The organism is Enterobacter cloacae complex sp. IR5401, assembly GCF_049238425.1.
Lineage (GTDB): Bacteria > Pseudomonadota > Gammaproteobacteria > Enterobacterales > Enterobacteriaceae > Enterobacter > Enterobacter hormaechei_C.
In genome coordinates this window covers 173,015-230,029 of the sequence record NZ_JBMKHN010000001.1, presented here as the reverse complement: position 1 = coordinate 230,029, position 57,015 = coordinate 173,015, and the positions used below count along the sequence as shown (strand labels likewise).

56 protein-coding genes and 1 tRNA gene are annotated in these 57,015 nt (G+C 55.4%); 15 read left to right on the top strand and 42 right to left on the bottom strand.

Translation table 11 applies throughout. The features are described 5' to 3' along the window. Nucleotides 1–480: 480 nt before the first annotated feature. Nucleotides 481–1,419: a transcriptional regulator LrhA gene (lrhA, locus tag ACOTX1_RS01080; RefSeq protein ID WP_003861473.1), complete on the bottom strand. Its 939-nt coding sequence runs from the start codon at nt 1,417–1,419 to the stop codon at nt 481–483. 937 nt (nt 1,420–2,356) lie between these two features. Here lrhA and alaA point away from each other — a divergent pair. Together alaA and yfbR are read left to right on the top strand one after the other, a co-directional pair. Then, nucleotides 2,357–3,571 carry an alanine transaminase AlaA gene (gene alaA / locus ACOTX1_RS01075; protein ID WP_003861471.1) on the top strand — a complete coding sequence of 405 codons (1,215 nt, stop codon included), beginning with the start codon at nt 2,357–2,359 and terminating at the stop codon, nt 3,569–3,571. Between the two features lie 117 nt (nt 3,572–3,688). After that, nucleotides 3,689–4,288 carry a 5'-deoxynucleotidase gene (yfbR, locus tag ACOTX1_RS01070; RefSeq protein WP_003861468.1) on the top strand — a complete coding sequence of 200 codons (600 nt, stop codon included), beginning with the start codon at nt 3,689–3,691 and terminating at the stop codon, nt 4,286–4,288. A gap of 53 nt (nt 4,289–4,341) precedes the next feature. On the opposite strand, the gene ACOTX1_RS01065 is transcribed toward yfbR, so the two are convergent. The 4 genes from ACOTX1_RS01065 to yfbV form a co-directional block, all read right to left on the bottom strand. Continuing rightward, nucleotides 4,342–6,174, bottom strand: a complete 1,833-nt coding sequence (locus ACOTX1_RS01065; RefSeq protein WP_023314585.1) for an SLC13 family permease — start codon at nt 6,172–6,174, stop codon at nt 4,342–4,344. Nucleotides 6,175–6,249: 75 nt separating this feature from the next. Further along, on the bottom strand, nt 6,250–6,909 hold the full coding sequence (locus tag ACOTX1_RS01060; RefSeq protein ID WP_003861463.1) for a sugar phosphatase: 660 nt from the start codon (nt 6,907–6,909) through the stop codon (nt 6,250–6,252). An 11-nt stretch (nt 6,910–6,920) separates the two neighbouring features. Beyond that, on the bottom strand, nt 6,921–7,415 hold the full coding sequence (locus tag ACOTX1_RS01055) for a YfbU family protein (protein ID WP_003861461.1): 495 nt from the start codon (nt 7,413–7,415) through the stop codon (nt 6,921–6,923). 92 nt (nt 7,416–7,507) lie between these two features. Continuing rightward, nucleotides 7,508–7,963, bottom strand: coding sequence for a terminus macrodomain insulation protein YfbV (yfbV, locus tag ACOTX1_RS01050; protein WP_003861459.1), 456 nt, complete (start codon nt 7,961–7,963; stop codon nt 7,508–7,510). 337 nt (nt 7,964–8,300) lie between these two features. Here yfbV and ackA point away from each other — a divergent pair, with 337 nt between their 5' ends. Next, complete coding sequence (ackA, locus tag ACOTX1_RS01045) at nt 8,301–9,503, top strand: acetate kinase (protein ID WP_015572267.1); 1,203 nt, start codon at nt 8,301–8,303, stop codon at nt 9,501–9,503. Between the two features lie 75 nt (nt 9,504–9,578). Continuing rightward, complete coding sequence (gene pta, locus ACOTX1_RS01040; protein ID WP_022651538.1) at nt 9,579–11,720, top strand: phosphate acetyltransferase; 2,142 nt, start codon at nt 9,579–9,581, stop codon at nt 11,718–11,720. 107 nt (nt 11,721–11,827) lie between these two features. Here pta and ACOTX1_RS01035 read toward each other — a convergent pair whose 3' ends face one another. The 5 genes from ACOTX1_RS01035 to ACOTX1_RS01015 form a co-directional block, all read right to left on the bottom strand. Further along, nucleotides 11,828–12,781, bottom strand: a complete 954-nt coding sequence (locus tag ACOTX1_RS01035) for a transketolase family protein (protein ID WP_003861452.1) — start codon at nt 12,779–12,781, stop codon at nt 11,828–11,830. After that, nucleotides 12,774–13,604: a transketolase gene (locus tag ACOTX1_RS01030; RefSeq protein WP_022651539.1), complete on the bottom strand. Its 831-nt coding sequence runs from the start codon at nt 13,602–13,604 to the stop codon at nt 12,774–12,776. Before ACOTX1_RS01030 ends, ACOTX1_RS01035 begins: the two co-directional genes overlap by 8 nt. Beyond that, nucleotides 13,601–14,992 carry a PTS ascorbate transporter subunit IIC gene (locus ACOTX1_RS01025; RefSeq protein ID WP_022651540.1) on the bottom strand — a complete coding sequence of 464 codons (1,392 nt, stop codon included), beginning with the start codon at nt 14,990–14,992 and terminating at the stop codon, nt 13,601–13,603. Before ACOTX1_RS01025 ends, ACOTX1_RS01030 begins: the two co-directional genes overlap by 4 nt. A 21-nt stretch (nt 14,993–15,013) precedes the next feature. Then, nucleotides 15,014–15,286 (bottom strand): PTS sugar transporter subunit IIB, encoded by a 273-nt coding sequence (locus ACOTX1_RS01020; protein ID WP_003861447.1) that lies wholly within the window; start codon nt 15,284–15,286, stop codon nt 15,014–15,016. Between the two features lie 79 nt (nt 15,287–15,365). After that, nucleotides 15,366–15,809 (bottom strand): PTS sugar transporter subunit IIA, encoded by a 444-nt coding sequence (locus ACOTX1_RS01015; protein ID WP_022651541.1) that lies wholly within the window; start codon nt 15,807–15,809, stop codon nt 15,366–15,368. Nucleotides 15,810–16,045: 236 nt separating this feature from the next. Here ACOTX1_RS01015 and ACOTX1_RS01010 point away from each other — a divergent pair, with 236 nt between their 5' ends. After that, nucleotides 16,046–17,065, top strand: coding sequence for a LacI family DNA-binding transcriptional regulator (locus tag ACOTX1_RS01010; protein ID WP_003861441.1), 1,020 nt, complete (start codon nt 16,046–16,048; stop codon nt 17,063–17,065). Between the two features lie 3 nt (nt 17,066–17,068). Here ACOTX1_RS01010 and yfcD read toward each other — a convergent pair whose 3' ends face one another. The 3 genes from yfcD to yfcF are packed head-to-tail and all read right to left on the bottom strand — an operon-like array spanning nt 17,069 to nt 18,943. After that, nucleotides 17,069–17,635 carry an NUDIX hydrolase YfcD gene (yfcD, locus tag ACOTX1_RS01005; protein ID WP_003861439.1) on the bottom strand — a complete coding sequence of 189 codons (567 nt, stop codon included), beginning with the start codon at nt 17,633–17,635 and terminating at the stop codon, nt 17,069–17,071. 55 nt (nt 17,636–17,690) lie between these two features. Next, entirely contained in the window at nt 17,691–18,242 is a 552-nt protein-coding gene (gene yfcE / locus ACOTX1_RS01000; RefSeq protein WP_017692997.1) for a phosphodiesterase, read from the bottom strand. A gap of 56 nt (nt 18,243–18,298) precedes the next feature. After that, nucleotides 18,299–18,943, bottom strand: coding sequence for a glutathione transferase (gene yfcF, locus ACOTX1_RS00995; protein ID WP_003861435.1), 645 nt, complete (start codon nt 18,941–18,943; stop codon nt 18,299–18,301). A gap of 140 nt (nt 18,944–19,083) precedes the next feature. Here yfcF and yfcG point away from each other — a divergent pair, with 140 nt between their 5' ends. The 4 genes from yfcG to ACOTX1_RS00975 all read left to right on the top strand — a co-directional run bounded on the left by yfcG (nt 19,084) and on the right by ACOTX1_RS00975 (nt 21,609). Then, nucleotides 19,084–19,713: a GSH-dependent disulfide bond oxidoreductase gene (gene yfcG / locus ACOTX1_RS00990; protein WP_003861434.1), complete on the top strand. Its 630-nt coding sequence runs from the start codon at nt 19,084–19,086 to the stop codon at nt 19,711–19,713. Between the two features lie 75 nt (nt 19,714–19,788). Continuing rightward, complete coding sequence (gene folX, locus ACOTX1_RS00985; protein WP_003861432.1) at nt 19,789–20,157, top strand: dihydroneopterin triphosphate 2'-epimerase; 369 nt, start codon at nt 19,789–19,791, stop codon at nt 20,155–20,157. 13 nt (nt 20,158–20,170) lie between these two features. Next, nucleotides 20,171–21,064, top strand: coding sequence for a TIGR01777 family oxidoreductase (locus tag ACOTX1_RS00980; protein WP_003861430.1), 894 nt, complete (start codon nt 20,171–20,173; stop codon nt 21,062–21,064). Nucleotides 21,065–21,108: 44 nt separating this feature from the next. Further along, a complete protein-coding gene (locus ACOTX1_RS00975; protein WP_022651543.1) occupies nt 21,109–21,609 on the top strand; it encodes a GNAT family N-acetyltransferase in 501 nt (166 codons plus the stop codon). 140 nt (nt 21,610–21,749) lie between these two features. Here ACOTX1_RS00975 and hisP read toward each other — a convergent pair whose 3' ends face one another. The 15 genes from hisP to pdxB all read right to left on the bottom strand — a co-directional run bounded on the left by hisP (nt 21,750) and on the right by pdxB (nt 35,843). Further along, the gene (hisP, locus tag ACOTX1_RS00970; protein WP_032634214.1) at nt 21,750–22,523 is read right to left on the bottom strand and encodes a histidine ABC transporter ATP-binding protein HisP; all 774 of its coding nucleotides are present in this window, start codon (nt 22,521–22,523) and stop codon (nt 21,750–21,752) included. Between the two features lie 9 nt (nt 22,524–22,532). Beyond that, nucleotides 22,533–23,246, bottom strand: a complete 714-nt coding sequence (locus tag ACOTX1_RS00965; RefSeq protein WP_003861424.1) for an ABC transporter permease — start codon at nt 23,244–23,246, stop codon at nt 22,533–22,535. Next, the gene (locus ACOTX1_RS00960) at nt 23,243–23,929 is read right to left on the bottom strand and encodes a histidine ABC transporter permease HisQ (RefSeq protein ID WP_003861422.1); all 687 of its coding nucleotides are present in this window, start codon (nt 23,927–23,929) and stop codon (nt 23,243–23,245) included. The genes ACOTX1_RS00965 and ACOTX1_RS00960 overlap by 4 nt, the downstream gene beginning before the upstream one ends. Nucleotides 23,930–24,017: 88 nt before the next feature. Beyond that, complete coding sequence (hisJ, locus tag ACOTX1_RS00955) at nt 24,018–24,800, bottom strand: histidine ABC transporter substrate-binding protein HisJ (protein WP_003861421.1); 783 nt, start codon at nt 24,798–24,800, stop codon at nt 24,018–24,020. Between the two features lie 226 nt (nt 24,801–25,026). Then, entirely contained in the window at nt 25,027–25,809 is a 783-nt protein-coding gene (argT, locus tag ACOTX1_RS00950; RefSeq protein ID WP_003861418.1) for a lysine/arginine/ornithine ABC transporter substrate-binding protein ArgT, read from the bottom strand. A gap of 290 nt (nt 25,810–26,099) precedes the next feature. Beyond that, nucleotides 26,100–26,669, bottom strand: a complete 570-nt coding sequence (locus ACOTX1_RS00945) for a UbiX family flavin prenyltransferase (RefSeq protein ID WP_023314587.1) — start codon at nt 26,667–26,669, stop codon at nt 26,100–26,102. An 89-nt stretch (nt 26,670–26,758) separates the two neighbouring features. After that, nucleotides 26,759–28,276, bottom strand: a complete 1,518-nt coding sequence (gene purF / locus ACOTX1_RS00940; protein ID WP_023314588.1) for an amidophosphoribosyltransferase — start codon at nt 28,274–28,276, stop codon at nt 26,759–26,761. Between the two features lie 33 nt (nt 28,277–28,309). Next, entirely contained in the window at nt 28,310–28,798 is a 489-nt protein-coding gene (cvpA, locus tag ACOTX1_RS00935) for a colicin V production protein (RefSeq protein WP_000262116.1), read from the bottom strand. 253 nt (nt 28,799–29,051) lie between these two features. After that, nucleotides 29,052–29,738 carry a cell division protein DedD gene (dedD, locus tag ACOTX1_RS00930; protein ID WP_003861412.1) on the bottom strand — a complete coding sequence of 229 codons (687 nt, stop codon included), beginning with the start codon at nt 29,736–29,738 and terminating at the stop codon, nt 29,052–29,054. After that, a complete protein-coding gene (folC, locus tag ACOTX1_RS00925) occupies nt 29,728–30,996 on the bottom strand; it encodes a bifunctional tetrahydrofolate synthase/dihydrofolate synthase (protein WP_023314589.1) in 1,269 nt (422 codons plus the stop codon). Before folC ends, dedD begins: the two co-directional genes overlap by 11 nt. A 70-nt stretch (nt 30,997–31,066) precedes the next feature. Further along, nucleotides 31,067–31,972, bottom strand: coding sequence for an acetyl-CoA carboxylase, carboxyltransferase subunit beta (accD, locus tag ACOTX1_RS00920; RefSeq protein WP_003861408.1), 906 nt, complete (start codon nt 31,970–31,972; stop codon nt 31,067–31,069). 154 nt (nt 31,973–32,126) lie between these two features. Then, nucleotides 32,127–32,786 carry a DedA family protein gene (locus tag ACOTX1_RS00915; protein WP_003861406.1) on the bottom strand — a complete coding sequence of 220 codons (660 nt, stop codon included), beginning with the start codon at nt 32,784–32,786 and terminating at the stop codon, nt 32,127–32,129. A gap of 28 nt (nt 32,787–32,814) precedes the next feature. Continuing rightward, nucleotides 32,815–33,627 (bottom strand): tRNA pseudouridine(38-40) synthase TruA, encoded by an 813-nt coding sequence (gene truA, locus ACOTX1_RS00910; RefSeq protein WP_001286071.1) that lies wholly within the window; start codon nt 33,625–33,627, stop codon nt 32,815–32,817. Beyond that, complete coding sequence (locus ACOTX1_RS00905; RefSeq protein WP_023314590.1) at nt 33,627–34,640, bottom strand: aspartate-semialdehyde dehydrogenase; 1,014 nt, start codon at nt 34,638–34,640, stop codon at nt 33,627–33,629. The genes truA and ACOTX1_RS00905 overlap by 1 nt, the downstream gene beginning before the upstream one ends. 66 nt (nt 34,641–34,706) lie before the next feature. Next, nucleotides 34,707–35,843 (bottom strand): 4-phosphoerythronate dehydrogenase PdxB, encoded by a 1,137-nt coding sequence (gene pdxB / locus ACOTX1_RS00900; protein ID WP_023314591.1) that lies wholly within the window; start codon nt 35,841–35,843, stop codon nt 34,707–34,709. A gap of 111 nt (nt 35,844–35,954) precedes the next feature. Here pdxB and flk point away from each other — a divergent pair, with 111 nt between their 5' ends. Beyond that, entirely contained in the window at nt 35,955–36,959 is a 1,005-nt protein-coding gene (gene flk / locus ACOTX1_RS00895) for a flagella biosynthesis regulator Flk (protein ID WP_003861399.1), read from the top strand. Between the two features lie 87 nt (nt 36,960–37,046). Here flk and ACOTX1_RS00890 read toward each other — a convergent pair whose 3' ends face one another. Next, entirely contained in the window at nt 37,047–38,225 is a 1,179-nt protein-coding gene (locus ACOTX1_RS00890) for an MFS transporter (RefSeq protein ID WP_003861397.1), read from the bottom strand. Between the two features lie 68 nt (nt 38,226–38,293). After that, nucleotides 38,294–39,511: a beta-ketoacyl-ACP synthase I gene (fabB, locus tag ACOTX1_RS00885; protein ID WP_003861395.1), complete on the bottom strand. Its 1,218-nt coding sequence runs from the start codon at nt 39,509–39,511 to the stop codon at nt 38,294–38,296. Between the two features lie 158 nt (nt 39,512–39,669). Between fabB and mnmC the strand changes: the two genes are divergently transcribed. Then, nucleotides 39,670–41,667 carry a bifunctional tRNA (5-methylaminomethyl-2-thiouridine)(34)-methyltransferase MnmD/FAD-dependent 5-carboxymethylaminomethyl-2-thiouridine(34) oxidoreductase MnmC gene (mnmC, locus tag ACOTX1_RS00880; RefSeq protein ID WP_023314592.1) on the top strand — a complete coding sequence of 666 codons (1,998 nt, stop codon included), beginning with the start codon at nt 39,670–39,672 and terminating at the stop codon, nt 41,665–41,667. Between the two features lie 58 nt (nt 41,668–41,725). Here mnmC and ACOTX1_RS00875 read toward each other — a convergent pair whose 3' ends face one another. From ACOTX1_RS00875 to prmB, 6 genes are read right to left on the bottom strand one after another with little or no spacing between them, the layout of a single operon-like run. Then, on the bottom strand, nt 41,726–42,004 hold the full coding sequence (locus tag ACOTX1_RS00875; RefSeq protein WP_003861391.1) for a YfcL family protein: 279 nt from the start codon (nt 42,002–42,004) through the stop codon (nt 41,726–41,728). A 13-nt stretch (nt 42,005–42,017) separates the two neighbouring features. After that, a complete protein-coding gene (locus ACOTX1_RS00870) occupies nt 42,018–42,563 on the bottom strand; it encodes an elongation factor P hydroxylase (protein WP_023314593.1) in 546 nt (181 codons plus the stop codon). Beyond that, nucleotides 42,563–43,372 (bottom strand): sulfite exporter TauE/SafE family protein, encoded by an 810-nt coding sequence (locus tag ACOTX1_RS00865; protein WP_003861386.1) that lies wholly within the window; start codon nt 43,370–43,372, stop codon nt 42,563–42,565. Before ACOTX1_RS00865 ends, ACOTX1_RS00870 begins: the two co-directional genes overlap by 1 nt. After that, nucleotides 43,372–44,196, bottom strand: coding sequence for a penicillin-insensitive murein endopeptidase (mepA, locus tag ACOTX1_RS00860; RefSeq protein WP_023325006.1), 825 nt, complete (start codon nt 44,194–44,196; stop codon nt 43,372–43,374). The genes ACOTX1_RS00865 and mepA overlap by 1 nt, the downstream gene beginning before the upstream one ends. Nucleotides 44,197–44,198: 2 nt before the next feature. Next, a complete protein-coding gene (aroC, locus tag ACOTX1_RS00855) occupies nt 44,199–45,284 on the bottom strand; it encodes a chorismate synthase (RefSeq protein WP_023314595.1) in 1,086 nt (361 codons plus the stop codon). Nucleotides 45,285–45,344: 60 nt separating this feature from the next. After that, nucleotides 45,345–46,277 carry a 50S ribosomal protein L3 N(5)-glutamine methyltransferase gene (gene prmB, locus ACOTX1_RS00850; protein ID WP_003861381.1) on the bottom strand — a complete coding sequence of 311 codons (933 nt, stop codon included), beginning with the start codon at nt 46,275–46,277 and terminating at the stop codon, nt 45,345–45,347. 145 nt (nt 46,278–46,422) lie between these two features. Here prmB and smrB point away from each other — a divergent pair, with 145 nt between their 5' ends. Beyond that, nucleotides 46,423–46,974: an endonuclease SmrB gene (smrB, locus tag ACOTX1_RS00845; RefSeq protein ID WP_023314596.1), complete on the top strand. Its 552-nt coding sequence runs from the start codon at nt 46,423–46,425 to the stop codon at nt 46,972–46,974. Nucleotides 46,975–47,020: 46 nt separating this feature from the next. Here the strand turns inward: smrB and sixA are convergent, their stop codons facing one another. The 4 genes from sixA to ACOTX1_RS00825 form a co-directional block, all read right to left on the bottom strand. Then, a complete protein-coding gene (gene sixA, locus ACOTX1_RS00840; protein WP_003861375.1) occupies nt 47,021–47,506 on the bottom strand; it encodes a phosphohistidine phosphatase SixA in 486 nt (161 codons plus the stop codon). Between the two features lie 209 nt (nt 47,507–47,715). Beyond that, the gene (gene fadJ, locus ACOTX1_RS00835; protein WP_023314597.1) at nt 47,716–49,863 is read right to left on the bottom strand and encodes a fatty acid oxidation complex subunit alpha FadJ; all 2,148 of its coding nucleotides are present in this window, start codon (nt 49,861–49,863) and stop codon (nt 47,716–47,718) included. Beyond that, the gene (fadI, locus tag ACOTX1_RS00830) at nt 49,863–51,173 is read right to left on the bottom strand and encodes an acetyl-CoA C-acyltransferase FadI (protein ID WP_023314598.1); all 1,311 of its coding nucleotides are present in this window, start codon (nt 51,171–51,173) and stop codon (nt 49,863–49,865) included. Before fadI ends, fadJ begins: the two co-directional genes overlap by 1 nt. 228 nt (nt 51,174–51,401) lie before the next feature. After that, a complete protein-coding gene (locus ACOTX1_RS00825; protein WP_003861368.1) occupies nt 51,402–51,686 on the bottom strand; it encodes a YfcZ/YiiS family protein in 285 nt (94 codons plus the stop codon). A gap of 372 nt (nt 51,687–52,058) precedes the next feature. Here ACOTX1_RS00825 and fadL point away from each other — a divergent pair, with 372 nt between their 5' ends. After that, nucleotides 52,059–53,342: a long-chain fatty acid transporter FadL gene (fadL, locus tag ACOTX1_RS00820; RefSeq protein WP_003861367.1), complete on the top strand. Its 1,284-nt coding sequence runs from the start codon at nt 52,059–52,061 to the stop codon at nt 53,340–53,342. Between the two features lie 44 nt (nt 53,343–53,386). On the opposite strand, the gene mlaA is transcribed toward fadL, so the two are convergent. Then, on the bottom strand, nt 53,387–54,139 hold the full coding sequence (gene mlaA / locus ACOTX1_RS00815) for a phospholipid-binding lipoprotein MlaA (protein ID WP_003861365.1): 753 nt from the start codon (nt 54,137–54,139) through the stop codon (nt 53,387–53,389). A 314-nt stretch (nt 54,140–54,453) separates the two neighbouring features. Between mlaA and ACOTX1_RS00810 the strand changes: the two genes are divergently transcribed. Together ACOTX1_RS00810 and ACOTX1_RS00805 are read left to right on the top strand one after the other, a co-directional pair. Next, entirely contained in the window at nt 54,454–55,383 is a 930-nt protein-coding gene (locus ACOTX1_RS00810) for a formate/nitrite transporter family protein (RefSeq protein ID WP_003861364.1), read from the top strand. Between the two features lie 75 nt (nt 55,384–55,458). Further along, nucleotides 55,459–55,530, top strand: a tRNA-Arg gene (locus ACOTX1_RS00805). Between the two features lie 13 nt (nt 55,531–55,543). Here ACOTX1_RS00805 and ACOTX1_RS00800 read toward each other — a convergent pair. After that, the gene (locus ACOTX1_RS00800) at nt 55,544–56,923 is read right to left on the bottom strand and encodes a diguanylate cyclase (RefSeq protein ID WP_003861362.1); all 1,380 of its coding nucleotides are present in this window, start codon (nt 56,921–56,923) and stop codon (nt 55,544–55,546) included. Between the last annotated feature and the right edge of the window lie 92 nt (nt 56,924–57,015).

The window sequence follows — 57,015 nt, the reverse complement described above, 5'->3', positions numbered from 1 at the left end:
AACCTTTTGTCAACTTTAACAAAGGTTTCTTCACATTAAATTACAACGTGCGATTCTCATTAACATTTGGTGCCCTTTAACCCTGGTGGGTACATGACTTTCCGTCAAATGCATCTTGTTGAATCGTGTCCGTTTTGGAAGTAAAAAAAATAACCCTCCTATTTTGACAGGATTTGCCAACGATTCCTCCCCCCAAATGGGAGTATTTTCTTGATCTGAGACACGCTTTTGTTAATTCAATCAAAAAAACAGCAACATATTTCCTGTTTTTTTAACATCGGTGGGGTATGAGGTAAGTTAGAACAGGTCTTGTTTACATCTTAATCAAAAGCATTTTCTGCATTGATAAATAAGCGGTATTTGCTTTATCCCTGCTCCGCCCGCGGTTATGAATAGCAAAAAAAACCACTCGCAGGAAATAATCATGCGAGTGGCTCTTTTTTGCACTTACATTTTGTTACGAGAATTTTGAGGGAATGATCACTCAAAATCCCCTTCCACAATCAGGGAGTCATCCCCTCCTTCGGGAGTAACAGCCGCGTACTGCCATGGATTGTGGTAGTTTTCCATTGCCTCGAATACCACTTTTGCCAGCTCGTTGTTGCTGGCGGCGTTGTGGCACAGCAGGTACTCCGTATCCGGCAACGACGGGAGTCCCTCGGATTGACCCAGCACACGCAGATCGGGGCTCATCATTTCCACCGGACGGGCCGTTACGCCAAGCCCAGCCTTCACCGCCGCTCGCACTGCGGGCAAGGTTGACGCCACGTACGCCAGGCGCCATGGAATACTGGCTTCGTTGAGCGCTGCCAGCACCATATCGCGGAACGGACTGGGATCATCCAGCAGGACCAGGGGTATCGGCTCACCTTTCTGCAATACATACTCCGCGGCACAGTACCAGTGCGTTGGAGAAGTACGCAGCGTCAGGCTGTCAAACTGGCCAGGTCGATGCGTGGTGACCACCAGGTCAACCTCGTTTTCTGTCAGCATCTCAACCATGAAGGCATTGCGTTTAACGCTAACGTCCAGGGCAAGCTTCGGATAAACCGAGCTAATTCGGTTGAGAAGGAAGGGTAAAATGGTATCTGCTGATTCATCTGACGCCCCTAATGTTAACACTCCCTGAAGGTTGCTAAACATTAATGACATACAGGCTTCATCATTAAAGCGCAGTATCTTTCTGGCATAACCCAGAAGCTGAATACCATGTTCTGTTAAAAGCTTATTACGTCCATGACGCGCAAAAAGCTCTTTACCAACCAGTTGTTCCAGCCGCTGCATTTGCTGACTCACGGCGGACTGGGTACGGCAAACGGCGGCAGCAGCTGCTGCAAAAGTGTTGAGATCGGCGACCGCAACAAACGTTCTCAGCAGATCGAGGTCGAGATTCATTATCGGACGATTTGCATTTATCATATCTTTTCACTTTCAGGTTGCTCGTGCGGAGCTGCCCGGGTTGAAGCTGTGTGTAACAGTTAAGCAATTCCTTCTGAAGAGTTTCCCTCGCATCCCGGCCCGGCAGACTGCCTGACAGATAGTTATTGTACTGCGGTATATCACCAGTCAGAAATCACGTTTCATGACGTTATTTTTATTCTCTTGCGTCCAGGATATTTCTTTGTTTGCAGGTCGATGTAAATACCATAAAGAGTAAGACATGTTTTCTGCCATCTATATCGCAGCGTTGCCAGCGTAGCAAGATGTGACTTACCCAATCAGCCAGAGATAACTTTAACAATAACAATCGATTAATACAGAAAAGCAGAAGCCGATATACGTAACAGGCCTATCGCTATGCTGCATTCCCGAAACACATCTTAACCCAAATCCACTATATTTATAAGTCTTATTGCAATATTAAGGAGTTACCGCCAATGATAAGCAACTACACTCTTTTTATTAAAATTAACGAAAGTTGCATTTTCGTCGTTAATAATAAATAAAGTTTAATTTAGATTCAGGCCATTCATTAATAACCCTTAACATTAATTTCACATGAGTAACTTTTAGCCTGGCTTTGCTAATATGGCAATCGGTATCTCAGCATTCAGGTTTTACGAATGATCACTCAGGGGGACTAATGCATCAGCCCGAATCGTCTTTTTATTTACACCAGAATAAAATTCATAGTTACATGCAATTTTTAGCATAAAAAACCCATTAATAACCTTTATTACGATAAATTCAGGCACAAAATCACTCCCTCGTTAGAGTAAGCGATCACAGCGACATTCCCCGGTGGAACGAAATCTTCTTCTGTGCGCCCTTCAAAACGAAGCGCGGGGGGAGTACATTGTTCCGTGCACACTTCCACGGCAGGAAGTTGCAATAATAGCGAAAAGGTTAAAGGTTCATGTCCCCTATCGAAAAATCCAGCAAGCTCGACAACGTCTGTTACGACATCCGTGGCCCGGTACTCAAAGAGGCAAAACGCCTTGAAGAGGAAGGCAATAAGGTTCTGAAACTCAACATCGGCAACCCCGCGCCATTTGGTTTTGAAGCGCCGGATGAGATCCTGGTGGATGTGATCCGTAACCTGCCCACTGCACAAGGCTACTGCGATTCAAAAGGGCTTTACTCCGCCCGTAAAGCCATCATGCAGCACTATCAGGCTCGCGGTATGCGCGACGTCACCGTTGAAGATATCTACATTGGCAACGGTGTCTCGGAACTGATCGTTCAGGCGATGCAGGCGCTCCTGAACAGCGGCGATGAAATGCTGGTTCCTGCCCCAGATTATCCGCTGTGGACGGCTGCGGTGTCCCTGTCCAGCGGTAAAGCGGTGCACTACCTGTGCGACGAATCCTCTGACTGGTTCCCGGATCTGGATGATATTCGCGCCAAAATTACCCCGCGCACCCGGGGTATCGTGATCATTAACCCGAATAACCCGACGGGCGCGGTCTATTCAAAAGAGCTGCTGATGGAGATCGTCGAGATCGCCCGCCAGCACAACCTGATCATCTTTGCCGACGAGATTTACGACAAGATCCTGTACGACGCGGCGCAGCACCACTCTATCGCCGCGCTAGCACCCGATCTGCTAACGGTCACCTTTAACGGACTGTCTAAAACTTACCGCGTTGCCGGTTTCCGTCAGGGCTGGATGGTACTGAACGGTCCGAAAAAACATGCGAAAGGCTACATTGAAGGGCTGGAGATGCTGGCATCCATGCGTCTGTGCGCCAACGTACCGGCGCAACATGCGATCCAGACAGCACTCGGCGGCTATCAAAGCATCAGCGAGTTTATCGTCCCAGGCGGCCGCCTGTATGAACAGCGCAACCGTGCATGGGAATTGATTAATGATATTCCGGGCGTCTCCTGCGTGAAGCCTAACGGCGCGCTGTACATGTTCCCGAAAATCGACGCGAAGCGCTTTAATATTCACGACGACCAGAAAATGGTGCTCGACTTCCTGTTGCAGGAAAAAGTGCTGCTGGTTCAGGGTACGGCGTTTAACTGGCCGTGGCCGGATCACGTGCGTATCGTCACCCTGCCGCGCGAAGACGATCTCGAAATGGCCATCAGCCGCTTCGGGCGCTTCCTCTCCGGGTACCATCAGTAGCGCTGACTATCCGCCGGGTAGCACTGCGCTTACCCGGCCTGCAACATCCGCAAATTTGCATCTTCCCTCCCCTCCCCGCACAATGAAGTCTGTCGCAGTGAAGACATAAGGTAACCTATGAGTCAGAGTCATTTCTTTGCCCACCTCTCCCGCCTGAAACTCATCAACCGCTGGCCGCTGATGCGCAACGTGCGCACTGAAAATGTGTCTGAGCACAGTTTACAGGTTGCCATGGTCGCGCACGCGCTGGCCGCGATTAAAAACCGCAAATTCAACGGGCAGGTGAATGCCGAACGTATCGCCCTGCTGGCGATGTACCACGATGCATCGGAAGTGCTGACCGGGGATCTGCCTACGCCGGTGAAATATTTCAACTCGCAGATTGCCCAGGAATATAAAGCTATTGAGAAGATTGCCCAGCAGAAGCTGATCGACATGGTGCCTGAAGAGCTGCGCGATATCTTCGGGCCGCTCATCGACGAGCATCAGTATACGGAAGAGGAGAAATCTCTGGTTAAGCAGGCCGATGCGCTGTGCGCCTACCTGAAGTGTCTGGAAGAGCTGTCCGCCGGGAATAACGAATTTTTACTGGCAAAAACGCGTCTGGAAAAAACGCTGGAATCTCGTCGCAGCGAAGAGATGGACTACTTTATGCGCGTGTTTGTGCCGAGCTTCCATTTGTCACTGGATGAGATTAGCCAGGATTCGCCGCTGTAGTTTTTTGCCGGGTGGCGGCTCCGCCTTACCCGGCCTACGTTTCTGCACTCACGCTAAAACGGGAATAACACCGGAATTAACACCACGCATACCAGCATTACCAGCACGGTGAACGGCACACCCAGCTTCACGAAATCACTGAACCTATAATTCCCGGGCCCCAGCACCAGCGTATTGACCGGGGAAGAGACCGGCGTCATAAATGCCGCGGACGCCGCCATCGCAACCATCATCGCAAACGGATACGGCGAAACGCCCATCGATTTTGCCATCGCCAGCGCAATGGGCGCCATCAGCACCGCCGTTGCGGTATTGGAGATGAACAAACCAATGGTGGCGCACATGACGAACAGGCAAACCATCATCAGGTACGGACCATATCCCCCGCCCGCGTCCATTAAGCCTTTTACGATCAAATCCACCCCGCCGGTTTTCTGTAGCGCCAGGGCGAAGGGCATCATCCCGACGATGAGAATGATGCTCGGCCAGTGAATCGCTTTGTAAGCGCTTTCGGCGTCGATACAGCGGAATTTGCCCATTAACAGACAGGCGATTATTGCCGCCACCGGGTTAGGGATCTCGTCCGTCAGCATCAGGGCAACCATCAATACCAGGCAAAAAATTGCATGGGGCGCCTGGCTGTGCGCCGGTGATGCATCGCTCTCTTCAATCGGCATATTTAGCACCACAAAATCGCGGCCTTTCTGCCCGAGCTGGCTAATCAGTTTCCAGTTGCCGACCACGAGGAAGATATCCCCCAGCAGGATCGGCTCATCCACCACCGCCCCTTCAAGGGCTACGCCATCGCGCTTCAGGCCTACCACGTTGAGGCCATAGCGGGTACGAAAGCCGATTTCACGCACGGTTTTGCCCAATAACTCCGATTCCGGGATCAGCGACACCTCGGCCATTCCCACATCCAGCGCCTGGTCAGAGAAATACTCGCCGCGCAGGACCATCGGCTCCAGCAGCTGCTCACTACAAAACTCCCGCAGATCCACGTCTGCGGTGGACATATCAATCAGCAGGACGTCACGCGCGCGAAACTCTGACACCCCGTTCACGTTAACGATCACCCGACGAAAACGACGCCAGCGCTCAACCCCGATGACGTTCGCGCCATAGCGTTCGCGTAGCTTAAGGTCATCCAGCCGCTGCCCCACCATAGGCGACCCCGGGCGGATAGCCAGACGTCGGGCACGCCCGGTCAGACGATACTCTTTAATCAGATCGCGGAAAGAGCGCCGCTTCCAGCCCTCTTTGGCTTTATCCTGCTTCTCCCCTTTCAGCGCAAAACGGGTCAATAGCATATAGATAATGCCCATCACCAGTACCACCAGCCCGATCGGCGTAACGCTGAAAAAGCTAAACCCCTCAAGCCCCTCACGGATCAGTTCGCTGTTCACGACGAGGTTCGGCGGCGTCGCGACCAGCGTCATCATGCCGCTGATGAGCCCGGCGAAGCTCAACGGCATCATCAGCCGCGAAGGGGAGATCTGCATCCTCATGCAGACGCTCAGCACGACCGGAATAAAGATGGCCACGACGCCCGTAGAGCTCATAAACGCGCCCAGCCCGGCGACCGTCAGCATCAGGTAAATCAGCATTTTGGTTTCGCTGCTGCCCGCCACTTTCACCAGCCACGACCCCATCATTGTCGCCACGCCGGTGCGGACCAGCCCGTCGCCAATAATAAACAGAGCGGCAATCAAAATAACGTTGGGATCGCTAAACCCGGAAAAGGCTTCCGGCAGGGAAAGGGTACCGCTTAGAACGAATGCGACAATCACAAACAGGGCGACGGCATCCATGCGCACCTTGCCCGTGGCAAAAAGAATGATGGCGATTAACAGCAGGCTCAGGACCCAAATCAGTTCACCGTTCACAACATGTCCTTGTCAGTGGAGGAGAAGCAATTCTGCCATAAAAAAGCCCCGGTAATGCGGGGCTATATCATGGGATTACATTTTTAGCGAGACGGTTACAACTCCGTCTGACGCCTTCGAGACGTCGATGGCGGTCAGGGTGTTAAGCACGAAATCCGCCTCCTCCAGCCGGGGGGAACCCGCCGGGACGTTAACGGCAATGACGTGGCTGCCGGCGTTCAGCCCGGCCAGCACGCCTGCCGCCGCGTCTTCCACCACCACGCACTCTGCTGGCGCAAGGCCGAGCAGTTCAGCGCCGAGCAGGAACGCATCCGGTTCAGGCTTGCCGCGCTTCACGCGCTCAGCGGTAATGAAGACGTCCGGCGTCGGCAAACCTGCCGCCTTATGGCGTGCATGCGCGACGGGAACCGAGCCGGAGGTGACGATAGCCCACGGGATCTGCGCTTCATTCAGGTGCTCAAGCAGTTCGCGCGCACCGGGCAGCGCGGTGATACCCTCGGTATCGGTAGCTTCAATCTGCTCAAGATAGCGGAACTCCGCCTGAATCTCTTCCTCAGAACGTCCCGCAAGGAAGTGCCGCAATGAGGTAATGGCCTGTTTGCCATGGATGAAATTTAGTACGTCCTGATGGTCAATGCCGTGCCGGTCGGCCCAGTGGCACCACGAGCGCTCCACCACCGGCAGCGAATCCACCAGCGTACCGTCCAGATCAAACAGAAAACCTTTACACTGCACACGCACCTCCGTCAGGCATTAATGATTTGTTGAATTTCGTTGCTGCTTAAATGGTACTGGCGCGGACAGGCGTGCCACGCGCTCAGCATACGTTGATACTTATCCCACATCGGGGTCTGGGCGTTGAAGCCGTGCGTACCCGCATCAAAATGGGTGTAGCGACCTTCGGTATTCACCATAAAGCGTACATAGCTCAGATAGCGCGCTTCCGTCGCAGCATCAAAGCCCAGGAACGTCACGCGGCGCTCGTCAATGGTCTGCTGGTCCTTCAGATTGGTCCAGGACACATGCAGCGCATGGTACATCTCCATGATGTCGATAACGATACGGCAGGTTTCCTCTTTCAGTTCGCCAAATTCGCGATCCAGTTCGCGCATCTGCAAGCCAAAACCACGTTCAACAATGGTTTGCAGGCGGCTGTAGCGCGCAGCGTTATCGGGATCAAGCATAGTCATCATCTTGTACTGGTTAGACAAAATCAGACGTTGAGCATGGGTCATTTCCATCTTTCGACTCCTGTAGCGCATTGCACTGTAAAAAAAAGACACGGTAACTGATTGTTACTGTGCCTTCTTTTGGTCGTCGTTTCGATGATCAATCACAAGTCATCGAGGAATGTTTTATCAAGCTGTTTAAACGCACGCTTGAGGGTATCCGCCAGCGCCTGATAGTCCGGCTTACCTTCAACCGGTGCCAGCGCCTGGCCAGCCTCTTCCAGTTTTCCACGCACTTCATAAAACCAGTGTAAAATAGAAGGCGGAAGTGGCGTGACGGAACGTTTACCTAACCACCATAGCCCCTGCATCGGCAGGCTTAACGCAAAGAGCGCCGTCGCGACGGCAGGGCCAAGCTGCCCACCTAACGCTATCTGCCAGCACAGGGTAAAAACGGCAATCGGGGGCATAAAGCGAATCGCATAGCGCGTGGCGCGAATAGTGCGATTTTCAATAAACATGGGCGCGAGGCGCTTTTCCATCGGCCATGTCTTTGCGTAATGCTGTCCCCGACGAAACAGACTAAAAAAGTTCACGGACGGGATTTCGGGTGTCGACATGGCTGTACCTCAACTTCACATATAAAAATTAAAATTTTCGTGCAAAACCACAACAGGCTATGACAACGTTCAAAATATTTTGTCATCGCTACCCCGTATCGGGTATCCTGTGCCAGCCTGATAGGGCCGTAGACGATAAGCGTTAACTCGTCAAATTATCGCATATTATGCCATTGTCTGAAAAATGTTCAAAATGGCTTAAAATCATAGGTATTTCTTTCATCCTGCCAGAATGTTCGTTTGGCATGATGTTAATCATAAATGTCTGGGTCAGCATGCGTTACGCTTTTAGACTCACTGACGTTTTTTTAGCCACGTATCAATAATAGGTACTTCCATGTCGAGTAAGTTAGTACTGGTTCTGAACTGCGGTAGCTCCTCACTGAAATTCGCCATCATCGATGCGCTCAACGGTGACGAGTACCTCTCTGGTTTGGCCGAATGTTTCCATCTGCCTGAAGCACGTATCAAGTGGAAGATGGACGGCAGCAAACAAGAAGCGGCTTTAGGTGCAGGCGCCGCTCACAGTGAAGCGCTGAACTTTATCGTTAACACTATTCTGGCACAAAAACCAGAACTGTCTGCTCAGCTGACCGCAATTGGTCACCGTATCGTCCACGGCGGCGAAAAATACACCAGTTCCGTGGTAATCGACGACTCCGTGATTCAGGGCATCAAAGACTCTGCGTCTTTCGCACCGCTGCATAACCCGGCTCACCTGATCGGTATCGCTGAAGCACTGAAATCCTTCCCGAGTCTGAAAGACAAAAACGTGGCCGTGTTTGATACTGCGTTCCATCAGACCATGCCGGAAGAGTCTTACCTCTATGCCCTGCCATACAGCCTGTACAAAGAGCACGGCGTCCGTCGTTACGGCGCTCACGGTACCAGCCACTTCTATGTGACTCAGGAAGCCGCAAAAGTGCTGAACAAGCCGGTTGAAGAAGTCAACATTATCACCTGCCACCTGGGCAACGGTGGTTCTGTTTCCGCTATCCGCAACGGTAAGTGTGTTGACACCTCTATGGGTCTGACCCCGCTGGAAGGTCTGGTGATGGGTACCCGTTCCGGTGATATCGACCCGGCGATCATCTTCCACCTGCACGACACCCTGGGCATGAGCGTTGACGACATCAACAAAATGCTGACCAAAGAGTCTGGCCTGCTGGGCCTGACCGAGGTCACCAGCGACTGCCGTTACGTTGAAGACAACTACGCAGAAAAAGCTGACGCTAAACGTGCAATGGACGTTTATTGCCACCGCCTGGCGAAGTACATCGGTTCTTACACCGCGCTGATGGAAGGCCGTCTGGATGCTGTTATCTTCACCGGTGGTATCGGTGAGAACGCGGCAATGGTACGTGAACTGTCCCTGGGCAAACTGGGCGTTCTGGGCTTCGAAGTTGATCATGAGCGTAACCTGGCTGCCCGCTTCGGCAAGTCTGGCTTCATCAACAAAGAAGGCACCCGCCCTGCTATCGTTATTCCAACTAACGAAGAGCTGGTCATCGCGCAAGACGCACACCGCCTGACTGCCTGATTCCACACCGCCAGCAATGCTGGCGGTGCTGTTTTGTAACCCGCCCAACGCGGCGGTAACGAAAGAGGATAAACCGTGTCCCGTACTATTATGCTGATCCCTACCGGAACCAGCGTCGGCCTGACCAGCGTCAGCCTCGGCGTGATCCGCGCTATGGAACGTAAAGGCGTTCGTCTGAGCGTCTTTAAGCCTATCGCCCAGCCACGTGCCGGTGGCGATGCGCCAGACCAGACCACCACCATCGTTCGCAAGAACTCCAATCTGCCAGCGGCTGAACCGCTGAAGATGAGCCACGTTGAATCTCTGCTCTCCAGCAACCAGAAAGACGTGCTGATGGAAGAGATCATTGCCAACTACCACGCAAACGCGCAGGACGCGGAAGTGGTGCTGGTTGAAGGCCTGGTCCCGACCCGTAAACACCAGTTTGCCCAGTCTCTGAACTTTGAAATCGCGAAAACCCTGAACGCAGAGATCGTTTTTGTAATGTCTCAGGGCACGGATACCCCAGAGCAGCTGAAAGAGCGTATCGAACTGACGCGCAGCAGCTTCGGCGGTGCGAAAAACACCAGCATCACCGGCGTGATTGTTAACAAGCTGAACGCGCCAGTAGATGAGCAGGGCCGTACGCGTCCTGACCTGTCCGAAATTTTTGACGACTCCTCCAAAGCGAAAGTCATCAAAGTTGACCCGGCTAAGTTGCAGGATTCCAGCCCGCTGCCTGTTCTGGGCGCGGTGCCATGGAGCTTCGATCTGATTGCCACCCGTGCAATCGATATGGCGCGTCACCTGAACGCCACCGTGATCAACGAAGGCGATATCAACACCCGCCGCGTGAAGTCCGTAACCTTCTGCGCACGTAGCATTCCACACATGCTGGAACACTTCCGCGCAGGTTCACTGCTGGTGACCTCTGCTGACCGTCCAGACGTGCTGGTTGCAGCGTGCCTGGCTGCAATGAACGGCGTGGAAATCGGTGCAATTCTGCTGACCGGCGGCTATGAAATGGACGCGCGTATCAGCAAGCTGTGCGAGCGTGCGTTCGCCACTGGCCTGCCAGTCTTCATGGTGAACACCAACACCTGGCAGACCTCCCTGAGCCTGCAAAGCTTCAACCTCGAAGTGCCGGTTGATGACCACGAGCGTATCGAGAAAGTTCAGGAATACGTTGCGGGCTACATCAATGCGGACTGGATCGAATCCCTGACGGCGACCTCCGAGCGCAGCCGTCGTCTGTCTCCTCCAGCCTTCCGTTACCAGCTGACCGAGCTGGCGCGTAAAGCGGGCAAACGCGTGGTTCTGCCAGAAGGCGACGAACCACGTACCGTTAAAGCGGCAGCCATCTGTGCAGAACGCGGTATCGCGACCTGTGTGCTGCTGGGTAATCCGGATGAGATCAACCGCGTTGCGGCGTCTCAGGGCGTTGAGCTGGGCGCTGGCATTGAGATCGTTGACCCGGAAGTGGTTCGCGAAAGCTACGTTGCTCGCCTGGTTGAACTGCGTAAGAACAAGGGCATGACCGAAGCCGTTGCGCGCGAGCAGCTGGAAGACAACGTCGTGCTGGGTACGCTGATGCTGGAGCAGGACGAAGTTGACGGTCTGGTTTCCGGTGCGGTTCACACCACCGCGAACACCATCCGTCCACCGTTGCAGTTGATCAAAACCGCACCGGGCAGCTCTCTGGTCTCCTCCGTGTTCTTCATGCTGCTGCCTGAACAGGTTTATGTTTACGGCGACTGCGCGATCAACCCGGATCCAACCGCAGAGCAGCTGGCAGAAATCGCTATCCAGTCTGCGGACTCCGCGATTGCCTTCGGTATCGAACCGCGCGTCGCGATGCTCTCATACTCCACCGGTACCTCTGGTGCAGGCAGTGACGTAGAGAAAGTCCGTGAAGCGACCCGCATTGCGCAGGAAAAACGTCCGGATCTGATGATCGACGGCCCGCTCCAGTACGATGCCGCGGTAATGGCTGACGTGGCGAAATCCAAAGCGCCAAACTCGCCGGTTGCAGGTCGTGCTACCGTGTTCATCTTCCCGGATCTGAACACCGGTAACACCACCTATAAAGCGGTACAGCGTTCAGCAGACCTGATCTCCATCGGGCCAATGCTGCAAGGCATGCGCAAACCTGTGAACGACCTGTCCCGTGGTGCGCTGGTTGACGATATCGTCTACACCATCGCGCTGACGGCGATCCAGTCTTCGCAACAGCAGTAATGTTTTGCCGGATGGCGCTTCGCTTATCCGGCCTACAGGACCGTAGGCCCGGTAAGCGCCAGCGCCACCGGGCAACAAAAAGGCGACCACACGGTCGCCTTTTTTTATTACAACAGCTCCCGCGCCGCCGACACAATGTCATGTGCCGTCAGGCCATACTCCTTTTGCAAGAAGTCCTGCGTGCCCACCTGACCATATCGTTCCTTCACCCCCACCCGACGCAGGGGCACCGGACAGGTTTCCACCAGCACTTCCGCCACCGCCGACCCCAGCCCGTTGTGAATGCTGTGGTTTTCGCAGGTCACAATACGCCCGGTTTTCTCGGCATAGTTTTTCACCAGCATCCGATCGATAGGCTTCAGGGTAAACATGTCGATGACCGCTGCGCTTACCCCCTCCTGCTCCAGCTGGCGCGCCGCCTCCAGCGCTTCCGCCACCATAATGCCGTTAGCAATCAAGGTAATATCGGTTCCCTCGCGCAGCACGTTGCCCTTGCCGATGGTGAAGGTTGACCCCGGGGCATACACGCTCGGGGCCTGTTTACGGATGGTCCTCACCCAGTAGAAGCCTTCCAGGTCGATAAGCTGACGCAGCACATCTTCGAACATCACCGCATCGGTCACCTCCAGCACCACTGAATGCGCCAGACCGCGCACGATGCCCATGTCCTCGAACGACATATGCGTCCCGCCGTTGTGGCAGGCCGTCACGCCCGCATCCGAGGCAATCACCTTCACGTTATTGCGCTGGTAGTCCAGGGACATAAACAGCTGGTCGAAGCAGCGACGGCTGGCAAAGGCGGTAAAGGTATGGACGAACGGCTTACGTCCGGTGAGCGACAGCCCGGCGGCCGTCCCAATCACGTTAGCCTCCATAATGCCGCAGTTGATGACGTGCTGTGGATAATCACGCGCTACGCCGTCCATCGCCATCGAACTCATCAGATCCGCTTCGAGCGCAATAATCTCGCTCCCGGCCTCAATCTGTTTTGCCACAAAACCCGCGTAGACCTTACGCATCTCAACGGCATCTTTCTGTCCTGTCGGTGCAACCTTAATCATGTGAAGCCTCCAGTTGGCGAATCGTCTCGTTGAGCGCCGCTTTGCTCTCCTCAGTTAATCGCAGGTGATGCGAGTTGCTGAGCTGTTCCAGGTATGGCACCCCCTGCCCTTTGATGCTGTCGAGGATCACCACCCGCGGACGCGCATCGGCCGCAGGGATCGGCGCGGTCACCTCCAGCAGCGCCGGAATGTCATCCCCTTTCACCGTTACCACGTCAAAACCAAAGGCGCGGAATTTGCCTTCCAGGTCGAAGGCGCTGATGATTTCGTCCAGCTCGCCGTCGAGCTGCTGTTTGTTCCAGTCCACGAATACCGTCAGGTTGTTCAGTCGATGGTGAGCAATAAACTGGAAGGCTTCCCAGCACTGTCCTTCGTTCAGCTCCCCGTCACCGACGATGCAGAACACCCGGTTTGGCCTTCCTGCCAGCTTGTGCGACAGCGCCATGCCGCCAGCAATGGAGATCCCCTGCCCCAGTGATCCGGTGGTGGCATCCACGCCGCGTGTTTTCAGGCGATCCGGGTGACTTGGCAGACGCGTCCCGTTCTGGTTCAGCGTGCTCAGCTCGTCAATCGGGAAGTAGCCCTTAATCGCCAGCGTACTGTACAGCGCCGGGCCCGCATGGCCTTTCGACAGCACAAAGTAATCGCGCTCTGGCCAGTCCGGATCGGCCGGGTCAATTTTCATCACCGCGCCGTACAGCACCGCCAGCGTTTCAACGACTGACATGCTGCCGCCGTAGTGCCCAAAACCCAGCTGCGTAAGGGATTTCAGCGTCTCAAGGCGAATCTGACGCGCCAGTTCGGTTATTTCATTCTCATTCATGATTTGGCTCCGGGGTTTTCCTGCGCGTTACCGCTGGCAGGTTTGTTTTTAGCGAAGACGTTGTAGGCCACCAGCAGCGCGAACAACACAACAACCAGTCCGGTGATGGCAAACGGCGACAGGAAGCGCGCCAGGTTGCCCAGCACAATCCCGACCGCACCAAAATCAGCGTCCGAGAAGGTCGTATTCGCAAAGCCAATTGCGCCCAGAACAGGCAGCAGCAGGACCGGGAGGAAGGTGATCAGCAGGCCATTAGCAAAGGCGCCAATCATTGCCCCGCGGCGTCCACCGGTGGCGTTACCAAACACGCCCGCCGTTGCACCGGTGAAGAAATGCGGCACGACGCCCGGCAGGATCAACACCCAGCTAAACTGACCGCAGATGAACAAGCCCACAATCCCGCCGAGGAAACTAAACAGGAAGCCAATCAGCACCGCGTTTGGCGCATACGGGTAGACTACCGGACAGTCCAGCGCAGGCCGCGCATTGGGCACCAGTTTTTCCGAGAAGCCAGTAAAGGCCGGGACGATTTCCGCCAGAATCAGGCGCACGCCCTGCAAGATGATGAACACGCCTGCCGCGAAGGTGATGGCCATAATGATGGCGTACACCAGGTAGTTCTGGCCGCCGCTGAAGGTGGCCTCCACGTACTCACGTCCGGCGCTCACCGCCATGATCAGGTAGATAATCATCATGGTCAGGGAGATGGAGATTGAACTGTCACGCAGGAAGCTAAGGTTCTTCGGCAGGTTCATCTCTTCGGTGGAGCGCGAACCTTTACCGACCTTGCTGCCAATCCAGCCGGACAGCACGTAGCCCAGCGTGCCGAAATGACCGAAGGCGATCTCATCGTTGCCGGTAATACGCTTCATATAGCGCTGCGCAATCGCCGGGAAGAAGGCCATAATCAGGCCGAGGATCAACGAGCCGGTAAAGACCAGCCCGACCCCCTCGAAGCCTGCAACCGTCAGGATCACGCCAATCATGCATGCCATGTAGAAGGTGTGATGCCCGGTGAGGAAGATGTATTTCAGGCGGGTAAAGCGCGCAACAATAATATTCGCCACCATCCCGAAGGCCATAATGAGCGCGGTGGAAGCGCCATATTTTTCCAGGGCAATCGACACAATAGCTTCATTGTTGGGAATAATGCCCTGAATATTAAAGGCGTGCTCAAACATACCGCCGAGCGGATTTAATGAGCCCACCAGCACGGTTGCGCCGCCGCCCAGTACAATAAAGCCGAGAATGGTTTTAATTGTGCCTTTTACCACATCCGAAAAGGCTTTTTTCTGCGCCACAAGACCAATCAGGGCAATTAAACCGACCAGCACTGAAGGGACTTTTAAAATATCAACAACGAAGTTCAGCGTTTCAAGGATAAACATATCCACCTCGCCTTATCAGGATTATTGTCTTTCGAACCAGGCGCGCAACTGCGCTTCGAGTTCGTTAATATCGATGATATTGTTGATCACCACCAGCTGGCTTTCCGGCACGCTGGCGCTTGCGGCAATGTCTTTCGCCATTACAAACAGGTCCGCCGCGCCCGGCGTAGCCGAGGAGAGATCGGAGTGTTCAACCTCGGCCTCAATTTCCAGTTTTTTGAGCACCTTTTTAATATTCATTTCGACCATAAAACTGCTGCCCAGGCCGGAGCCGCAAATAGCCATGATTTTCATTGTTATCCCCTTTTTTGAGTAGAGTACGCCCCATCACGCTGACGCGTAATGTTGAGATGAATCGGATTAAATAATTAAATCAGAAGCGATCGATGATGGTTTTTATCTCCTCCAGCGTATTCGCCCGATGTAATTCAGCCATATCTTCGTCGCTGGAAAATAATTCCGCTAAGGCTGAGATCATTTCGATATGGCTATGCTTGTCCGGCGCCGCCAGCATCACAATCACATCGACGGGGTCAAACTCACCGGCACCAAAAGAGACACCCTGTTTCAGTTTTAATAATGACAGGCCAAGTCCTTTCGCCCCTTCTTCCGGTCGCGCATGGGGCATTGCCAGCCCTGGAGCCAGCACATAGTAGGGACCTAACGTGTGATGCTGCTCGATGATAGCCGTGACATATTCCGGCGCAATGACCTGCAAATCCAGCAGCGGTTTCGCGCACAGTTCCAGCGCCTGGGGCCAGCTTTCAACGCTATCCTGTAGGATGATGGTTGTATCATATATCCACTTTTTGAGCATTTTTCACTCCCGCTAAAGACCAGACATGGGCAAACTCTATTCAACCCATCAATTAATGACTGCGATCGCGATCACAAAGATAGCGCTACCAACAACTAACATGCAGAACTGTGATAGCGCTATCAAATTACTATCATGGTGCGAAATCACAGCAAAAAAAGGGATTTAAGGCGTATACTGCCTGTCACGTAAAATGAAGGATGAAACTGAATCGCGTCCTGTCAGCAGGAAGATGTATGTCTTTAACCCGAAAACGGCGCAGTACCGGAAAAGTAACGCTCGCGGATGTCGCGCAGCTTGCCGGCGTAGGCACGATGACTGTTTCCCGTGCCCTCCGCACGCCCGAACAGGTTTCCGATAAACTGCGTGAAAAAATTGAAGCCGCGGTGCAGGAGCTGGGATACATGCCCAATCTTGCCGCCAGCGCACTGGCATCGGCATCGTCATGGACGATTGCGATGGTTGTACCCAATCTTTCCGAAGCTGGCTGTTCCGAGATGTTCGCCGGGCTACAGCAGGTGCTCCAGCCAGCCGGATATCAGATCATGCTGGCGGAATCTCAGCATCGTCTTGAACAGGAAGAGAAACTGCTTGAAACGCTGTTGGCCTCGAACATCGCCGCGGCGATACTGCTCAGCGTCGAGCACTCTGATACCGTGCGACACTGGCTAAAAAACGCCTCTATCCCGGTGATGGAAATGGGTGCAATGCGTGCCGATCCGATTGATATGAATATCGGGATTGATAACGTCGCCGCCATGTATGAACTTACCGAGATGGTGATTCAGCGCGGCTACCAGAATATCGGCCTGCTGTGCGCTAACCAGGAACAGTGGATTTTTCAGCAGCATTTGCAGGGCTGGTACAAGGCGATGCTGCGCCACCACCTGGCGCCGAACAGAGTGATTAATGCCGCCATGCCGCCGAACTTCTCCACCGGCGCGGCACAATTGCCAGAGTTCCTGCTGGCGTGGCCGGAGCTGGATGCGCTGGTGTGCGTATCAGATGAACTGGCCTGCGGCGCGCTGTATGAGTGCCAGCGTCGGCGCATCAAGGTGCCGGACGATTTAGCGGTCGTAGGTTTTGGCGACAGCGACGTCAGCCGCGTCTGTCAGCCGCCGCTGACGACGATGGCAGTACCGCATCGCAAGATTGGGATTGAAGCCGGGAAAGCGTTACTGGAACGTCTTAATGACGGAGACTGGCGCGACCATAAACCCATCGCGTCCAGCCTGTGTCTGCGGGAAAGCTGTTAAGGCTTACTCAGCCTCTTCCTCTTTTTCCGCCTTATTTTCCGGTTTAGCGGATTCGTTTTTGGCGTTGCGGGTCATCCACAGCGCCAGTGCTTTAAGGGAATCCGGAGTGAATTCGTCGCAACGCGCGGTGATCTCTTCCGGCGTCATCCAGCTGACTTCGCTCACTTCCTCTTCCTGCAAGGCGAAAGGCCCATGGGAAACGCAGCTAAACAGCCCGCCCCAGACGCGACAATGCTCATCTTCGAAATAAAACTGCCCGTGCTCGGCAAACGGCACACCAGCGATACCTAACTCTTCTTCCGCTTCACGACGCGCGGAATCCAGCAGCACTTCATCGGCCTGCACGACGCCACCCGCTGTGGCATCCAGCATACCAGGAAGAAAATCTTTGGTGTCGGTGCGACGCTGGACCAGAATCTTGCCCATGCCGTCATGAACAACGATGTACGTCGCGCGGTGACGCAGACGCTCCGCACGCATTTGTTCGCGGCTGGCCTGCGCGATCACTTCATTTTCTTCGCTGACAATGTCAACCCATTCAGTACTTGCCAAATGATTCTGCTCCACCATCGGGAAACCTTCTCGTCTAAGCGCTCTTTCGGCGCGTTTGCAGTTGTGGTGTAACTTACGGATTAATCGCTATCTGCGCAATAACTTGCTGATCATTAAGTGCGATAACGCTTAATGTCCCGTCTTCATACATGCCGTAGCTTGCCGGGTTGCCGCCTTTAGGAATGCTGACAGACCCGGGGTTAAAGTGATAAAACGCCCCGCGCTTTTCCGCCACCGGAATATGAGTATGACCATAAACCAGGACATCGCCAGCGGCGAGTGACGGCAGGTTATCCGGGCCGAACAGGTGCCCGTGGGTCAGGAACAAACGGCTGTTTTCCATCAACACCTGTTGCCAGGGAGCGGTAATGGGAAAATGCAGCAGCATCTGGTCAACTTCACTGTCACAGTTGCCGCGAACGGCGATAATGCGCGAGGCAAAATGATTAAGTTTTTCCGCCACCTGTGCGGGAGCATAGCCTTCCGGCAACGCATTGCGTGGGCCGTGGTTTAACACATCGCCCAGGATCACCAGCCACTGCGCCCCGCTTTGGGCGAACAGAGAAAGCACGCGTTCGGTCGCGGGCAGCGATCCATGAATATCCGACGCAAACATCAGTTTCATCAGTTACTCCTCGGGAATACAGACTGCCCCTATCATACCTCAAGCGTCCCGTCTTATCAGCCCGCGCGCTTAGCAGAGAGTGCCAGATAGCGCTGTACCGACGCGCGTTGCCACTGGAATGTGGCGTAATCCACCAGCAGTTGTGGGACGTCATCCCCGTTGAGGATCAGGCGATTGAGCATCAGCGCCAGATCGGTGTCGGCAATACACCACTCGCCAAACAGGTTGGGGTTACCCTGCGCCAGCAGCGATGACGCAGTTTCGATCAGCTTCCGGGCGCTGGATAAGCCTTCCTCACTGAGGGCGGGCTTTTTGACGCCAGCGAACACCACGTCCGTGGAGCGTTCTGTGCGAATCGGCACCAGGTCGCTACGCAGCCACGCCTGGATCTGGCGGGCGCGGGCGCGCTTTTGCAGATCGTGAGGATAGATGCGTTCCCACTCAGGCGGGGCAAAGCGGTCCTCAAGGTACTCGTCAATCGCCGAAGATTCACTCAACTCAAAACCGTCGATCTCCAGCACAGGGACTCGGCGGGTGAGCGCGTAGCCCTGCCACTGAGGCTTCAGGTGTTCGCCGCTGTCCAGGTCAACGGTTTTCAGAGTAAAAGTAAGCCCCTTTTCTGCCAGCGCCACATAAACGCTCATGACATAAGGAGAAAAAAAGTTCGCATCGGACCACAACGTTATTACAGGCTGGCTCATAACATCCTCTTCGGCTGATCGGTTTTCACTCAACATATAATCTCTTTGCCTCGCTGTCACTTGATGAAAACTCACGATTTACAACAAGCACCTATACTGATTTTTCATGGCAACACTATTCGCACTGACAGGAGTTGAGAATGATAGATCTCTATTATGCCCCCACCCCTAATGGCCATAAGATCACACTCTTTCTTGAAGAAGCCGAAGTGGACTACCGGATCATTCGCGTGGATATCAGTAAAGGCGACCAGTTCCGCCCCGTTTTTCTGGCCATCTCGCCCAACAATAAAATTCCGGCCATCATTGATAACCTGCCCTCTGACGGCGGCAAACCGTTAAGCCTGTTTGAGTCCGGAGAGATTTTGCTCTATCTGGCAGAGAAAACCGGCAAGCTCCTGAGCGGTGAGTTGCGCGAGCGTCATCACACGCTGCAATGGTTATTCTGGCAGTCGAGCGGCCTCGGGCCGATGCTGGGGCAGAATCACCACTTTACGGCCTATGCGCCGCAGACGATCCCTTACGCCATTGAGCGATATCAGGTCGAAACCCAGCGCCTGTACGGGGTACTGAACCGTCGGCTGGAAAAATCACCGTGGCTGGGAGGTGAGCATTACAGCATCGCAGATATCGCCTGCTGGCCGTGGATCAACACCCATGAACGCCACCGGATCGACCTGGCCACTTATCCGGCGGTGAACAACTGGTTTGAGCGCATCCGGACCCGCCCGGCCACCGAACGCGCCATGCAAAAAATCCATCAGATTTGATCCTGCGCCCCGTTGGGTGCAGGTGTTCTCCTCATGTATGATGAGGTGAAAATACTGACACGGAGAAGACCTGCAATGTCCCAGCATGACGCTATTATTCGTATAAAAAACTTACGCTTACGCACTTTCATTGGTATCAAAGAGGAGGAGATCGCGAATCGCCAGGATATCGTGGTGAATGTAGTGATCCACTATCCGGCAGACAAGGCGCGCGCCAGCGAAGACATCAATGACGCGTTGAACTATCGCACGATCACCAAAAGCATCATCCAGTACGTTGAGAACAACCGTTTTGCGCTACTGGAAAAATTAACTCAGGATGTGCTCGACATCGCACGCGAACACCACTGGGTCACTTATGCTGAAGTGGAGATCGATAAACTTCACGCCCTGCGCTACGCCGACTCCGTCTCCATGACGTTAAGCTGGCAGCGCCAGGCGTAAACCTGGAGGTTGTATGAAGATCCTGCTCACCGGCGGTACGGGCCTGATTGGTCGCCATCTCATTCCACGTTTGCAGGCGTTGCATCACGACATTACCGTGGTCACGCGCAGCCCGGAGAAAGCGCGCCAGGTGCTGGGCACCGGCGTTGAGATCTGGAAAGGCCTGGCGGAAAGGCAGGATCTGAACGGCTTTGACGCCGTCATCAACCTTGCAGGCGAACCAATCGCCGATAAACGCTGGACCGAAGAGCAAAAACAGCGTTTATGCAGCAGTCGCTGGAATATGACCGAAAGGCTGGTTGAGCTGATTCGCAACAGCGAGACGCCGCCCTCGGTGCTGATTTCAGGCTCTGCTACAGGCTACTATGGCGATCTTGGTGAAGTGGTGGTGACCGAAGAAGAGCCGCCGCACAACGAGTTTACCCATAAACTCTGCGCCCAATGGGAGCGTATCGCCTGCGGGGCGCAGAGCGATAACACCCGCGTCTGCCTGCTGCGCACCGGCGTGGTGCTTGCTCCGAAAGGCGGTATTCTCGGTAAAATGTTGCCGCCGTTTAAAATGGGGCTTGGCGGGCCCATCGGAAACGGTCGTCAGTATCTGGCGTGGATCCATATCGACGATATGGTCAACGGTATTCTCTGGCTGCTGGATAACGACCTGCGCGGGCCGTTTAACATGGTGTCTCCGTATCCGGTACGTAATGAGCAATTTGCTCATGCCCTGGGTCATGCCCTGCATCGCCCGGCGGTGCTGCGCGTGCCTGCGACGGCGATTCGTCTGCTGATGGGTGAGTCTTCGGTGCTGGTACTGGGCGGGCAGCGCGCGCTGCCAAAACGGCTGGAAGCGGCCGGGTTTACGTTCCGCTGGTATGACCTGGAAGAGGCGCTGGGGGATGTGGTGCAGTGAATATGTTAAAGTTATACGCCATGTCTGGATGATATGGCGTAACTATGGCAACCATCACCACAACCCGGCTTAACCTCACCCCTTTCGAACCTTCTGACTGGGCATTCTTCCGCTCTCTGCGCGAAGACCCCGCCATCATGCGCTATATGGCCGCTATTACACCGGAAAAAGAGACGCGCCGCGTATTTGCCGCACGCCTGATGGCGGAGCATGTCTTTGTGATCCGTCTGCATAACGACGTTAAGCCGCTCGGGGATATCGGCCTGCAAATCAGTGCGGCGAACCGTGAAGAGGCGGATATTGGCTACACGGTTGTGCCTGCCGCGCAGGGAAAAGGCATTGCCAGCGAAGCGCTGCGCGCGGTGTGTGAGTATGCATTTAACCAGACGGGCGTGAAGGCGATAAACGCGTACGTGCTGGCGGATAACGTCGGGTCGGTGCGGGTCCTTGAGAAAGCGGGTTTTGTGCGCACGCAGGTGCTGGAGAAGGCGTACGAGATTAACGGCGTACGGTATGACGACTGGGTGTATCGGCTCGAGTGTTGAATGCCGGGCGGCACTGCGTTTGCCCGGCCTACGGTTTTTGTAGGCCCGGTAAGCGAAGCGCCACCGGGCAATTGGGCGGCTCTGCGGCCTGATGCCCTCACCCCGGCCCTCTCCCACAGGGAGAGGGAGAAAGGCCAAACCTACTTCAACGAGCCTTTCAGGAACTGCTGCAAACGCGGGCTTTGCGGGTTCGCCAGCACTTCGTCCGGATGCCCCTGCTCTTCTATCTTGCCCTGATGCAGGAAGATAACGTGGTTAGAAACGTTACGGGCGAAGCCCATCTCGTGCGTCACCACCACCATCGTTTTGCCCTCTTCCGCCAGCTTCTGCATGATGCGCAGCACTTCGCCAACGAGTTCAGGATCCAGCGCGGAAGTCGGTTCGTCAAACAGCAACACTTCCGGCTCCATCGCCAGCGCACGGGCGATAGAAACACGCTGCTGCTGCCCCCCTGACAGGTGCACCGGATATTTGATCTGCTGCCGCTCGTCGATACCCACTTTCGTGAGGTATTTGACCGCACGCTCGCGGGCTTCCTGCTTGCTTAAGCCGAGCACCTGAACCGGCGCTTCCATCACGTTCTCCAGCACCGTCATGTGGCTCCAGAGATTGAAGTGCTGGAACACCATTGTCAGACGCGTACGCAGCAGTCGTAGCTGATTTTTATCCGCCACTTTAAGCTGGCCGTCTTTATCACGGACCATGTTGATGTTCTGTCCGCTCACCACAATTGACCCTTCGCTCGGCTTTTCGAGGAAGTTGATGCAGCGCAGGAAGGTACTTTTACCCGAACCTGATGAGCCGATAATACTGATCACGTCGCCCGCGTTAGCCTCCAGCGACACCCCTTTCAGCACTTCATGTTCGCCGTAGCGCTTGTGCAAATCAATTACGTTTAATTTGTTCTCAGCCATCATAAATTCTCAGTGCGTCGACGGTTTTATATGCTGCAACCAGCGTTTTTCAGCCTTACGGAACAGGCTGATCAGGACGTAAGAAATGATCAAATAGAGCACTGCTGCAATGCCAAACGCCGTAAACGGCTGGTAGGTGGCAGAGTTAATATCGCGGGCAATCTTTAACAGATCCGGTACCGTGGCGGTAAACGCCAGTGCCGTCGAATGCAGCATTAAAATCACTTCGTTGCTGTACGCCGGCAGCGCAATACGCAGCGCCGAAGGCAGAATAATACAGCGGTAGAGCTTCACGGACGAGAAGCCGTACGCGCGCGCCGCCTCGATCTCACCGTGCGGCACAGAACGGATGGCCCCGGCGAAGATCTCGGTGGTATAGGCGCAGGTATTGAGGGTCAGCGCCAGCACCGTACAGTTCAGACCGCTGCGGAAGAACGCATTCAGCATTTCAGTGCCTTTTACGATCTCAAGCGTGTACATCCCGGAATAGAACACCAGCAGCTGTACGTACAGCGGCGTACCGCGAAACACGTAGGTGAACAGCCAGATAGGGAACTGAATAAATTTATTGTTCGACACGCGGCCAATGGCAAGAAACACCGCCAGAATGCCGCCCATTACCACCGAGGAGATCAGCAGCCACAGCGTGATCGCCACGCCAGTAAAGCGGTAGCCATCCGTCCAAAGCAGGGATTTCCAGTACTCCTGAATAATCTCAATCACAGGTCAGCCCTCTTCACACCCACGGAGTAGCGACGTTCAAGCAGAAGCAGCACACCATTGGAGACGGTCGTAAAGACCAGATAGATTAGGCCGCAAACCACCGCAAAATAGAACGGTTCCCAGGTGCTTTTACCTGCCAGCTGCGTGGCCTTCACCACATCTTCCAGACCCAGCAGGGAGACCAGCGCCGTTGCCTTGAGAATAACCTGCCAGTTGTTCCCGATGCCCGGCAGCGCGTAGCGCATCATGGCCGGGAACATGATCCGGCGAAACGTTTGTGAGGAGGTAAAACCGTAGGCGGTCGCCGCTTCAATATGCCCTTTCGGCACGGCCATGTAAGCGCCGCGGAAAGTCTCAGTGAAATAGGCACCGTAGATAAAACCAAGGGTAATAATACCGGCCACCATCGGGTCGATATCGATCTGCTCCATGCCGATGGCATCCGTTACGCCGTTAAGTGCGATTTGCAGGCCGTAAAAGATCAGCAGCATCAGCACCAGGTCTGGCACGCCGCGAATCAGCGTGGTATAGCCTTCAAATATCAGCGCCAGCGGTCTGTTGGCGGATAATTTAGCCCCCGCGCCCGCCAGGCCTATCAGCACCGCCAGCACCACGGAGCTGATAGCCAGCTCAAGGGTGACAAGCGCGCCCTGTAAAATAACGCCAGAAAATCCGTACAGCATACCGCGTGCCCTGTCGTCTCGTGAGTGGTGGAACCGTGTCTTTTCCCCTCCCGGAACGGGAGGGGCCGCACGTTATCAGACGGGGCGATTAGCCGCCGTAAACATTAAAATCGAAGTACTTTTTCGCCAGCTTGTCATAGGTGCCGTCCGCGCGCATCTCGGCGAACGCTTTGTTCAGGGCTTCACGCAGTTCGTTGTCTTCTTTACGCAGGCCCATACCGGTGCCAACGCCAAAGAGTTTTTCGTCCTTAATGGACGGACCGCCGAACTTGTAATCTTTACCCACAGGCTGTTTCAGGAAACCTTCGCTTGCCGCCACTTCATCCTGGAATGCTGCATCAATGCGGCCTGCCGTCAGGTCTGCGTAGATGTTTTCCTGGCCCTGGTAAGAGACAATTTCAATCCCCTTTGGCGCCCAGTGCTCGTTGCCGTAGGTTTCCTGCGTAGTACCCTGCAACACGCCCACGCGTTTGCCTTTCAGAGATTCAAGGGTTGGCTGAATGTCAGAGGATTTCGCCACCACCAGACGTGAGTCCGCCGCGTAGAGTTTGTCCGTGAAGGCAATCTCCTGCTGACGTTTTTCAGTGATGGACAGGGAGGACATGATCACGTCAATTTTCTTCGCTTTCAGAGACGGGATCAGCGCATCCAGCGGGTTTTCAACGTAGGTACATTGCGCTTTAATGCGTTTGCACAGCTCGTTAGCCAGATCGATGTCAAAACCGACCAGTTCCCCCTTCGCATTCTTCGATTCGAAAGGTGCATAGGTTGGGTCAGTTCCAATACGAATTTTCTGCGGAATTGCTGCGAATGCCGCGGTGGCGCTGGAAAAAGCCAGTACCAGAGAAAGTGACAACACCAGTTTTTTCATATCTGTCCTCAACAAACTGTCTTAATACGAGATTTTTACGACGACGGGGTGTTGTTAATGTGCCATTAATCCCCTCATTCAGGCAAAGATTAATGCCTTTGTACGGGAATTTTTGCATTATAAATGCTTAACTATGCACACAGCGATCCAGCATGGTGCATGCGTTGCACCATACTGGAACACAACCCCACAGAGATGCACCACTTCAGTGCATCTCATTCAGGCATTAATCACCGTAGACGTTGAAATCGAAGTATTTCTTCGCCAGTTTGTCGTAGGTACCGTCTTTACGCAGCTCATTAAACGCTTTGTCGAAGGCGGCTTTCAGCTCGGTATCATCCTTACGCAGGCCAATACCGGTACCGTCGCCAAAGTATTTTTTGTCTTTTACCGACGGGCCGGCAAAGGCGTACTCTTTACCCGCAGGCTGTTTCAGGAAGCCTTCGCTCGCGGCGACTTCATCCTGAAACGCGGCATCCAGACGGCCTGCCGCCAGGTCAGAGTAGATCAGATCCTGGTTCTGGTAAGCCACCACATCGACGCCCTTCTCGCGCCAGTTTGCATTGGCGAAACCTTCCTGGGTCGAGCCCTGAAGCACGCCAACATGTTTGCCTTTCAGCGAGTCGATGGTCGGCTGGATTGGCGAGCCTTTCGCGGCAATCAGACGTGAGTCGGCAGCGTAGAGCTTCTCAGAGAAGGCAATCTCCTGCTGACGTTTTTCCGTGATGGAGAGAGAAGAGATAATGGCATCAATTTTCTTGGCTTTCAGCGACGGGATCAGCGCGTCAAAGTCACTGCCCACCCATGTGCATTTCACTTCCATGCGTTTGCACATCTCATTTCCCAGATCGATATCAAACCCCACGAAGTCGCCTTTCGCATCCTTGGAGGAGAATGGCGCGTAGGTTGCGTCTGTACCGATACGAACTGTCTGTGGAAGCGCTGCATAGCTACTTGCTGCCGCACTCAAGCCCACGAGCAAAGACAGAGCCAGAACCGTCTTCTTCATACATTTACCCTCAAGAACCGTGATTTTATTATGGTTTATGTTGTGTGTTGTGTTGCAGGCTGCTCTTGCAGGTCTTATGCCACATTGTCGTCGGGATAAAACTACGACGTTAAATATGTTAATAAAACGTTGCGATACTGCCTTAATGGTGAAAGATAGCAGGTCTGCCGAACGAACCGGAAAGAGAAAAAAGGAAAAAGCGAATTAAATGTCGAGGATATGATCGCGGTTGCAGTTTTGCCCTGAAACAGGGCAAATTGTCTTTCCATGCACCTTGTTTGTGCACAGCTTCACGCCCCCTGCCAGCGGGTAAAGAGATCTTCCGGCAGGTCGATATCGAACTGATCCAGCACGCGGTTAACGGTCTGGTTGATGACATCATCCAGCGTTTGCGGACGATGATAGAACGCGGGGACCGGCGGCATAATCACGGCACCCAGTTCGGCTGCCTGCGTCATTAAACGCAGATGTCCCAGGTGCAGCGGCGTTTCCCGCACGCAGAGCACCAGAGGACGACGCTCTTTCAGCACCACATCCGCTGCACGCGTCACCAGCGTGTCGGTATAGCTGTTTACAATGCCGGAAAGGGTTTTAATCGAACAGGGCAAAATAACCATGCCGGCCGTTTTAAACGAGCCCGAAGAGATGCTGGCGGCGATATCGCGGGCATCGTGGACAACGTCAGACAGGGCCTGAACGTCGCGCAGAGAGAGATCGGTTTCAAGAGAGAGGGTCTGACGCGCCGCCTGGCTCATCACCAGATGGGTTTCTACGCCTGCAACGTCACGCAGCACCTGTAACAGCCGGACGCCATAAATCGCGCCGCTGGCACCGCTGATCCCTACAATGAGTCGTTTCATGATTTTCGCCCTTGCTGATTTCAGGGCAGACTGTGCAGGATTTTACGGGGAGTTGCAAGTGAGGGCGAGCGCCCTCACCTGCATACGCATCAACCTTCGTTGTGCATCTCTAAGCTTTCGAGATCGTTTTGCAGCTGGACGGCTTTCGCATCGTCGTTACGCAGAGAATCCAGATAGTCGAGATACTGCTGGTCAACGTCTTTCGTCACGTAGATCCCATTGAATACCGAGCATTCGAACTGCTGAATATCCGGGTTCTCGGCGCGCACCGCGTCGATCAGATCGTTCAGATCCTGGAAAATCAGACCGTCGGCACCGATGATCTGCCGGATTTCGTCTACTTCACGACCGTGAGCAATCAGCTCGTTAGCGGTTGGCATATCAATGCCATACACGTTCGGGAAGCGAATTTCCGGCGCTGCGGAGGCAAGATACACTTTCTTCGCCCCGGCCTCACGCGCCATCTCGATGATCTGCTCAGACGTCGTGCCGCGCACAATAGAGTCGTCCACCAGCAGCACGTTCTTGTCGCGGAACTCGGCGCGGTTAGCGTTCAGCTTACGACGTACTGACTTACGACGCAGCCGCTGGCCCGGCATGATAAAGGTGCGGCCCACGTAGCGGTTTTTCACGAAGCCCTGACGGTACGGCTTGTCCAGAATACGGGCAATCTCCAGCGCGATATCACAGGAGGTTTCAGGGATTGGGATGACGACGTCGATGTCGAGATCGTCCCACTCGCGGGCAATCTTCTCGCCCAGCTTCGTCCCCATATTGACGCGCGCGCTGTAAACGGAAATCTTGTCGATGAACGAGTCCGGACGCGCGAAGTAAACGTATTCGAACAGGCACGGGTTGCTCACCGGATTGTCGGCGCACTGACGGGTAAACAGCTGGCCCTTCTCAGTGATGTAGACCGCTTCGCCTGGCGCGACATCACGCAGGAATTCGAAGCCCAGAGTATCCAGCGCCACGCTTTCGGAGGCAACCATGTACTCGGAACGGCCATCGCCGAGATCACGTTTGCCGAGCACCAGCGGGCGAATGCCGTTTGGATCGCGGAAGGCCACCATGCCGTGACCGATGATCATCGCCACGCAAGCATACGCGCCACGGATCTGGCGATTAGTCGCGGCAACGGCGGCAAAAATGTTGTCTGCTTCCAGCGGATAATGGCGGAAGTTATCCAGCTCGCTGGCAAAGATATTGAGCAGGATTTCAGAATCAGAGGTGGTGTTAATGTGGCGACGTTTCTCTTCAAACAGCTTTTTACGCAGCTCGTGGGCATTGGTCAGATTGCCATTGTGGGCAAGCGTGATGCCATACGGGGAGTTAACGTAAAAAGGCTGAGCCTCAGAGGCGCTGGAACTGCCAGCAGTAGGATAACGAACGTGACCGATCCCCATATTACCTTGCAGACGCTGCATATGGCGGGCTTCAAATACATCGTTTACCAGGCCGTTCGCCTTGCGTAAACGGAAGCAGTTGTTTGCATCAATGGTGATGATACCCGCAGCATCCTGCCCACGGTGCTGAAGCACCGTTAACGCGTCATAAATCGACTGGTTTACCGGCATGAAACCGGCGATACCGACAATACCGCACATTCGTCTTTTCCTCGTTAAGCCACATCTCAGGGTTTATGCCCTGGGCAAGAAACTCGACGAGCTTTGCAGATAGTCAAAGAACCATCTGATGATGAAGCTGAACTCCGGAATGAGCTGCGATTTTTGCCAGTCTTCACTTTTGGAGAACCCGGTAAAGGTATCCAGGAAGAACAGGATCGCGGCCACAATGAGCACGCCTCGCAACGCGCCGAAACAGATGCCGAGCACCCTGTCCGTTCCTGACAGACCGGTTTTCTCGACCAGCTGACCTATCACGTAATTGACGATAGCGCCGACAATCAGCGTCGCGATAAACAGCACCGCGATGGCGATTCCGTTTCGGACCAGTTCATCTTCAAAGCCCGTGAACCAGACAGACAGGTAAGTGTAGTAATGACTGGCAACAAAGAAAGCACAACCCCAGGTTACCAGCGATAACGCTTCACGAACAAAGCCACGGATCAGGCTAACCAGACAGGAAAAACCAATCACCGCAATGATGGCGTAATCAATCCAGACCATATGTGTCCCACGATTTAACGCCCTGTCATCCAGTTCGGGGCGAATTCTAACAGAAAAAGAAAACGTTTGCGTAGGGATTTCCTTCCCACGCGTAAATAAAAAAGGCGCTGAAAAAATGCTCAACGCCCCGCACCTTTGACGTTTCTGTGAACGTCTGCCTCCCCCTCACCTCGGCCCTCTCCCTCAAGGGAGAGGGAGTAAACCGCCCCCTCGCCCCTTTAGGGGGAGGGCCAGGGTGAGGGGATAATTTCTATCAGTTGGCGCTGTAGTTCATCACCACACCGCTCAGGCCGGAGATTTGCTTCAGCTCGCCAAGCGAACCTTTGAGCTTATCTTTCGACGCATCCGGCCCCACGAGGATACGCGTAATTTTACCCTGTACCGGCGTGGTGGGTGAAGTATAAACACGGTATCCCGCGCCGCGCAGTTTACTCACGATCTCATTGACCTTATCTGCATTTTTCAACGCACCGAGCTGAACGACATAGGCTTTGCCGGTAGGGGCCGCGTCCTGTTTTGCCTGCGGTGGCGTTTCTGAAGCGGCTGCCAGTTGCTCGGCCGCTTTATCCCGCTGCGGTTTCGGCTGCGGCTTCTCCACCGGTTTCGGCTTCTCAACAGGCTTAGGCTGTTCTACCGGCACCGGATCAATCTCGATGTTATTGTTCGTCGCCAGGCGCGAGGGATCGAGCGACGGCGCGGCTGCATCACCTGCGCGCACCTCTTCCGCTGCGCCTTCTGGCGGCTGGGCAGGCAGCGCCTGCGTTGCCGCTGGCAACATATCGGGCTCGTCGCGATCGCCCGGTTTGGGTACCAGCGGAATGGCCGCAAATTCATCCTGGTAATGCTTTTTCTGCCCGTCGAGCAATCCCGGGAGAATAATCACCCCGAGCGCGACCAGCACAATGGTTCCTGTTAAACGGTTCTGAAACTTACTCGCCACCGGTTCTCCCCGCGTCCATCACTTCCATGACATGTGCCACCGTGTGGAATGACCCACACACCAGCACGGTATCTTCTGGTTTAGCCTCCGCCATCGCGGCACGCCAGGCCGAAACCACACTGCTGTAGATTTCGCCTTTGCCGAGATGTTCCATCAACTGCTCAGCAGTCGCGCCGCGCGGCCCTTCCAGAGGAGCACAATACCAGCTATCGACCACACTCTCCATGCAGGCCAGCGTGCCGCCGATATCTTTATCATGAAGCATACCGATAACCGCCAGCACGCGCCCGGTTTTTGGTAACGATTTGAGACGTCCTGCGAGGTACGCCGCCGCATGCGGGTTATGTGCAACATCCAGAATCAGACGCGGTGACACACTCACAATCTGAAAACGTCCTGGTAACAGTGCGTTCTGAATGCCATCGCGGATTGCCTGCTCGCTTACCGCTAATCCGCTGGCGCGCAGGGCTGCCAGCGCAGTCGCCGCGTTAGGCTGTGGCACCTGCGGCAGGGGCAGACTCTCCAGCACGCCCTGCGCATCGCTGAAGCGCCAGCCGTTGTCCTGCACCTCATACTGCCAGTCCACGCCGCGACGCAGCAGACGAGCGCCCTTCTCTTTCGCTACCTCAGCGATGGTATGTGGCATGTCCGGTTCGCCTACCACGGCAGGCTTATTGGCCCGGAAAATACCGGCCTTCTCACGGCCAATGCTCTCGCGGTCCGGGCCCAGCCAGTCGGTGTGATCCAGCGCGATGCTGGTGACGACGGCGACATCCGCATCCACCATATTGGTGGCATCCAGACGCCCGCCCAGCCCCACTTCCAGGATCACCACGTCCAGCTGCGCCTGCTTAAACAGCCACAGCGCCGACAGGGTGCCATATTCGAAATAGGTTAATGAGGTTTCGCCGCGCGCCGCTTCGATAGCGGCAAACGACGCCGTATGGGCCGATTCCGCCAGCTCGGTGTTTTGCACCCGCACGCGCTCGGTATAGCGCACCAGATGCGGCGAGCTGTAAACGCCAACTTTGTACCCCGCCGCCATCAGGACAGATTCCAGCGTGCGGCAGGTGGTGCCTTTACCGTTAGTGCCGGCGACGGTAAACACGAAAGGCGCGGGTTTCAGCACGTCAAGACGCGCGGCAACCTGGCTTACGCGCTCAAGGCCCATGTCGATAGTTTTACTGTGCAGGTTTTCCAGATAAGAAAGCCACGCGGCCAGGGGCGACGTGGCTTGAGGAATGCTTTTATTTTCCATGATGCCCGGTTGTCATTAACGGTTTAGAAAGCAAAAGGGCAGCGCCATTCGGCCCTGCCCTTTTCAGTTATCAGGCCTCGGGTTCCTGATCCGGTACCACCACGCCTTCGCGCGGCTCGTCCGGGTTAGGCGCTGGCAGATTCATCAGCTTCGCCAGAATGCTGGCCAGTTTCAGGCGCATTTCCGGACGGCGGACGATCATATCGATAGCGCCTTTCTCAATGAGGAACTCACTGCGCTGGAAGCCCGGCGGCAGTTTCTCACGTACGGTCTGCTCGATAACGCGAGGACCGGCAAAGCCGATCAGCGCTTTTGGCTCCGCGATGTTCAGGTCGCCCAGCATGGCGAAGCTTGCAGAAACGCCGCCCATGGTTGGGTCGGTCAGTACCGAAATGTACGGCAGACCGCGCTCCTGCATTTTCGCCAGCGCCGCAGAGGTTTTCGCCATCTGCATCAGGGACATCAGCGCTTCCTGCATACGTGCGCCACCGGAGGCGGAGAAGCAGATCAGCGGGCAGTTGTCTTCCAGCGCCTGCTCAACGGCACGCACGAAACGCGCGCCGACCACGGAGCCCATTGAGCCGCCCATAAAGGAGAACTCAAACGCGGCGGCAACCACCGGCATTTCATGCAGGGTGCCTTTCATGACGATTAGCGCGTCTTTCTCGCCGGTCTCTTTCTGCGCAGAGGCCAGACGATCTTTGTATTTTTTGGAGTCGCGGAACTTGAGCACATCTTTTGGCTCCAGTTCGCTGCCCAGTTCTACCAGAGAACCTTCGTCCAGCAGGCTATGCAGGCGGTTGCGCGCCGACATACGCATATGGTGGTCACACTTCGGACACACCTCAAGATTGCGTTCCAGCTCTGCGCGATACAGAACCTGGCCGCAGCTATCACACTTCGTCCATACCCCTTCAGGAATGCTCGCTTTACGCGTTGGGGTAATGTTGCTTTTAATTCGTTCAATCCAGCTCATTGATAACCTTTCTGCCTGAACCTGGTCGTATGCCAGTTTTGCTGTAAGAGGCGAATAATGCCATTTTTGCCTCCAACAGACCATGAATGTTGCACATTAAAACATAACAGCCCGAAACTTTGGATAAAAAAGTGGTCGAACCGCCAGCGTGCATTTACTTCGCTTGCTTTGCCGCCGCGCGTTTGTGACGGATAATTTCGATGACGCCAGGCAGTACGGAAAGCACAATAATCGCTACAATCAGTAACTTAAGGTTTTCCTGAACCACCGGCAGATCGCCAAACAGGTAGCCTGCATAGGTGAACAGCAGCACCCACAGCAGCGCGCCCACCACGTTGTACATGGCAAAATGACGATAGGACATGTGACCCATTCCCGCCACAAACGGTGCAAATGTACGCACAATAGGCACAAAACGGGCAAGGATAATGGTCTTACCGCCATGGCGCTCATAGAACGCATGGGTCTTATCTAAATAACTGCGGCGGAAAATCTTCGAGTCCGGATTACTGAACAACCGCTCGCCAAACACCCGCCCGATGGTGTAGTTGACCGCATCACCAACAATCGCGGCGATGATCATCAGGACGACCATCAGATGGACATTCAGGTCATTCGTTGGCAGTGCGGATAACGCGCCCGCCACGAACAGCAGTGAATCTCCAGGCAGGAACGGCGTAACCACAAGGCCGGTTTCACAGAACAGAATGAGGAACAGAATGGCGTAAACCCAGACGCCGTACTGCGCGACCAGCTCCGCCAGGTGAACATCAATATGCAGGATGAAATCAATCAGAAAACGTATTACGTCCATATTGTCTAAGCCCTAATTGCACCTTTGTTTAGTCCGCTAAAAACAGCGGGCCCATTGGCGGTTTTGGCAGGTCGAACCGGTCCGGATAATCCACCGAAACCAGATACAGCCCTTCCGCTTTCGCCGTTGCTGCCGCAAGCGTTCTGTCCTTCGCTGCAAGCAGTTCTGCAATCCAGCTCTCCGGCTGGTGTCCGGCGCCCACTTCCATCAGGCTGCCCACAATATTCCGCACCATATGATGTACAAAGGCATTGGCTTTGATATCCACCACCACATACGCGCCATACCGACTGACGTTAATGTGCATGACGTTACGCCACGGCGTACGGGACTGACACTGCACCGCACGAAACGACGTAAAATCATTCTCTCCAATCAGACACTGCGCCGCACGCTGCATACGTTCTGCATCCAGCGGTTCATAAAAATGCGTCACGCCCTGGCTTAACACCGCCGGGCGCAGGCGCTGGTTATAGATGACATAACGGTAGCGCCGCGCCGTCGCGCTGAAACGCGCGTGAAAATCATCCGGCACAGCTTTCACCCAACGCACGGCAATGTCACCAGGCAAATTCGCATTTACACCCAGCGTCCAGGCCGCGTCTTTGCGCACGGCGGTGGTGTCAAAATGCACCACCTGCCCCGTGCCGTGAACGCCGGCATCGGTGCGGCCCGCGCAGAAGACGCTTATCGGTTCATTCGCTACCTGAGAGAGCGCTTTCTCCAGCTTCTCCTGGACGCTGCGCACCTCATTCTGCCGCTGCCAGCCATAGTATTTACTGCCATCGTATTCAATGCCGAGGGCAATTCTGTGGACCGGCTTTTGTTCCACATCTGACATCAGTACAGATACTCCTGCACCAGTTTTTCCGCGATTTTGACCGCCATCAGCGCGCCGCCGAAACGCACGTTGTCGGCAACAGACCAGAACTGCACCTGCTCAGGCATACCGTAATCGTTACGCACACAGCCCACAGAGAGATGCGCGCTGCCGGTGGCGTCGCCCACCTGCGTCGGGAATTCGCTCTCTTCGGACAGGACAATGTCCTCTCCGCGGCCAAACGCGTCGCGGGCTTCTTCAGCCGCCAGCGGACGCAGGGCTTCAAACCCGACCATCTGCGCGTGGCCGTAAAAGACCGGAGACTGCACGACATTCGCGGAGATCATCAGCCCGTCATCCTGCAAAATTTTGCGTGCTTCATCGACGATACGACGCTCTTCCCGCACCGAACCTTCACGATCCGGCAGTAGCGGCAGCATGTTGAACGCCAGCTGGCGGCCAAAGAAATCATCTTCGTCGATCGGGATACCGTTCAGCAGCTTCGCGCTCTGCGCTGCCAGTGCGTCTACGGCTTTTTTGCCGTTAGCGGAGGCTGACAGCAGGCTGGTCACGGAAATACGCGACAGGCCACCGTCGTCGATCAGCGGCTTCAGCGCGGTCAGCAGCTGGCTGGTGAGGCTGTTCGGTACTGCAATGATGTTGCGGTTGCGGTAGTCAGCCAGCACAAACGGGTTAACGTCCGGCACCACCAGCGGCACATCCGGCTCCAGGGAGAACAGGCCGCTCAGGTCGATCACCAGACAGCCTGAATTTGTCGCTTCTTCAATGTAAGACGCCGTGGCTTGCGCACCTGCGGCAAAAAACGCCAGCTGAGCCTGCGTCCAGTCAAACGCGGCGGCGTCCTGCACCATCAAGGATTTCCCGCCGAAACGCAGATGTTCTCCTGCGCTGTCGGTACGCGCCAGTGCGTAAATCTCACCCACCGGGAACTGACGCTCAGCAAGGGTTTCAAGCAGGGCTTCGCCCACGGCGCCAGTGGCACCCAAAATGGCAATGTTCCAGCCTTCAGACATGGTGGTTTACTCCAGAAATAAAAAGCGTCCCTGCCGGAACATCCGACAGGGAGCATTAAGAAGACATTAACGTGCCGGGTGGTGAACGGCGTTAAATCCCAGTTTATGCAGCAGCCCCGCCGCTGACGCGTCATCGCACATGACATACAGGGAAGACCACTCGCGGCGCTCAAGGTAATTTTTGCGTAGCTTGTCAAACTCACCCGGAATACCCGCCACTTTACGCAGCAGCGCGTCATCGCGGCGCACATCATACACCAAATGCACCAGTCTTTTCAGCGTTGCCTCATCCAGCAGGCCATGAAGGGTAATGCGGCCAAATTCCGGGGCGGGCAGCAGCGTATCCAGCGCTACCTGCTGCGGATGGCCGATAAAGGCGCTGTAAGCCTCAAACACCTGGGTTGTGCCACGCGCTTTGCCTTCAAGGGTATAACCCGCGATATGTGCGGTACCCACGTCTACCTTATCCAGCAATGCGACGTTGAGATCAGGCTCTGGCTCCCAGACGTCCAGCACGACGCTAAGCTCTTGTCCTTCGTCGAGACATGCCAGCAGCGCCGCGTTATCCACCACCGGTCCCCGGCAGGCATTTATCAGAATAGTGCCAGCCTTCAGACGGCGGATCAGCTTTTCGTCGGCCAGGTGCAGGGTCTTATACGGCCCCTCTTTAAAGAGCGGCGTATGGAAGGTGATGACGTCGCACTCGTCGACCAGCTCATCCAGTGTGCGGAAGTCGCCTTCATCACCGTTATCCTTACGCGGCGGATCGCACAGCAGGGTGCGGATTCCCCAGGCTTCCAGACGCTTTTGCAGACGTCCGCCCACGTTGCCCACCCCCACAATCCCGACGGTGCGGTCTTTCAGCGTAAAACCATCGCGCTCGGCCAGCATCAATAGCGAGGAGAAAACATATTCCACGACGGCAATGGCGTTACAGCCTGGCGCCGCGGAAAAACCAATCCCCGCTTGCTTAAGCCACTGGTCATCCACATGATCGGTCCCGGCCGTTGCCGTCCCGACAAATTTAACCCCTTTGCCGGTGAGCAGCGCCTCATTTACTTTAGTCACCGAGCGCACCATCAGGGCGTCTGCATCGTCCAGTTCGCTGACCGGAATCGGGCGACCAGGGACAGCCTTAACCTCACCCAGGCGGCTGAACAGCTCACGGGCGTAAGGCATATTTTCATCAACGAGGATTTTCACGTCTGAGTACCTGTTTGAGAGGAAGTAAACCTGCCAAGTGTGCCATAATCTCGCCGCCGGGCATATATCTCCGCCCGGTTACGCAGAGTTTGACTTTAAGGATTTTTGACGATGCAGCCCATTTCAGGTACGCCTCCGCGCCCTCCGGGTGAAGGCCCCGTAACGCCCAACACGCCAGGCGAACAACCGCTCTCCACGCAGCAACGCACCGTACTGGAGCGTCTGATCACGCGTCTTATTGCGTTGACCTCACAGCAAAACGCAGAGGTGTGGGCCGGCGTGAAGCACGATTTGGGCGTCAGAAACGATGCGCCGCTACAGTCGCGCCATTTCCCTGCCGCCGAACAAAACCTGAACCAGCGTCTTACCAGCGCACAGCAGCAACATACCACCCGCCAGATTATCTCGCAGCTGACCGAGCTGTTGGGCCAGGGGAATAATCGCCAGGCGGTGAGTGATTTTATCCGTCAACAGTACGGTCATACCGCCCTGAGCCAGCTTTCGCCGGAACAGCTGAAAACCGTGTTGACCCTGCTGCAAAGCAATCAGCTTTCTATCCCGCAGCCGCAACAGCGCCCGTCTACAGAACGGCCATTGCAGCCTGCGGAGCATAATACGCTCAAGCAGATGGTCACTAAGCTGGCTGCCGCAACCGGCGAACCCACAAAGCTTATCTGGCAATCCATGCTGGAACTTTCCGGTGTGAAAGCAGGCGAGATGATCCCGGCAAAACAGTTTACCCATCTGGTCACCTGGCTCCAGGCGCGTCAGACGCTCAGCACCCAGAGCGCCCCGACCCTGCACAGCGTACAGGCGGCGCTGAAACAACCGCTGGAACCGCACGAGTTCGATACGATCCGGGATTACGCTCAGCAGAGCTGGCAGGCTACGCCGCAAACGGTGCTGACCACCGCCCAGGTGCAGGATGTGCTCAATCAGATCTTCGTTCGCCGCGCCGAGCGGGAAGGCGGCGTGCCGGAGGTAAGAAACATTCAGCCGATCTACAACCCGCTGTTTGCCCCCGTAGTTGATACGTTCAAAACGCTTTCTGCCCGTCCGGGATTGATGTTGATCGCGTTGGTGATTGCGCTGGCGATTTTCTGGCTGGTTGCGTGAGGATTTGCCCGGTGGCGCTTCGCTTACCGGGTCTACAACGGCTCGAACCGTAGGCCGGGTAAGGCGAAGCCGCCACCCGGCAACATACTACCGCTTGCGAAACGCCACCATCGTCACCACAATCCCCACCACCGCTGACACCGCACCGGCGAGAAATACGGAAGGATAGCCAAACGACGTTGCAAGCAGCCCCGCCAGCGGCCCGGTGATGCCGTATGAGATATCCTGAAACGCCGCATAGCCGCCCAGCGCCGTGCCGCGCACCTGCGGAGCCACGCGCTTCACCACTTCAACGCCCAGCGCCGGGAAGATCAGCGAGCAGCCGCAGCCGGTTAACGCCGCACCCAGCAGCGCAACGGATGCAGAGGGCGCCTGCCAGAGCAGTACCAGACCCACGGTCTCAATGACAAGTGACGACACGGCCACCTTCACGCCGCCAAAGCGATCCGGCATCCAGCCAAACAGCACGCGCATCAATACAAACGCGCCGCCAAAGGCCGTCAGCGTAAAGCCCGCCATCGCCCAGCCGCGGCTCATGAAATAGAGGGAGACAAAGGTACCAATAACCGCGAAGCCCACCCCCTGAAGCGCCAGCCCAAGCCCCGGCTGCCAGATTTGCCCCACCACGCTCCACAGCGAAGGACGCTCGCCTTTATGGGCGGGCACCTTACGCACCGAACCGTTAAACGCCCACGCCAGCAGCGGCAATACCATGGTGGTGCCTGCCAGCGCCGCAAAACCAAACTGGCTGTGGATCAGCAGCCCCAGCGGCGCGCCTGCCGCCAGTGCGCCGTAAATCGCCATCCCGTTCCAGGACATCACTTTTCCGGAACGCGCAGGTCCCACCAGCCCCATTCCCCAGGTCAGGGTGCCGGTCAGCAGCTGGCTTTCGCCAAAGCCGAGGATCAGGCGCCCTACCACCAGCAGCGCGAATTTATACGCTGCATCTATTGGCAACAGCGCCGCCAGCAGCCAGGCTCCCCCCGCCAGCCCGCAGGCAAACATGCCCTGCAACGCCGAGCGTTTTGCGCCGTGCTGATCCGCCAGGCGACCGGCGTAGCCCCGGGTTAATACCGTCGCTAAAAACTGAATGCCCACCGCAATGCCGACCATGGTGTTGCCATAGCCCAGCTCCTGGTGAACGAACAAGGGGATCACCGGCAGCGGCAGGCCAACGGTCATATAGGTCAGAAACACCGCAAAGGCGATGCGGAAAAGGGAAAGGTTCCCGGAAGGAGCGCTCTTCTCAGGGGTAACAGCCTTCATGCATAACTCCGTGTTCAGGCATAAAAAAAGGGAGCCGCGCGGCTCCCTTCTACTATACCTTCAAACGCTTACGCTTTCAGCTTACGCATCACCAGCGTGGCGTTGGTGCCGCCGAAACCGAAGCTGTTGGACATAACGGTCGTCAGCTCACGTTCGGTGGTTTCAGTCACGATGTTCAGGCCAGCCGCCTGCTCGTCCATCTCTTCGATGTTGATGCTTGGCGCGATAAAGCCGTTTTCCAGCATCAGCAGAGAGTAGATCGCTTCCTGCACGCCCGCCGCGCCCAGAGAGTGACCGGTCATGGCTTTGGTTGCAGAGATAGCCGGGCTGTTGTCGCCGAACACTTCACGGATCGCACCCAGCTCTTTCACGTCGCCTACCGGCGTTGAGGTGCCGTGGGAGTTCAGGTAGTCGATTGGAGTATCAACACCGTGCATCGCCATCTTCATGCAGCGCACCGCGCCTTCACCGGATGGAGCAACCATGTCAGCGCCGTCAGACGTTGCGCCGTAGCCCACGATCTCAGCATAGATGTGCGCGCCACGCGCCAGCGCGTGTTCCAGCTCTTCAACCACAACCATACCGCCGCCGCCAGCGATAACAAAACCGTCGCGGTGTGCATCATAAGTACGGGACGCTTTGTCTGGCGTTTCGTTGTATTTAGTGGACAGTGCGCCCATCGCGTCGAACTCACAGGCCATTTCCCAGCCCAGCTCTTCGCCACCGCCAGCAAATACGATGTCCTGTTTGCCCAGTTGGATCTGCTCAACCGCATTACCGATACAGTGTGCGGAGGTCGCACATGCGGAGCTGATGGAGTAGTTCACACCGTGGATTTTGAACGGCGTTGCCAGGCACGCGGAAACCGCTGAACCCATGGCTTTGGTCACAACATATGGACCGACCGCTTTCAGGCCGCGCGGGCTGCGCATGGCGTCAGCACCGAACACCTGAGCTTTAGAAGAACCGCCGGAACCTGCAATCAGGCCCACGCGTGGGTTGTTCTGGTAAACGTCTTCGCTCAGACCAGAATCCTTGATCGCTTCCTGCATGGAAAGATAGGCGTAGATAGAGGCATCGTTCATGAAACGAACCACTTTACGGTCAATTAAACCGGTGGTGTCCAGTTTAACGTTACCCCATACGTGGCTACGCATTCCAGAATCTTTAAACTCTTCAGAGAAAGTGATCCCGGAGCGTCCTTCACGCAGAGATGCCAGGACTTCCTGCTGGTTATTACCGATGCTGGAAACGATGCCCAGGCCAGTAATCACTGCACGTTTCATTCAATACCTCTGTAAGTCGCACTATAAAAAGTTTCGAGTCGCACAATAGCGTACACTTGTACGCCGAACAAGTCCGATCAGCCATTTTCTGTGGAAATTTGCACCGATGGGCTCACATCGCTAAGATCGTGCCACTGCCTGTCGGACGAGTAACTTACGTGAAACAAAACGCCATACAACCTGCCAACCTCGAATTCAACGCTGAGGGTACACCTGTTTCCCGAGATTTTGATGACGTCTACTTTTCTAATGATAACGGACTGGAAGAGACGCGCTATGTCTTCCTCGAAGGAAATCATCTCAGCACCCGCTTCCCTGAACATCCGCGCAGGCTGTTCGTCGTGGCGGAGAGCGGTTTCGGCACCGGGCTGAATTTTCTGACCCTCTGGCAGGCATTCGATTGTTTTCGCGCTGCATACCCCGAGGCTACCTTACAAAGATTACATTTCATCAGTTTCGAAAAATTTCCGCTTACCGCGCACGATCTGCGGCTTGCCCATCAGCGCTGGCCGGAGCTTGCCCACTGGGCGGAACAGCTTCAGACCCAGTGGCCACCGGCTATCGGCGGCTGTCATCGTCTGATTCTGGATGACGGACGCGTCACCCTCGACCTGTGGCTGGGCGATATTAACGACCTGACCGATAAGCTTGATGACTCAATGAATCAGAAAGTGGACGCCTGGTTCCTGGACGGTTTTGCGCCCGCTAAAAACCCGGACATGTGGAGCCCGCACCTGTTCAGCGCCATGGCACGTCTGGCGCGCCCGGGCGCGACGCTTGCTACCTTCACCTCCGCGGGCTTTGTCCGTCGTGGGTTGCAGGAGGCGGGGTTTACCATGCGGAAAACCAAAGGCTTTGGCCGCAAACGCGACATGCTGGTCGGGGTGATGGAACAGGATCTGGCGATCCCGGTGCAGGCCCCCTGGTTTGCCCGCCGCGCCAGCACCTCGTGTGAGGTCGCTATTGTGGGCGGGGGTATTGCCAGCGCCCTGCTCTCGCTGGCGCTGCTGCACCGTGGCTGGCAGGTGACGCTCTACTGCGCTGACGAGGCGCCGGCGACGGGCGCATCAGGCAACCGTCAGGGCGCGCTTTATCCCTTATTAAGTTCACACGATCCGGCACTGTTCCAGTTCTTCCCGGCGGCGTTTACGTTTGCTCGCCGCCTTTACGATAGCCTGCCGGTTGCGTTCGACCACGACTGGTGCGGCGTGACGCAGCTCGGCTGGGATGAGAAGAGCCAGCAGAAAATCACCCAAATGCTGTCGCTGGGGCTGCCGGAGGACATCGCCCATGCAGTGACGGCACAGCAGGTTGCTGAGACCGCTGGTGTCGACACCGGCTGCGGCGGAATTCAGTATCCACTCGGCGGCTGGCTATGTCCGGCTGAACTGACTTCTGCGGCGATAGCCCTCGGGCAGTCGCGTGGGTTGACAGTGCATTATGCCCATAAGGTTCAATCGCTAAGCCGCACTGCGCACTGGGAACTGCGTTTCGCTGACGGTAAAGAGGCCCAGCATGCCAGCGTTGTGCTGGCCAACGGACATCATATCAGCCAGTTTACCCAGACAGCATCATTGCCGGTTTATCCAGTCGGCGGCCAGGTGAGCCATATCCCGACCGCGCCCCAACTGAGCAAACTGCGTCAGGTGCTGTGTTACGACGGCTACCTGACGCCGCAAAATCCCTCCAACGGCCATCACTGCATCGGCGCCAGCTACCATCGCGGTGAAACAGATATGCAGTACAGCGAAGCGGATCAGCAGCAAAACCGACAGCGCCTGGTCGACTGTTTTCCGGATGCGTCGTGGGCGAAAGAGGTTGATGTCAGTGAGGGTCAGGCGCGCTGCGGCGTACGCTGCGCGACCCGCGATCACCTGCCGATGGCGGGAAACGTGCCGGACTATGACGCCACGCTTGAAGTCTATCAGGATCTTGCAGACAGCAAAGAAACGGCGGTAAGTGCGCCCGTTCACCCCGAGCTGTTTATGCTGGGTGGCTTAGGCTCGCGGGGATTGTGCTCCGCGCCGCTGCTGGCTGAAGCGTTAGCCGCGCAAATGAGCGACGAGCCGGTTCCGCTGGACAGGGTTACGCTCGCGGGGCTGAATCCAAACCGACTGTGGGTGCGGAAATTGCTGAAGGGGAAAATGGTCAAGTAGGGTGCGGTCTGGTGCCCTCACCCCGGTCCTCTCCCTGTGGGAGAGGGCGGTGATACACTTACTTCGCTTTCGCCTGCTGGAACAAATTATCCCACATGCCCAGCACTAAAGACTGGTCGCGCGGAGAGAGTTCCCCGGCCTGAATAGCGTTTTCCAGGCTGCGAGTGACTTCCGCGTGAACGGCGTCGGCAGAGTGATCGTCCCCGGCTTCCAGCGCGGCTACCGCCAGCGTCAGGTGACCACGCAGATAACCGCTGGCGAACAGCTCATCATCACTGGCGTGTTCCACCATGTCATCAATTAACGCCAGAATGCGTGATTCAAATTCTGCGATCATCTTCTTTCCTCTGTTAAAGATCTTCCGGCCACGGGAAGCGTTCCGCCGTGATCTCCGGCGTGTGGTAATAATTCTGTAAAGCCTCGATCAGGCGTGCCGGACGTGCCGGGATGCCTTTCTCAAGATATTCCATCACCTGCGCATGAACGCGGCGCTGGAAGACGATACGGTCTGGCTCGAAGTCGCCTTCGAGGTTGTCACAGCTCACGTTGAACGGGAAACCCGCCGCCACGCAGAACAGCCATTCCAGCGCCTGGGGTTTCACCTCCACATCTTCAAACTGCCCCTGGGTGGCGGCGTCGCGCCCGTCCGGGCAGTACCAGTAACCAAAGTCCACAAGCTCGCGACGCGCTTTCCCGGCGATACACCAGTGCGAAATTTCGTGCAAACCGCTGGCGTAAAAGCCGTGGGCAAAGATGATGCGGTTATACGGAACCTCGTCATCAGCTGGAAGATAGATCGGTTCGTCGTCGCCTTTAATCAGACGGGTATTAAAATCATCAGCAAAACAGCTATCGAAGATCTCAATCAGCTGTTCGTAGTTATGCGTACTGTTCATTAGTTCATCCCCAACCAGGTGAGGATCTCCTGTCCATGGCTGTCATAAAGAAGTTTGGCGCTCATCACCGCCGAGACGACAACAATCATCGGGCGGATCAGCTTTTGCCCTTTGCTTAATACCAGACGCGAGCCTGCGCGCGCGCCCAAAAACTGCCCTGCCATCATCACAAACCCGGTTGCCCAGATAACCTTGCCGCCAATGATAAACAGCAGCAGACCGCCAACGTTGGAGGTCGCGTTGAGGACTTTGGCGTGGGCGGTGGATTTGGCGAGGTTGAACCCGGCCAGCGTCACGAATGCCAGCGCGTAAAACGAGCCTGCCCCCGGGCCAAAGAAGCCATCGTAAAAACCGACGCAGCCACCGGCGATCAGCGCAAACGGCAGGCCGTGAAGGCGACGCTGTCGATCTTCTTCCCCGAGCTTTGGCATGAGTAAGAAATAGAGGCCGATACAGATAACCAGCAGCGGCAGGATCTGGCGCAGAATGTCGGACTGTACGTGCTGGACCAGCAGCGCGCCCGCCGTTGAGCCAATAAACGTCATCAGGATATTGAGCTTCTGATCGGCGAGATTCACAACTTTACGCCGAATGAAATAGAGCGACGAGGAGAGCGAACCGCCGCATGCCTGGAGTTTGTTGGTGGCAAGCGCCTGGGCAGGGCTCATGCCTGCCGCCAGCAACGCCGGAACGGTGAGCAACCCGCCGCCGCCCGCCAGGGCATCGATAAATCCGGCTAACATTGCAACAAAAAAGAGCACCGCCAGCAGCAGCGGTGACACCATGAACAGGTCGACGAAATTATCCATTAAAGTACATGCTCATCCAGTAGCGCCTGGCAGGAAGGCGGCAACGGAGGCGGTGTCTTCTTCTCAGGCTTAGAGGTTCCAGGCTTGGCTGGTTCAAACCAGCTTTGCAGTTCGTAACCACAACCATCGCCAGGCGGTGGCAGCGGCTGATCTTCACATTCCAGGCTGTTCGCCGGGCAGCGCAGGCGAACATGCATATGGGCACGATGCTGGAACCACGGGCGCACTTTACGCAACCAGTCGCGATCCGTTCCCGCATCCAGGCAAAGCTGCTGCTTGATGGCCGGATTAACAAAGATCCGCGTGACGTCGTTATCCTTTGCCGCCAGCTTAATCATGCTGGAAATTTCCGGCGACCATCGCGAGGCGACGACACGTTTACCGTCGGCCGAGACCAGATCCAGCGCCTGCGGTTTCAGCAGTTGCGCTGAGCTCCAGCGCGTTTTCGGCAATTGCAGGAAGATATCCACATCCAGTCCGGTCTGGTGGCTGGCGTGACCGCCGTTAAAGCGGCCACCGGCAGGCATCCCCATATCGCCAATCAGCATCGTGCCCAGCCCCAGATTATGCACCTGGTTGCCAAGACGCTGAATAAAAAGCACCAGGTCAGGATGGCCGAAATAACGGCGCTGGTCGGTGCGCATCACCTGATAGGTATCCGATTGCAGCGGAAGTTCCTGCGCGCCGACGATACACCCGTTGGAGAAAGCGCCAATGGACTGCGCGCTCCCCGCTACCGGATGGGTGATTTTCTGCCACGGCGTAGCGGCCAGGCTTGCTCCACTGACCAGCAGCGCCAGCAGAGCGATTGCGGTTTTTTTCATAGTTACCAGCGTGGAATGGTGGTCGTCACATCCGCATTCTGCGCGCGCTGGCGCAGGAAGTGATCCATCAGCACGATCGCCAGCATCGCTTCTGCGATCGGTACCGCGCGGATCCCCACGCACGGATCGTGACGCCCTTTGGTGATCATCTCAACTTCATCGCCAGCGCGGTTAATCGTGTGGCCCGGCACGGTAATGCTGGACGTGGGCTTCAGCGCGATATTGGCAATAATTTGCTGCCCGCTGCTGATGCCGCCCAGAATGCCGCCCGCATGGTTGCTCTGGAAACCCGCCTTCGTGATTTCGTCGCGGTTCTGGCTGCCGCGAAGCTTAACCACGTCAAAACCGTCGCCGATTTCAACGCCTTTCACCGCGTTGATGCTCATCAGCGCGTGGGCGATGTCGGCGTCAAGGCGGTCAAATACCGGCTCGCCCCAGCCAGCCGGCACGCCGTCGGCTACCACGGTGACTTTCGCACCAATGGAATCGCCCTCTTTTTTCAGGCCACGCATCAGCTCATCCAGCGCGTCCAGCTTGTCGGCATCGGCGCAGAAGAACGGGTTAAGTTCTACCTGCTCCCAGTCTTTGATGGCCAGCGGAATGTCGCCCATCTGGGTCAGACAGCCGCGGATAACGATGCCGAATTTCTGCTGGAGATATTTTTTGGCAATCGCCCCTGCCGCCACGCGCATCGCGGTTTCACGTGCGGAAGAACGTCCGCCGCCGCGATAGTCGCGAAAGCCATATTTTTGTTCGTAGGTGTAATCAGCGTGGCCCGGACGGAAGACGTCTTTAATCGCGCCGTAGTCCTGAGAACGCTGATCGGTGTTTTCAATCAGCAGACCAATGCTGGTCCCGGTGGTACGGCCTTCAAATACGCCGGAGAGAATTTTGACCTGGTCCGGCTCGCGACGCTGCGTGGTGTAGCGAGAGGTACCCGGACGCCGGCGGTCAAGGTCATGCTGTAAATCGGCTTCGGTCAGTTCGATGCCTGGCGGGACGCCATCAACGATACAACCCAGTGCCAGACCGTGCGACTCGCCAAAGGTGGTCACACGGAATACCTGTCCAATACTGTTTCCTGCCATCACGGCTCCGATGTTGTTGTTTGTGTTTGAGCGTTGTGAAACGGGCCGAAGCCCGCTGGATTAATCTTTGTAAATGCTGAAGTATTCGCGTGCATCAAGCAGCTGCGCCTTGGTCAGCATGAAGACGCCGTCACCGCCGTTGTCGAACTCAAGCCAGGTGAACGGCACATCCGGGTACTGCTCTATCAGATGTACCATGCTGTTGCCCACTTCACAAATCAGAACGCCGTCGTCGGTCAGATAATCCGGCGCGCAGGCCAGGATGCGGCGGGTCAGCTTCAGCCCGTCAGAGCCGGACGCCAGACCCAGCTCCGGCTCGTGACGGTACTCGTTCGGCAGGTCGGACATGTCTTCTGCATCCACGTACGGCGGATTGGTGACGATCAGGTCGTATTGCAGCGTCGGCAGGTCGCGGAACAGGTCAGAGCGGATAGGCGTGACGTGATGAATCAGCCCGTGCTCTTCAATGTTGTGTTCGGTGACGGCCAGCGCGTCGGTGGAGATATCGACGGCGTCCACTTCCGCTTCCGGGAAGGCGTACGCGCAGGCAATGGCGATGCAGCCGCTGCCGGTGCACATATCAAGAATGTGCTGCGGCTGATGGTTAATCAGGCCGTCAAAGTGGTTGTTGATCAGCTCGCCAATCGGCGAGCGCGGCACCAGCACGCGTTCATCAACATAGAACTCATGGCCGCAGAACCAGGCTTTGTTGGTCAGGTAAGCCACCGGAATGCGCTCGTTCACGCGACGGATCACGCGCTCAACGATGCGGTGTTTTTCGCTGGAGGTCAGGCGCGCGGTGCGCATGTCTTCCGGAATATCCAGCGGCAGATAGAGAGACGGCAGCACCAGCTGAACGGCCTCATCCCACGGGTTATCCGTACCGTGGCCGTACCAGATATTGGCGGCGCTGAAGCGGCTAACCGACCAGCGCAACATGTCCTGTATGGTATGCAGCTCGTTTACTGCTTCATCGACAAAAATTTTATCCACTCTTTCCTCCAGGGCATGCTCGCATAATTTTCGGCGGCTAGTTTGCCATGAAGACGGCGATAAATCAGCAATGACGCGTGTCGCTTGAGGTTAAAAAATGCGTTTAGTCGGGTACACTATCGGAAATACGAGATGAGAATGACGAATGAAAAAGAAAACATCGCTCAGCGAGGAGGATCAGGCTCTCTTCCGCCAGCTGATGACCGGGACGCGTCAAATCACGCACGACACCATTGTCCATCGCCCGCAGCGTAAAAAAATCAGCGAGGTTCCGGTCAAACGTCTGCTCCAGGAGCAGGCCGATAACAGCCACTATTTTTCAGATGAGTTTCAGCCGCTGCTCAGTACTCAGGGTGCGGTGAAATACGTGCGCGAAGACGTCAGCCATTTTGAACTGAAAAAATTACGCCGGGGAGATTACTCGCCGGAGCTGTTCCTCGATCTGCATGGGTTGACCCAGATGCAGGCGAAACAGGAGCTGGGGGCGTTGATCGCGGCATGTCGTCGCGAGCATGTTTTTTGCGCCTGCGTGATGCACGGTCACGGCAAACATATTCTTAAGCAACAGACACCGCTGTGGCTGGCTCAGCACCCGCACGTGATGGCGTTTCATCAGGCACCCAAAGAGTACGGCGGAGATGCCGCATTGCTGGTATTGATTGAAGTGGAGGAGTGGCAGCCGCCAGAGTTGCCCTGACAGGATGGCGGGAGGCACGCTGCACCCCGCCATATCGCACGTCACGTCAGATGGCTTTTGCCATCTTCAGGTTGCACGGACTCATTTGCCAGTTAAAGACCCCTTTGCCGGTTTCGTCGAGGGTGACGTTGGCAATGGCGGACGTTGTGAACATCGGTGGCGTTTCGCCCGGGCACAGCTCAGATACCAGATAGCCGACCAGCGGCAGGTGGGAAATGACCAGTGCGGAAGCGACACCTTCATTGCACAGCGCCTGAAGGTAAGCACTGACAAGGCCAACATCGCCACACGGCGTGAGTTCAGGGAGCACATCCACACTGGATGGCAGGTTCATACACTCCCCTACCACATCCAGCGTCTGTTCTGCCCGCAGGAACGGACTCACCAGAACGCGTTCAATGTCCACTTTTTGACCTTTAAGCCATGTCGCCATCTGACGGGATTCGTCGCAGCCACAGACGGTTAAAGGACGTACTGAGTCACTGGCGGCATCGAGTGCCGCGTCGCCGTGACGCATGATAAAAACTTGCATATTGCACCGCTTTTGTTAACCAGAATCACCGGCGTTAACTACCCGCGATTAATGCTCTGAGGTAGAAAACCCGATGGCCGGGCATTGTGCCTGATCCATTCGGTGAATGAAACGCTGTTTTTTACCTCAATGGCGTAAGTATAGTCAATCTCTGTTTACAATTTCGCCAGAACAGGTTCCATCACCTCAAGATTTACCCTTCTTTGACTTCAGTTTACGCAATCAGTTTCCCTTACGGGCCAGAATGTCTGACCCCGTTCCGCCATCTGCAATAATTCGTCACAAGGTGTAAACCGTGGACCATATTGCGAGGCCAGACGTTGCAGAATCGCAACCACTTCACCCGCCCCGAGGGTATCCATATACCGGAACGGACCGCCAAGGAATGGCGGAAAACCGATACCAAACACGGCGCCGATGTCGCCGTCGCGTGCGCTCTTGATCACCTGCTCACCAAAGCAGCGCGCCGCTTCATTGAGCATCATCATTACGCAGCGCTCAGCACACTGAACCGCCGACAATTTTGCCTGACCCGTGACAGGAATAAGCGCATAAACCGAAGGGTCGACCTGTTTCTTGCTTTTACGCCCTTTCGCGGCGTAAAGATAGAAACCGCGTTCGTTTTTTCTGCCTTTGCGATCGTCCTTCAAAATTGCAGAAACAAAGTTTGCAGGCGGCGCAAAACGATCGCCATAAGCCGCTTCCAGCACAGGGATAATTTTAGTCCCCGTATCAATTCCTACCTCATCCAAAAGTTGGATTGGGCCGACGGGGAAACCAAACTTCACCAGAGCGTCATCGACGTGCTCAATTTTCTCCCCTTCCGTCAGCAACCGCATCGCTTCGTTAATGTACGGTGCCAGAATGCGGTTGACGTAGAAGCCGGCTTTGTCCGCGACCACAATCGGGGTTTTGCCCTGTTTTTTCGCCAGCTTCACCACGGTGGCAATAGTTTGCGGGCTGGTTGTGGCATGCGGGATAACCTCCACCAGCGGCATTTTTTCGACAGGGCTGAAATAGTGCAGCCCTATCACCTGCTCCGGGCGCACGGCTTTCGCCGCGATGTCGCCGATCGGCAAAGACGAGGTATTTGACGCGAAAATGGTGTGCGGCGCGCAGTGCTGTTCAACATCCGCCACCATCTGCTGCTTAAGGGCCAGATCTTCGAACACGGCTTCAATCACCAGATCGCGGTGTGCAAACCCACTGTAGTCGGTGGCGCCAGTGATCATCGCGAGGGTTTTATCGCGCTCACTGGCCTTGATATGGCGGCGTTTCACTTTGCGATCAAGGTTCTGCCAGCTGTACTGCAACGCATGGTTGATACCCTTAGGGTTGATATCTTTGATACGTACGGGCAATTTGCCTTTGCTGGCGGTGACAAATGCGATGCCGCCGCCCATCAGCCCACCACCCAGAACGCCAACGGCGCGCAGCAGAGCCGGTTCAGCTTCACTGCCCGGATCTTTTTTAACCTCCGTGCTGGCAAAGAAAATGCCGCGCAGCGCCTGCGACTGCGGCGTCATCGCCAGCTCGCCAAAGGCTTTCGCTTCCGCAGCATAACCGCTGCTGCTGCCCTGCGATAAACCGGTTTCAATCACCTTCAGAATGCGCGTCGCTGCCGGATAATTCCCTTTGGTTTTTTGCTCGGTTTTTTTACCCACCATATTGAACAGCAGCGTGCGCCCCAGCGGCCCGGCGAGGATACGCTCGCGCACCGGCAGAGGGCGTTTCGCCTGACGACCTTTCAGCGCCCGCTCAACGGCGGCCTCAAGCAAGATGGCGTGCGGAACGACCTCATCAACCAGACCCGCCTTTAATGCCTGACGGGCGCGCAGCTGTTTACCGGTTAAAATCATCTCCAGCGCCGTACTGACGCCCACCAGACGCGGCAGGCGCTGCGTGCCACCTGAACCGGGCAGCAATCCAAGCTGTACCTCCGGCAGTCCGAGTACCGTTTTCGCATCGTCGGTACAAATGCGGCTGTGACAGGCCAGCGCCAGCTCAAGCCCACCGCCCAGGCAGGCCCCGTGGATCGCAGCGACAACGGGTATCGACAGCGCATGGATCTCCGCCATTACCTGCTGCCCCTGACGCGCCAGGTCTTCTGCTTCCTGAGCGCTTTTCGCCCGGGCAATCATGTTGATATCGGCCCCGGCAATAAAGTTATCCGGCTTTGCCGAGATAAATACCAGGCCACGTATCGCTTTGTTTTCGCGGATCTGTCTGAGCATCGCACGCACCTGAACGCCGAACTCGGCCTTCAGGGTGTTCATCTTTTCGTCGGGTACATCAATGGTGATAACAGCCACGTTATCAAGGCGAACAGCCAGGTTAAATGCAGATGTCGTTTCCATTATTCAGCCTCCAGAACCATTGCTGCACCCAGGCCGCCCGCCGCACAGGCGGTAACGAGACCAAAACCGCCGCCGCGGCGACGCAGCTCGTGCAAAGTCTGGGTTATCATTCTCGCGCCGGTCGCCGCAAATGGATGGCCGTAGGCGATGGATCCGCCAAGCACGTTAAACTTACTCTGATCCACTTCGCCGGTCGCGTGGGCGCGGCCCAGTACATCGCGCGCGAAGCGCTCGCTTGCCAGCAGCTGAATGTTTGCCAGGGTTTGTGCGGCAAAGGCTTCGTGCATATCGATCAGGGTTAAGTCAGCCAGCGTCAACCCCGCACGCTCCAGCGCCAGGGGCGTGGACCAGGCCGGACCGAGCAGCATGTCCTGCCAGACATCAATGGCGGTAAAGGCGTAGCTACGCAAATAGCCCAGCGGTGTGATGCCAAGCTCTTTCGCCCGGGATTCCGTCATCAGGATCACGGCGGCGGCACCGTCCGTCAGTGGCGTACTGTTGGCCGCCGTAACGGTGCCATGTTTACGATCAAACGCCGGGCGCAGTTTTGCGTAATCCTCCAGCGTCGAGGTGCCACGGATATTGTTATCTTCCACCAGCGGTTCGCGGAAAGGCGGGATATAAGCAGTCATCACCTCGTCGGCAAGTTTGCCTTCCGACCAGGCCTTCGCAGCGAGCTGATGCGAGCGATGCGCCAGTGCATCCTGCTGTTCGCGGGTAATACCGTAGGTTTTTGCCATCTGCTCGGCAGTGTCGCCCATACGCAGGCCGGTGGAGTATTCAGCAACGGCAGGTGGCACGGGCATGAGGTCGCGCAGGCGTAAACGCGAGAAGAGTTTAAGCTTTGCACCGGTAGTGCGAGCTTTGTTGGCATCCACGAGGATGCGGCCCAGCTGTTTGCTGACGCCGATGGGCAGCACGGAGGAGGAATCCGCGCCGCCGGCGATCCCCGCGCGAATGGTCCCCGCCATCAGGCTTTCCGCCACGTTCGCCACCGCCTGGAAACTGGTGGCGCAGGCGCGGCTGACGCTGTAGGCGTCGGTATGAACATTCATGCCGGTGCCCAGCACGATTTCACGTGCGATATTGGGCGCTTCCGGCATTTGCACCACCTGGCCGAAAACCAGTTGCTCAATAACCTCTGGCGGGATCTCGCTGCGAGCCAGCATCTCCCCCACTACCATTTTTCCCAGATCGACTGCCGGTATACCGTGAAACGCGGTTGCCTGACGCGCAAACGGCGTACGTAACCCGCTGATAATGGCAATGCGGTCACCGTGTCGGGTGATAAGCGGTAATGCCTGACTCATAACACTCCCCTGTAAAAAAATTTTGCGCGCACATTAAGTGGTCTGACCTGATAACAGTCTTAACTATTTTTTTACATTGAGCCAATCGGGGAAGCGAAAAATTGCGAGCTAAGGCACAGAGAAGAAAAAGAAAATGCCCCTGCATGGCAGAGGCATTTGTGAGATTTGTTGCCGGGTTGCGGCGTTGCCTTACCCGGCCTACACGATCATAGGCCCGTGCAAAAAGTATTAACGCAGGCCTAACTGGAAGATCAGCGTTTCTGCTTCGCAGGCGAACACAAAGTCGATATCCAGCTGCACGCCGCCTTCTACTTCCGTGAAGGTGGATTTGATTTCACACGGATCGGATTCGACTTCACGCGCGCGCTGGCTCAGCGCGGCCAGCGTCTCTTCCGCTTCAGCACGGTTAGGGAATACGCGGCTGTAAGAGGCGGTGCAATCGGTGTTGTCCATAATGGTGCCAACATCCATACAGCAGCAAACCGGGGTTTCATCAGCACTGCATTTACTCATAGCTCAATTTCCTCTGTATTCGCGCAGGGCGCGAGATAAACACGATGCGTCTATTTTACGCCCCCGGACGAGCCCCCTCCAGCCGTTAATGGCGCAAAATCGGATAAGTGAGCAATATCACACTAAAAAATGATCTAAAACAAAATTCCCCTTTTCAGAGGAATCGCACTGGTCACAATTTTGCCAACCAGATCTCGTTTCAAGAAACATATCTGAAAATATTAATAAACAAACTTGCAACATCCCAGCTGGTCAGACCTATACTCTCGCCACTGGTCTGATTTGTAAGTCATACCTCAGACCCTACACTTCGCGCTCCTGTTACGGTATGTAACAATTATTGAATAAAAATAACTCAATGAGGTTATGGTCATGAGCCAGAAAACCCTGTTCAAACAAACTGCTTTAGCAGTTGCAGTGGCAATCGTCTCAACGTCCGCCTGGTCAGCGGGCTTCCAGTTAAACGAATTTTCTTCCTCTGGCCTTGGCCGTGCGTATTCCGGGGAAGGTGCGATTGCCGATGACGCAGGCAACGCGAGCCGTAACCCGGCGCTGATCATGATGTTTGATCGCCCTACCTTCTCTGCCGGTGCGGTTTACATCGATCCTGATGTCAATATTTCTGGCAAATCTCAATTCACCGGCGCAGATCTGAAGGCGGATAACATTGCGCCGACCGCGTGGGTGCCTAACCTGCACTTTGTTGCGCCAATCAATGAACAGTTTGGTTGGGGTGCCTCTGTCACCTCTAACTATGGCCTGGCAACGGAGTTCAATAACAACTATCCGGCCGGGGAATACGGCGGTAAAACCGACCTGACGACCTTGAACCTCAACCTGAGCGGCGCATATCGTCTGAACGATAACTGGAGCTTTGGTCTGGGCTTTGATGCTGTTTACGCCGATGCAAAAATCGAGCGTTACTCCGGGGAGCAAACTGCTGCGCTGCCGAAAAACAGCAATAAAATTGCCAGCCTGAAAGGCGATGAATGGGGCTACGGCTGGAACGCCGGTATCCTGTATGAACTGGATAAAAACAACCGCTGGGGTCTGACCTACCGCTCAGAAGTGAAGATTGACTTCGATGGCGATTACAAAAGCGGCATCCTGAGCCCAGTCAACGGTATGGTACCGGGCGCAGGCACCACCATTCCATGGGGTACCTCGAATCAAACCGTACCGGGTTCACTGTCACTGCATCTGCCAGAAATGTGGGAAGTGTCAGGTTATAACCGCGTTGCGCCGCAGTGGGCTATTCACTATAGCCTCGCGTATACCAGCTGGAGCCAGTTCCAGGAGCTGAAAGCCACCGGCAGCAACGGCCAGACGCTGTTCTATAAAGACGAAAGCTTCCACGATGCTTACCGTATCGCACTTGGTACGACCTATTATATGGATGACAACTGGACGTTCCGTACTGGCGTGGCATTTGATGACAGCCCGGTACCGGCAGATAAGCGTTCTATCTCCATTCCGGATCAGGACCGTTTCTGGGTGAGTGCGGGGGCAACCTACGCGTTCAACGAGAATGCCTCTATCGACGCGGGCGTGTCGTACATGCATGGACAGAAAGTGACCTTCCAGGAAGGCCCTTACGAGTTTACCTCTGAAGGTAAAGCCTGGCTGTTTGGTACCAACTTCAACTACGCGTTCTAATTCCAACACGATTAAAAAAGGTGAGCATCGCTCACCTTTTTTATTTATTCCGAATCGATATCTTTTAATTCGTTCTCGATGGCTTTCGCGTTCGGATTATCTTCCGGCTTCAGCTTACCGCCGTTGGCTATAAAGTCATGGTTCTGGAAGTAGGCCTCGCGGACCATGATGTACGGATCGGAAGACTGACGCAGCAGACCGTCAGAGTCCAGCAGTTGCGCACGTGTTTCAATTCCTTCCACGGTCCATTTACCAATCGACAGCGGCCAGGTGAGCCATGACAGCACCGGATACAACGTATCCACCATGTCGCCGCCATCATCACGCACGGTAAAGCTGCCGTAGAATGGCAGGTGCACATACGGCCCATAACCTACGCCATAATGCCCCAGCGTGCTGCCGAAACGGTGCGGCTGTTCACGCTGTAATTTCGGGTTCGCCATGCCCGCGACATCAATTAAGCCGCCCATACCCAGCAGGGAGTTCAGGAAGAAGCGGGTGAAATGCACCATCCCCTGATACGGGTCGCCCTGGAGGAAGTAGTTGACCATAACCGCTGGCTCTTCCAGGTTACTGGTAAAGTTGCTCAGCCCGTTACGCGCCGGCTGCGGAACGTAGTCACGCCATGCCACGGCAACCGGACGAACCAGATACGGATCCAGCACATTATAGTTAAAGCTGTACATTGAACGGTTAAATCCTTCGAGAGGATCGGAGCGTCCCGTTTGCTCGCCAGAGCTGGCGCAGCCCACAAGCATTGTTACGCCCAGCGCAAGCGCCGACAGCCGAAGCTTCATAAATTTCTCCCTGTTCAATATGGCTATCGTTGAATGCCATCTGTGACGGAGCCGGTGATGCTCCGCCTGAAACGTGCAAGTGATTGTAACAGCACGCTTACCGATGTCTACGAGGACAATGACGACCCGCTCGCGTCATCACGCTAATTTCAGCATAGCCTGTCTTTCAGAATTCGTTTCGCTGGCAATTTTATATTGGCTTTGAAAGAGATGTCTCACCTTTATTGCCATTTACAGCAATTTAAGAGCATCCCCACGGGCAAGGCGCTAAAAGCCGCTACGCTTAAATGAGCAATTACCCCGAAGGAGCTGTTATGAAAGACATTAACGAAGAAAAAATTGGCGAGAACAATGAAGAACTTGAGATTGAAAGTGAGGAGAAAGACCGGGGAGAAGAGATAGAAGTCGATGAAGATCGCCTGCCGTCACGCGCCATGGCTATTCATGAGCATATTCGCCAGGACGGGGAAAAAGAGATGGAGCGCGACGCGATGGCCCTGCTGTGGTCAGCCATTGCAGCCGGTCTGTCAATGGGCGCCTCTTTGCTCGCCAAAGGGATATTTCACGTTCAGCTGGAAGGCGTACCGGGCGGGTTTTTGCTGGAAAATTTAGGCTACACGTTCGGCTTTATTATCGTCATTATGGCGAGACAGCAGCTTTTTACGGAGAATACCGTCACTGCCGTACTGCCCGTCATGCAAAATCCGACCCTCGGTAATTTCGGTTTACTGATGCGCCTGTGGAGCGTCGTGCTGCTGGGGAACCTCATCGGTACGGGTATAGCCGCCTGGGCGTTCGAGTATATGCCAATATTTGATGAACCGACCCGCGACGCATTTGTGAAAATTGGCATGGATGTGATGAAAAACACGCCGGTTGAAATGTTCTCTAATGCTATAATTTCCGGCTGGATCATCGCCACTATGGTGTGGATGTTCCCCTCAGCGGGCAGCGCGAAAATCGTGGTGATTATCCTGATGACCTGGCTTATCGCACTCGCCGATACCACGCACATTGTTGTCGGAACCGTTGAAATCCTTTATCTGGTATTTAACGGCACACTCCACTGGAGCGACTTTTTCTGGCCGTTCGCCCTGCCAACCCTCGCAGGCAACATTTGTGGCGGGACCTTTATCTTTGCGCTGTTGAGCCATGCGCAAATCCGTAACGACATGTCCAACAAGCGTAAGGCCGAGCTTAAGGCTCAGGAAAAAAAGGATAAAACTGCCGAAAAATCGGCGTGAACGGTGACTCTTTGACCAGTCAGGCGGCAATGCGCTTAACGAAAAGTGTAAATAACGCTATACTCTTGCCGCTTCGTCCCCTTAGTTAAATGGATATAACGAGCCCCTCCTAAGGGCTAGTTGCAGGTTCGATTCCTGCAGGGGACACTTCTGTCTTTCCTTACGCCCCCTTCCAAAGCTCCACGCAGTTTCGGCCACGCCGTTTCGCGCCGTATAAGGCTTCATCCGCCGCCTGAATCAATCGCTCGTAATCGGGATGCCCGTTGAACATCGCCACGCCTATCGAGAGGGAGAGCGGGATAATATCGCCGGTTGGGGAGTTAACCTTGATTTTTTCCACCCGCCTGCGGATACGCTCGGCGATTCGCAGCGCGTCCACCTCTGAGATTTCCGTTAGCACAATCAGAAATTCATCGCCGCCGTAGCGAAAAACGTAATCACAGGTTCGCACGTTGTCGTAGAACGCGCCGGAGACTTTTCGCAGGATCTCGTCCCCGGTATTGTGCCCCCAGGTATCGTTGATTTGTTTAAATTTGTCGACGTCAATCAGCAGCGTCGAGAGCTTTGTTCCCGCCCGGGTGGCGTGCAGGATTTCGCGTTTGAAGATGGTTGGCAGGAAACGGCGATTCAACAGGCGGGTCAGGACATCAACCCCCACCTCGTGTCGCGACACTTCGTCAAACAGTTCGCGCAAAAGCGTGATGATTTGCGAGAGCGTATTACGCATTCGCTGCAAGAATTTATCCCGCTGCGCTTTATCACTCAGACCCTGCCCTGAAAGACGGACCTCGTTAAAAAGGTCATCGAATTCCTGAATCAGACGAGAGATATGACCAGCCTCAGCGATCCCGCTGAAATAGTGCCGACCTTTATGGCTAAACCACAGTCCAAATTCAGACTGCCCCAGCGGCAGACTGTTGCCGATACTGGAATTAAGCGTGATCTTATACAGAAGCACCATTTCCCATGACAGCAGCGCCGCGGTCTGTCTCTCCTTCTCCTCTTCTGCGTTCTCCATTAAGGAAAAGATGCGGTAATTTTCGTCCTCTTTCGCCGCATTGTTCTCGCTAAATACATAGGCCCGCGACATCACTTCCATGGCCAGATCGATACTGTTAATCGCGTAGTGATAAATATGCAGCTTCACCTCAGGCGAATGGGCGCTGGTAGTAATGACAGGTAACAGCAGCTTTTTCAGAACACGGAAGCCCATTTCAACTAAATCAACCGAAATACCAATACGGGCATGAACATCCGCAGCGCGCTGCTGCGCCCGCATCTGCTCTTCAACCTGCTCCACACGGCATGAGAGCACATCAATAAGCCAGCGACGAAGCGCCTCCTGAAGCTGCCTCTCCACCTGTTCGGTGGTCAGGAATTCAGCTGCCGACGGATCTGCCAGCACAACACGATAGAATTCAGCGACCAGGGGCGTTGCGTTGTCCCTGGCAAGCTCAGTCGCAAGCCGATGCACATCGGGATCGGTTTCATTAATTAGCTTCACCCACTCTTCTTTCACCGTTTGCAGGTAGGTTTCCATGGTCTGCACCTTCAGGAGGCATGCGGGAACGCAGATTTAACAATAGCAAAATCAAACCACTCCGCAATTGCCGCTTTTTTAAACAAAAACGA

Bases quoted from the DNA above. Each gene is read 5' to 3' on its own strand.
- ACOTX1_RS00825 (WP_003861368.1), bottom strand. From the start codon at position 51,686: ATGAGTAAATGCAGTGCTGATGAAACCCCGGTTTGCTGCTGTATGGAT.
- ACOTX1_RS00800 (WP_003861362.1), bottom strand. From the start codon at position 56,923: ATGGAAACCTACCTGCAAACGGTGAAAGAAGAGTGGGTGAAGCTAATT.
- fadL (WP_003861367.1), top strand. From the start codon at position 52,059: ATGAGCCAGAAAACCCTGTTCAAACAAACTGCTTTAGCAGTTGCAGTG.
- ACOTX1_RS00915 (WP_003861406.1), bottom strand. From the start codon at position 32,786: ATGGACGTAATACGTTTTCTGATTGATTTCATCCTGCATATTGATGTT.
- cvpA (WP_000262116.1), bottom strand. From the start codon at position 28,798: ATGGTCTGGATTGATTACGCCATCATTGCGGTGATTGGTTTTTCCTGT.
- ACOTX1_RS00980 (WP_003861430.1), top strand. From the start codon at position 20,171: ATGAAGATCCTGCTCACCGGCGGTACGGGCCTGATTGGTCGCCATCTC.
- yfcF (WP_003861435.1), bottom strand. From the start codon at position 18,943: ATGAGCCAGCCTGTAATAACGTTGTGGTCCGATGCGAACTTTTTTTCT.
- yfcG (WP_003861434.1), top strand. From the start codon at position 19,084: ATGATAGATCTCTATTATGCCCCCACCCCTAATGGCCATAAGATCACA.
- truA (WP_001286071.1), bottom strand. From the start codon at position 33,627: ATGTCAGATGTGGAACAAAAGCCGGTCCACAGAATTGCCCTCGGCATT.
- ACOTX1_RS00945 (WP_023314587.1), bottom strand. From the start codon at position 26,669: ATGAAACGACTCATTGTAGGGATCAGCGGTGCCAGCGGCGCGATTTAT.
- ACOTX1_RS00810 (WP_003861364.1), top strand. From the start codon at position 54,454: ATGAAAGACATTAACGAAGAAAAAATTGGCGAGAACAATGAAGAACTT.
- ACOTX1_RS01035 (WP_003861452.1), bottom strand. From the start codon at position 12,781: ATGATTAAGGTTGCACCGACAGGACAGAAAGATGCCGTTGAGATGCGT.
- yfcD (WP_003861439.1), bottom strand. From the start codon at position 17,635: ATGGTGGAGCAGAATCATTTGGCAAGTACTGAATGGGTTGACATTGTC.
- ACOTX1_RS00875 (WP_003861391.1), bottom strand. From the start codon at position 42,004: ATGATCGCAGAATTTGAATCACGCATTCTGGCGTTAATTGATGACATG.
- ACOTX1_RS00960 (WP_003861422.1), bottom strand. From the start codon at position 23,929: ATGCTGTACGGATTTTCTGGCGTTATTTTACAGGGCGCGCTTGTCACC.
- smrB (WP_023314596.1), top strand. From the start codon at position 46,423: ATGAAAAAGAAAACATCGCTCAGCGAGGAGGATCAGGCTCTCTTCCGC.
- ACOTX1_RS00870 (WP_023314593.1), bottom strand. From the start codon at position 42,563: ATGAACAGTACGCATAACTACGAACAGCTGATTGAGATCTTCGATAGC.
- yfcE (WP_017692997.1), bottom strand. From the start codon at position 18,242: ATGAAACTGATGTTTGCGTCGGATATTCATGGATCGCTGCCCGCGACC.
- mepA (WP_023325006.1), bottom strand. From the start codon at position 44,196: ATGAAAAAAACCGCAATCGCTCTGCTGGCGCTGCTGGTCAGTGGAGCA.
- yfbV (WP_003861459.1), bottom strand. From the start codon at position 7,963: ATGTCGACACCCGAAATCCCGTCCGTGAACTTTTTTAGTCTGTTTCGT.
- lrhA (WP_003861473.1), bottom strand. From the start codon at position 1,419: ATGATAAATGCAAATCGTCCGATAATGAATCTCGACCTCGATCTGCTG.
- fadI (WP_023314598.1), bottom strand. From the start codon at position 51,173: ATGAGTCAGGCATTACCGCTTATCACCCGACACGGTGACCGCATTGCC.
- accD (WP_003861408.1), bottom strand. From the start codon at position 31,972: ATGAGCTGGATTGAACGAATTAAAAGCAACATTACCCCAACGCGTAAA.
- hisJ (WP_003861421.1), bottom strand. From the start codon at position 24,800: ATGAAAAAACTGGTGTTGTCACTTTCTCTGGTACTGGCTTTTTCCAGC.
- aroC (WP_023314595.1), bottom strand. From the start codon at position 45,284: ATGGCAGGAAACAGTATTGGACAGGTATTCCGTGTGACCACCTTTGGC.
- sixA (WP_003861375.1), bottom strand. From the start codon at position 47,506: ATGCAAGTTTTTATCATGCGTCACGGCGACGCGGCACTCGATGCCGCC.
- fadJ (WP_023314597.1), bottom strand. From the start codon at position 49,863: ATGGAAACGACATCTGCATTTAACCTGGCTGTTCGCCTTGATAACGTG.
- flk (WP_003861399.1), top strand. From the start codon at position 35,955: ATGCAGCCCATTTCAGGTACGCCTCCGCGCCCTCCGGGTGAAGGCCCC.
- purF (WP_023314588.1), bottom strand. From the start codon at position 28,276: ATGTGCGGTATTGTCGGTATCGCCGGTTTCATGCCGGTAAACCAGTCG.
- mlaA (WP_003861365.1), bottom strand. From the start codon at position 54,139: ATGAAGCTTCGGCTGTCGGCGCTTGCGCTGGGCGTAACAATGCTTGTG.
- ACOTX1_RS01025 (WP_022651540.1), bottom strand. From the start codon at position 14,992: ATGTTTATCCTTGAAACGCTGAACTTCGTTGTTGATATTTTAAAAGTC.
- ACOTX1_RS01010 (WP_003861441.1), top strand. From the start codon at position 16,046: ATGTCTTTAACCCGAAAACGGCGCAGTACCGGAAAAGTAACGCTCGCG.
- ACOTX1_RS00865 (WP_003861386.1), bottom strand. From the start codon at position 43,372: ATGGATAATTTCGTCGACCTGTTCATGGTGTCACCGCTGCTGCTGGCG.
- ACOTX1_RS00975 (WP_022651543.1), top strand. From the start codon at position 21,109: ATGGCAACCATCACCACAACCCGGCTTAACCTCACCCCTTTCGAACCT.
- alaA (WP_003861471.1), top strand. From the start codon at position 2,357: ATGTCCCCTATCGAAAAATCCAGCAAGCTCGACAACGTCTGTTACGAC.
- hisP (WP_032634214.1), bottom strand. From the start codon at position 22,523: ATGGCTGAGAACAAATTAAACGTAATTGATTTGCACAAGCGCTACGGC.
- ACOTX1_RS01015 (WP_022651541.1), bottom strand. From the start codon at position 15,809: ATGCTCAAAAAGTGGATATATGATACAACCATCATCCTACAGGATAGC.
- yfbR (WP_003861468.1), top strand. From the start codon at position 3,689: ATGAGTCAGAGTCATTTCTTTGCCCACCTCTCCCGCCTGAAACTCATC.
- fabB (WP_003861395.1), bottom strand. From the start codon at position 39,511: ATGAAACGTGCAGTGATTACTGGCCTGGGCATCGTTTCCAGCATCGGT.
- ACOTX1_RS01030 (WP_022651539.1), bottom strand. From the start codon at position 13,604: ATGAATGAGAATGAAATAACCGAACTGGCGCGTCAGATTCGCCTTGAG.
- ACOTX1_RS00905 (WP_023314590.1), bottom strand. From the start codon at position 34,640: ATGTCTGAAGGCTGGAACATTGCCATTTTGGGTGCCACTGGCGCCGTG.
- argT (WP_003861418.1), bottom strand. From the start codon at position 25,809: ATGAAGAAGACGGTTCTGGCTCTGTCTTTGCTCGTGGGCTTGAGTGCG.
- ACOTX1_RS00890 (WP_003861397.1), bottom strand. From the start codon at position 38,225: ATGAAGGCTGTTACCCCTGAGAAGAGCGCTCCTTCCGGGAACCTTTCC.
- ACOTX1_RS01020 (WP_003861447.1), bottom strand. From the start codon at position 15,286: ATGAAAATCATGGCTATTTGCGGCTCCGGCCTGGGCAGCAGTTTTATG.
- folC (WP_023314589.1), bottom strand. From the start codon at position 30,996: ATGGAAAATAAAAGCATTCCTCAAGCCACGTCGCCCCTGGCCGCGTGG.
- ackA (WP_015572267.1), top strand. From the start codon at position 8,301: ATGTCGAGTAAGTTAGTACTGGTTCTGAACTGCGGTAGCTCCTCACTG.
- folX (WP_003861432.1), top strand. From the start codon at position 19,789: ATGTCCCAGCATGACGCTATTATTCGTATAAAAAACTTACGCTTACGC.
- ACOTX1_RS01055 (WP_003861461.1), bottom strand. From the start codon at position 7,415: ATGGAAATGACCCATGCTCAACGTCTGATTTTGTCTAACCAGTACAAG.